Raw genomic sequence first — 56,490 nt, 5'->3', positions numbered from 1 at the left:
GCCGCGGATCGCCGCGGAGGCGAGCGGGACGTCCAGCAGATCGGCGAGGGACTCCGCGGTGTCCAGGCTCCCGACCACCAGGCGCTCGCGCGGCACCGCGGCGGCCAGCCACGGTTCGTCCAGCACGAGCGCGTCGGCGGGATCGACCAGGGCGCCCGCCAGGCCGCGCACGTGTTCGGGCAGGTGAAGTTCCTCGAGGTCGAGGAGGTGCCCGGCCGCGGCCGCCGCCAGCAGGCTGTGGGTCCGCGCGGTCACCGCCGGGGTCGGTTCGCGATCCGGATCGGCCAGCCGGTCCAGCAGTAGCTGCGCGAGTTCCGGTGAGTCGACCGTCGCCGGGGCCAGAGCGGCGGCGAACACGACGGATTCCGGGTGCTCGACGGGGTCGAGCAGTCCGGCGAACGTCTCGTCGGCGGGGTCGCGGAGCAGACCGAGCACCTGACCGTCCAACTCGGCGTTGTGCCGCAGCCACCAGGCCGTGTACCCGGCGCGGTCGGCGAGCAGCGGACGCGTCGCCGGGTCCCGGGCGAGCATCGTCAGCGCCTGCGGCCAGCGGTCCTCGTCCACCAGGTCCAGGTCGCGCACCGCCCCCATCACGTCGGGGTCGTCGTCGAGTGTGTCCCACCAGCGGTCCTCATCGTCGAGGTCGTGGTCGGGTCCGGTGGGAAGTTCGGCGCGCAGCACGGTGAAGCCCCAGCCGACGCCCACGGCGCGGAGGGCCTCCTCCCCCACCCGCTCGGCGAACGCGGAGTCCACGCACGCGAACGGCGAGTCGTCCACCAGGACCTCGGCGAGTGGCGCACCGGGCAACAGCAATTCGTCCGCCCCGCGCAACTCCCCGTCGACATCCGGCAGCGGCAGCAGACCGAGCCACGACGGCAGAACGCCGGGGTCGACGCGGCCCGCGAGCGCGAGCACCGCGACCGACAGTTCCTCGGCCGCCGCCGCGTCGTCCGGATCGAGGTCCTCGATCTCGGCGCGCAACGCCGGATCCGAGAGCAGGTCGACGGCGGTGGCAGTCTTCGCGCCGAGCCTCGACAGCAGCGGGTGCGCGGCGTCGGGGTGGACGAGCCTCGTCCAGTCGACACCCAGCACACCGTCGATGTCGTGACCCAGCAACACCGTTCGCGGACCGGTCACGGTGCGGCCGTCGGACAGCGGCACCGGGATCGACGCCAGTTCCTCCGCCGCGAGGGCGTCGACGGCCAGCGGTTCGAGCGCCGCGTACAGGCGCTGCCACCAGGACGGTTCCCGTTCGATGCCACTGAGCAGTTCGGTGAGGCGGGCCAGGCCGAGGCGGTGGGCGTCGACCGCGGCCAGCGCAGGCGCCCAGCGGGGGCCGGACAGATCCGGGACGACCAGACCGTCGACGATCTCGGCGAGCAGTTCGGCGAGTTCGTCGGTGAGCCCGGGGACCACCGACGCCCGGCCCGGGGCCTTGTCCTTGCCGGCGACGGTCGGCAGCCAGGGGTGCTCCCGCAATTCGGCGACGAGATGGTCGCGCAGCGCCGAGTCGACCTCGCTGCGTGCGAACGCGGGGACCGGAACCAGCGACAGTCGCTGTTCGGGCGGCATCGCGGCCACGAACTCGGCGTATCCGGTGGCCAACTCGGCGATCGCGGCGCCGGGCAGGATGCGCCTGCGGTCGGGTTGCATGGCGATGTCGGCGACGAGGATCGCGGGTACCGACAGTTCCTCGTCCGAGCGGGTGGGGGCGCGCAGAACGTCCTCGGTGACGGGTGCGACGACGCCGTCCCGGACCGGGACGAGCCAGCGGGCGCGCCCGGACTCGTACTGCCACCAGCGGTCGTCGCCGATCGCGACCTCGGTCAAACCGGACTCGAGTGGTCGTTCGCGCCGGCGGAACTGCTTGTCGCCCACGGTGATCGAGACGAGCGCCGGAAGTTCGAGCAGAAGGTCGGGGGCCTCGCGCGCCATGTACGCGAGCAGCGACTCGCCGTCCACGTCCTCGCGCAGCGTCAGCACGACTTCCGACGCCGCACCGGCGGCCGGGCGGGTCTCGGTGGGCCACGCCAGCCGGAGGGCGGGCACACCCGCGCCCGGATCGGCGCCGTCGAGGTCCCGCAGTTCCGACCTCGTGCGGTCCGCGGAGAACAGCACGGAACCGGACGTCGACCGCAGTTCGACCTCGTCGCTCACCGACAGCACCGCCGTGAAACCGACGCCATAGCGGCCGACGGTCACCCCGGACTTGTTCGACGCCCGCAGCGCGACCAGCGCCTGCACTCCCGGCTCGTCCAGCGGTGTGCCCGTGTTGGACACGCTGAGGACGCGACCGTCGAGGTGCACGGACAGCTCACCGGGCACTTCGGCGCGGGCCGCGGCGTCGGCCGCGTTCTGCGCCAACTCGGTGAGGAGCCGGTCGCGGTAGCCGGCGCGGGCCAGATCGGACTCGGCCGCGGCGTCCTCCCGCAGGCGGGTCGGGGACGTGCGCCACGCGAGGAGCGTCGAATCCCTCAGGGCGGCGGTGCCGAAAGGATCGGCTAGCTGGTCGATGCGGATTCCTCGGCGTCGGTGACCGCGGCTGCAGCTTCCGTCTCGGTCGCGGACCGCTCGACGATCTCGACGGCGCCGTCGTCGTACGCGTCGTACTGCGGCGAACCGGCGCCCGTGGGCAGCAGGGTGTCGGAGTGGGCGCCGCACCCGTACGTGACGTCGACGACGTGCCCGTCGGCGGCCATCTCGTTGCCGCACACGCCGAACGCCCCGTGCAGGGACCCGGCGAGCGGGAGGTAGAAACCGCACAGCCCGCACGTCGACGGCGCGGCCTTGGCCATCTCGGAATCGGGGCCGTAGTCGCCGTCGTGCCAGCGCTGGGCGGCGTCGAGGCGACCCTCGAGGCTCATCACCTGCTTGCGGCCCAGGCCCAGTTCGAGGGCGGCGTCGTCGATCTCGGGGTCACCCGTCGCCACGTAGCCGGGGACGAGCCGGGGGTCACCGGCAGGCGGTGCCAGCAGATCGCCCGCGGACAGGTCGCCGGGGCGAATCCGCTGGTCCCACGGAATCCATTCGGGTGCGACCAGCGCGTCGGGTCCGGGGAGGAGGGCGAGTTCGCTGACGGTGGCACGGTCCGACCCGGGATCGGCGGCCACCACCACCGCCCACTGCCAGCCCCGGTAGCCCGGAAGGTCCGCAACGAAACGGTGAGTCGCGGCGCACTCGTCCTCGGACGTGACGCCCAGATAGTCGCCGACTCCCCCTTCCTGCAGTTGGACCACTGCGGTTCGGGCGAGCTCGACGGCGTCGGTCAGTACGGGACGCGCCACTGCGCGCTCGTCGGAAGAAGCAACACTCACACCACCAGTTTGCCGCACCACCGCAAGTGCGTGCCCACCTGGGCTGTCATGCTGGTCCGATGACCGGCCGGAGGCACCTCGTCCCAGCCCTGCTCGCGGTGGCGTGGATGGTCGCCGCATGCTCCCCGCAGAGTTCGGTGGCGGCGGGCGCGGCGGGCACGAACCTCCGCGCGGAGATCGTCCGCACCGTCGACCACGACCCGAATGCGTTCACCCAGGGACTCGAGATCGACGGCACCGAATTGCTCGAGGGCACCGGCCGCCCCGGCGAATCCTGGGTGCAGGCCACCGACCTCGACAGCGGCACCGTCCGGGTGCGCGCCGAACTGCCGTCTCCCCTGTTCGGCGAGGGCATCACGGTGAGCGGCGACACGGTCTGGCAGCTGACGTGGCGTGACGGGGTCGCCGTCGTCCGCGATCGCGCGACGCTCGCCGAACAGCGGCGGGTCCCGTTCGACGGCGAGGGGTGGGGCATCTGCGCGTTGCCCGGCGCCGTGGTCACGAGCGACGGCTCAGCCACACTCACGTTCCGCGACCCGGTCACGTTCGCGCCCCTGCGCACCGTGCAAGTCGTGCAGAACGGAAACCCCGTCTCCCGGCTCAACGAACTCGAATGCGCGGACGACGGCGCGATCTACGCGAACGTGTGGACCACCGACACCCTCGTCCGCATCGATCCGTCGGACGGACGGGTCACCGCGGAGATCGACGCTTCCGCCGTCCGCGACGCGCTTCCGCCCGGCCCGCGGGACGTCGACGTCCTCAACGGCATCGCCCAGATCCCGGGTACGGACCGGTTCCTCGTCACCGGAAAGTACTGGCCGGCCATGTTCGAGGTGCGGTTCGTTCCCTGACAGGCCGATCTGACCAGCATTGGCCGGGGTTGCTGTGGTCGCATGTCTCCCGACTAGGACAGAATTAGGGAGTGACCGGACCGCGCGAACCCTACGAGCCTGACGGCGGTCGGGCTCCTGACGAGAATCCCGGGCCCCCCGTTCATCCCGGCTACGACAAATACCCGCCCCCGGCACGCCCCGGCGGCAGGCGGACGCCGCTGCCGCCCCTGCATCCGGTCGGCGGCGGGCAGCGTCCCCGGTCCGACGAGGAGCGGGCGGACGCCCCCAAGGCGCCGCCGATGCCGCGCAAGCTGACCGTCACCCGGGTGGCGGCGATGCGCAGCCGGGAACTCACCAACAAGGGCATCGCGACGTTCCACCGGGCCGCCAAGGCGGACGGGGCGGACAAGTCGGGGCTCACCGCGCTCACCTACGCGGTGATGGCCAACAACGCGACCGACGCGGCCATCGCCGTCGCGTTGGCGAACACGCTGTTCTTCTCGGCCGCGACAGGCGAGGACAAGACGAAGGTCGCGCTGTACCTGCTGATCACGATCGCCCCGTTCGCCGTCATCGCTCCGCTGATCGGTCCGATGCTCGACCGCCTCCAGCACGGTCGCCGCGTCGCGCTGGCCACGTCGTTCGGCCTCCGGACGATGCTGGCGATCGTGCTCGTCTTCAACTTCGACAGCTGGGTGCTGTATCCGGCGGCGCTCGGCATGATGGTGCTCAGCAAATCGTTCTCGGTGCTCAAGAGTGCTGTCACCCCGCGTGTGCTGCCACCGGAGATCGACCTCGTGCGCGTCAACTCCCGGCTCACCGTGTTCGGGCTTCTCGGCGGAACCATCGGCGCGGGCGCCCTCGCGGGTGGTCTCGCCATGGCCACCGGTTCCGTCGGCGCGCTGTGGCTGGCGGCCGTCATCACCGCCCTCGGCGCGTACCTCAGCATGCGGATCCCGTCGTGGGTCGAGGTCACCGAAGGCGAGGTCCCCGCCACCCTCACGTACCACGGCGACGAACACCCGACCGAGGTGATCGGACGTACCCGCGTGCTGCAGCCCGAGGCCCCGGCCGCCGCGAAGACCGGCAAACGCAGGCAACCGCTGGGCCGCGCGGTCATCACCGGGCTGTGGGGCAACAGCACCATCCGCGTGCTCACCGGGTTCCTCACCCTGTACATCGCGTTCGTCGCGAAGTCGAAGACCGACCACGAACCCCTGGTCCAGGCCGCCATGCTCGGCCTGGTCGGCGCGGCCGCCGGCATCGGCAACTTCGCGGGCAACGCCGCGGGGGCCCGGATCAAGCTCGGCCGCCCCGCCCTCATCGTGCTGCGCTGCACGGGCGCCGTGTGGATCATCGCCGTCCTCGCCGCGATCACCGACAATCTCCTGACCGCCGCCCTCGCCACGCTCGTCGCGTCGGCCGCCAGCGCCCTCGCCAAGGTGTCGCTGGACGCGTCGCTGCAGCACGACCTGCCCGAGGAGTCGATCGCGTCCGGATTCGGAAGGTCGGAGACCGTTCTACAGCTGAGCTGGGTCGTGGGCGGGGCGCTGGGCGTGCTGCTGCCCACCGAATACTGGATCGGATTCTCGGTGGTCTCCGCCGTCATGACCGTCGGGCTCGTCCAGACCATCCTCACGTACCGCGGCAGCACCCTCCTGCCGGGACTGGGAGGAAAACGCCCCGACCTGGCCGAACAAGAAGTGACCGAGCACCACTCGACCCACCGGGCCGACCGATCGACAGGAAATGTGAAGTAAGTGAGAATGCAGGCGCGAACCAAGAAGATCCTCGCACTGATCGCAGTCGGCCTGACAGTGGTCCTGGTGGCCTTCGTCGGAGTCGTCTACACACTGGTCCGCAACTCTTCGCCCCGCCTGCCCGAGATCACGGCCTTCGCGCACGACCGGGCCGAGCAGGTCGCCCCGCTCGGCTACTGCAACCTGTATCTCGAGGACTGCGAGACCGGCGACATCGCCGAACTCGACGTGCCGCCCGGCTCCTCGCTGCAGCTGTCGTTGCCGCCGGAGATCGTCGACGCGCCGTGGCGCATGCTCGTCGTCTACCAGGATCCTTCGGGTCAGGTCCTCGTCCAGGAACAGGTGCACCGCGCCGGTGAGACCCGTGCCGTGACCGTGCCGTCCTCGGACGACCTGCAACTGGCCGGCGTCGAGATCCAGCTGCCCTCCGCCGTCGTCGACGAGCAGGGGCTCACGCAGGCTCGGGCCGCCTGGTCGATCAAGACCGCCTAGAACGACCCGCCCACGAAGAAGGGCCCCGCGCTGTCACAGCGCGGGGCCCTTCTCGTCGGACGAATCAGCTGTCGAGTTCGCGTGCGACGGCGCGGACCACCTCGGAGATGCGCTGGGCGGTCTTGCGGTCGGGGTACTTGCCCTTGCGCAGGTCCGGCTGGACCTTCGCCTCGAGCAGCGTGATCATGTCCTCGACCATGCCGTGCAGTTCGTCCGGCGTGTGCTTCTTGGCGGACGGCTCCTTGCGCGCACCGTTCTGACGCAGCGACGGCGCCGGGTCGAGGACCTTCAGGCTCAGCGCCTGGGGTCCGCGTCGACCGGCGGCCATGCCGAACTCGACACGCTGACCGGCCTTGAGGCCCTCGACGCCCTCGGGAAGAGCGGACGAACGCACATAGACGTCCTCCCCCTCCTCCTGCGACAGAAAGCCGAAGCCCTTTTCGACGTCGTACCACTTCACCTTGCCGGTCGGCACCGCGTTCACCCGCTCATCACTTGGAGTGCAGTTGGTTGCACTTGGTATTGGTTGCACTTGGTATGCAAAACAGCGCGCCCCACCTCTGGTGCGGGACGCGCAGTGCCCACAGTCTACCTTGGACAGACCCCCTCCGGCATTCGGGTTTCCAGGCACTATCGTTGCTGGTGTGGCCCACGAATCGACTCCTTCGAGCACACCTCACACACCCCGGAGGGGCGACGGTCTCCTGCGGGTCGCGCTCGCCCTCTTCGCGATCGGCTTCGTCGCGATCGTGGCGATCTTCCTGACCCCGGTCCTCTCCGATTCCGAGCCGGGTCTCGTTCTCTACCTCATCGCCCTCGCCTGCCCGATCGGGTTCCTCCTCGGAATCGTCGCGGCACTGAGGCAGGGCAGACGCTCGCGCTGACACACCCGAACACCGGGGCATTCCCAACCACCGAGGGGACGATCATGAGAATTCTGCTCAACATCATCTGGCTGATCTTCGGCGGTCTGTGGCTGGCGCTGGGGTACTTCGTCGCCGGAATCCTGTGCTGCATCCTGATCATCACGATCCCGTTCGGCATCGCATCGTTCCGGGTCGGTGTCTACGCGCTGTGGCCGTTCGGAAAGACCGTGATCGACAAGCCGACGGCCGGGGTCGCCTCGGTGATCGGCAACGTCATCTGGTTCATCATCGCAGGTCTGTGGCTCGCGATCGGGCACGTCGTCACGGCCGTCGCCATGGCGATCACGATCATCGGGATCCCCCTCGCCGTCGCGAACATCAAGATGATTCCCATCTCGTTGATGCCCCTCGGCAAGGACATCGTCGACGCACCGCGGTGATGTGAGCTTACTCACATAACGGCCCGATAACGGAAGGGCAACGGGACGGCGATACGCGTGTCCCGTCGCTACTAGCTGGGAAGAGTCCCGGCGCGCCCAATGAGGCCCCGCAACAGGCGAAGACACGCCGCGTTATCAAATGGTGACACTGCGGCCTCGGCCCGTTACCGTCGTCACCGGCCGATGAAACATCGACCACGTCCGGCCCGCCGCGCCAAACCTCGTCCCGCGGGTACCGGAGTCCCGACGAAGCATTCCAGGGACGAGGACGGGGGACCCAAAGTCCTCCAGGGAACGCAAGTTTCCAGACGGACACCGGTCCGAATGTGCCTCGCACAGTCGGATCTTGGGGTGAAGCCAGACCCTCTCCAGCCAGGAGAGGCGAGGCCGGGCGACCTCTCAGCCCGAACCCGACAGCTGACCTCGCAGGCGCGTGTGGAGAGGATCTCTACCACTATGAGCGGACGCCATCGCAAGCCGACCACCACCGGCCGCACCGTCGCCAAGGTCGCCGTCACCGGCGCCATCATGGGCGTCGCCGGAGCAGCCTTCTCGGGCACCGCGAACGCGGCTCCCGACTCCGACTGGGACCGCCTCGCGCAGTGCGAGTCCGGCGGCAACTGGGGCATCAACACCGGAAACGGCTTCCAGGGCGGACTCCAGTTCTCCCCGAGCACCTGGAACGCACACGGTGGAACCCAGTACGCAGCCACCGCCAACCAGGCCTCGCGTGAACAGCAGATCGTCGTCGCCGAGAAGGTCCTCGACTCCCAGGGCTGGGGCGCATGGCCGTCCTGCTCCTCGAGCCTCGGCCTGAGCAGCGCACCCACCCAGCGCAACGCCCCCGCCACCGTGCCCGAGGCGCCCGCGGCGCCGGCACTCCCCGACCTCACGGGCGGCGTCCCCAGCACCAGCGGCACCTCGCAGTACGCGGGCGTCGTCGACAGCGCGATCGAGGCCGTCAAGGCCCAGGGCATCGCGATCGATCCCCAGATCCTGCAGCTCATCGACGCGAACAAGGGACTGCTCGCGCAGTAATCCCCGCAACTCACAGAAGAGGGGCCCTGCACCGATCCGGTGCAGGGCCCCTCTTCTGTCGCGTGGTCAGCGGTTGATCACCGTGTGCGGGTGCGCGTACGGCAACGACTCCGCCGGCAACGGGAACTCGGTGTCCTCGCCGAACGGGGACAATCCGCCCGCACGGGTCGACGACAGTTCGGTCACGGCGTGATCTCCATCGGCGGTTTCGGGCCACCCTGGATCCACATACTGCTTCTTCGAATTGTTAGCCACGGTGCCATTTTGACAGGAGCATTCGGCGACGTACAGCCCAGGTCTCTAATCTGATAGTCGATGACCGACACCGACGACACCACCGCGAGCACCAACGGCACCGCAGTCTCCCCCCGCGGCGCCGCGACGCTCGCGGATTGGCTGGCCGCGCGCAGCGATGCCGAACTGACGGATCTGCTCCGCAAGCGCCCCGATCTCGCGGTCCCGCCGCCGGCCACGATCGTCGTCCTCGCCGGTCGCGCCGAGCAACGGGCGTCGGTCGCGCGTGCGGCCGACAACCTGACGTCCCTGGACTTCGGTGTCCTCGAACTCCTGGCGCTGGGGCGTGCCGACGAGGTACCCGTGCCGCGCGCCACCCTGCAGGAGGCGGTGGGGTCGCGGGCGACGAAGAAAACCGTCGACGCCACCCTGGACGGCCTGCGGTCCGTCGGGATCGTCTGGGGTGACAAGACATCGCTGCGGATCGTTCCCGCTGTCGTGGCCACCATCCCGTGGCGCGTCGGGCGCAGCGCCGAACCCGTCGAGACACTCGACGAGGCCGGGATCACGGCGGCGCTGGCGGGACTGCAGACCGCCGAACGGGACATCCTCGAGACACTGGCGAAGTCGAGTTCGATCGGGCGGACCCGGGACGCGGCGCCCGGAACACCCCCCGACCGGCCCGTTCAGCGGCTTCTCGCCGCCGGGCTGCTGCGGTGGATCGACGACGAGACCGTCGAATTGCCGTTCCAGGTGCGGCAGGTGCTGCGCGGGGAGGCCGTCTTCGACCCCACCTCGCTGGCCGCGCCCGGTGTGACGGGCCGTAAACACAAGCCGGCCGACATCAATGCGGCCGCCGCGGGTGAGGCCATCGAACTGGTCCGCCACTGTGAGGACGTCGTCAAGGCGCTCGGCGAGATCCCGGCGCCGGCTCTGCGGGCGGGTGGTCTCGGGGTCCGGGAACTGCGGCGGATCGCCAAGACGTCCGGCATCGACGAGAACCGGCTGAGCCTGCTCGTCGAATTGCTGTCGGCCGCGGGACTGATCGCGAGCGGCACCCCGGACCCGGCCCCGACGTCCGACACCGGGGAGAACTACTGGGCCCCGACCACCGCGGTCGACAACTGGCTGACCTCCCCGGTCGCCCGGCGGTGGCACGCCCTCGCCGCGGCGTGGCTGGAACTGCCGCGCATGGCGTGGTTCATCGGCATGCGCGACGCCAACGACAAACCGGTCGCCGCGCTGTCCGAGGAAGTGCGCGCGCCGTCCGCACCGCGGGACCGGCAGGCGATCCTGGGGCTGCTGGCGGAACTGGGCAGCGGACACTCGGCGGACCCCGCCGAGGTCAGTCGCCTGCTGGCGTGGCGTCGACCCCGCTGGGGCGCCCGGCTGCGGGTCCACGCGGTGGAACGCACCCTCGAGGAGGCCGCGACACTCGGACTCGTCGCCCGCGGCGCGCTCAGCTCCCCCGGACGTGCGCTGCTCCACGGCGGCGACGCCGAGGCCGAGATGCACGCGTCGCTGCCCGAACCCGTCGACCACGTCCTCGTGCAGGCCGACCTCACCGTCGTCGCCCCGGGACCGCTGACCCCGGAACTGCTGGAGCAGGTCACCCTCGTCGCGGACATCGAGTCCGCCGGTGCGGCGTCCATGTACCGGATCAGCGAGGACAGCATCCGGCGCGCCCTCGACGTCGGGATGACGGCGGCGGAACTGCACAGTCTCTTCGCGACCCGGTCGCGCACACCCGTCCCTCAGTCGCTGTCGTATCTGATCGACGACGTCGCGCGGCGGCACGGCCGGCTCCGGGCCGGTGTCGCGGCGTCGTTCGTCCGCTGCGAGGACCCGACGCTGCTCGCGGAGGTCCTGGCGTCGCCCGTGGCCGCCGCCCTGGCCCTGCGTGCGCTGGCGCCGACGGTGGCGGTGTCGCAGGCACCGCTGCGGGAAGTGCTGGGCGAATTGCGGGCGGCCGGGTTCGCCCCGGCAGGCGAGGACTCGTCCGGCGCCCTCGTCGACCTGCGCCCGCGCGGCGCCCGCGTCCTGACCCGGCGCAAGGCCCCCGCGAGCCGTACCCCGGCCGTCGCGACGGACGCCCAGCTCGACGCGGTCGTCCGGACCCTGCGCGCCGGTGACCTGGCTGCCTCCACCCGAGGGTCCGGCAGCATCCGGTCCGACGGCTCCCGGGCCAGCAGCGCCGCGACCATCGCCCTGCTCAACGCCGCGGCGCGCGAACGCTCCAGCGTGACGATCGGTTACGTCGACGCGCAGGGTGTGGCGACGCACCGCATCGTCGATCCCGTCAGCGTCGGCGGCGGCCAGCTCGACGCCTTCGACCCGGCGAGCGGCGCGGTCCGCCGGTTCACCCTGCACCGCATCACGTCGGTAGCCCGCGTCGACTGACCCGTGAGTACTTGTCAACCGCGGGACGTTAACAAGTACTCACAGGTCGGATAACGATTCTGCGCAAACGCCGAGGAATTCCGGGCCGCGCAATACCGTGTTGCTGGTATGTACCTGGCCGGGGACGACTTACCAGGAGGCAGAACCATGGGTGTTGCAGCAACGAAGCCGTTACACGGTTGGTTACGAGGCGTCGTCCGGCTGATGATTGCGGTGGTGGTCCTGCCCCTCGCGTTCGTCCTCGTCGGCGGCGGGACGGCGTCCGCGGACCCGTACAGCCGGCTGCGCGAACACTGGGTCGACGCACCCGGCGGGGTCGGGCAGATCAAGATCCGCATGTGGCTCGCGAACAACGGCAGCAACAAGGCGGTCTACCTCCTCGACGGACTCCGCGCGACCAACGACGTCAGCGGGTGGGAGCACGAGACCAACGCCGCGTGGCTGTCCGATCACGGGATCACCGTGGTCGAACCGGTCGGCGGGCAGTCCAGCTTCTACACGGACTGGTACGCGCCCAGCAACACCAACGGGCAGCCGTACACCTACAAGTGGGAGTCGTTCCTCACCCAGAACCTGCCCGACTTCCTCGCGAACAATTACGGCATCAGCCGCACCAGCAACGCCATCGCCGGACTGTCGATGGGCGGCAACGCGGCGTTGATCCTCGCCGCCTACCACCGCGACCAGTTCACGTTCGCCGGGTCGATGTCCGGGTATCTGAACCTGTCGGCGCCCGGCATGCGTGAGGCCATCCGTATCGCGATGCTCGACTCCGGTGGCTACAACGCCGACTGCATGTGGGGCCCGCCGTGGGATCCGGCGTGGCTTCGCAACGATCCGTTCGTCGCCGCCCCTCTGCTTCGCGGACTGCCGATGTGGATCTCGGCGGGGGCAGGCCTTCCCGGACCACACGATCAGCCGCAGTCCGCGATCGACGTGTTCAACGTCGGCACCGGCATGGGCCTCGAGGCCATCGCGCTGGCCCAGAACCGCGCCTTCCAGGTGCGGCTCGACACCCTCGGCATCCCCGCGCACTACGACTTTCCCGCGCAGGGGACCCACAGCTGGGGCTACTGGCAGGACCAGCTGTGGGCCATGCTGCCGATGATGAAGGCGTCGATCGGCGCTTAGGCCTCCGGCCCCGTGAGTACTTGTTAACGTCCCGCGGTTAATAAGTACTCACGGGTGGCGAAGCCGCATAGGCGTCCCAGAGTTCCCGGTAGACGCCGCCCCGGTCCAGCAGCTCGTCGTGTGTTCCGACTTCCGCGACGCGGCCTCCGTCGAGGACCACCACGCGGTCGGCTCGCGCGGCGGTGCTCAGCCGGTGCGCCACGACGACGGTGGTGCGCCGCCGGGACAGGTTCTCGGTCGCGCGGCGCACCCGGTCCTCCGTGGCCAGGTCCAGTGAGGCGGTGGCCTCGTCGAGCAGCAGGATGTCGGGGTCCACCAGTTCGGCGCGGGCCAGTGCCAGCAACTGGCGCTGCCCGGCCGACAGGTTGCGTCCGTGTTCCCCTATCGGTTGCAGGTATCCGAGGGCCAGCCCGGACACCATGTCGTGGGCGCCGACGGCCCTGCTGGCGGCCTCGACCTCGGCGTCCGTCGCGTCGGGGCGCCCGTAGGCGACGGCGTCGCGGACGGTCGCGCCGAACAGGTGCGGCTCCTGCGGGACGACGCCGAGTCGCTGCCGGAACGACGCGAGGTCGAGGGCGCGGGTGTCGATGCCATCGACGCGCACCGCTCCCTCGGTGGGGTCGTAGAAGCGGGCGAGCAACTTGAGCACCGTCGACTTTCCCGCGCCGGTCTGGCCGACGAGGGCGACCGTCTCGCCCGGTTCGATGTGAAGCTCCACGCCTCGCAGCGCCTCACCCTTGCCGGATTCGTACGCGAAGTGGACGTCGTCGAACACGATGCCGCCGCTTATACGGTCGAGGACGATCGGATCGCCGGCGTGCGGTGTGGTGGTCGGCGTCCGCATCAGCCCCCGCAGCCGTCCGAGTCCGATGACCGCCTGCTGGTAGCCGTCGAACACCTGCGAAAGCTGTTGCACGGGAGCGAAGAACAGTTCGACGTACAGCACGAACGCGATCAGTGTTCCGACGGTGAGGGTTCCGGCATGGATCCGCGCCGTCCCCGCGGCGAGCACCAGACCGGTCGCCACCACGGACAGGAATTCGACGAACGGGAAGTACAGCGCCATGTACCGCTGGGCCCGGAGCCGCGACTCCCGGAAGTCCCAGGCCCGCCGGGCGAACTGGGCCGCGTTGTAGTCCTCGCGCCGAAATGCCTGTGTGACGCGGATGTTGGTCACGTTCTCCTGCAGGTAGGCGTTGACGATCCCGACGCGGTCACGGGCCTCGGCGTAGGCGGGCACCGACTTTCGGCGGAACACGACCGTGGCCGCGACGAGGACGGGCACGACGAGTACCAGTACGAGGGCCAGTTCCGCGTCGATCACCAGCAGTGCCACCAGCACACCGGAGATGGTCAGCCCGCTGACGACCGCGGTGGCCAGACCCGTCTGCAGGAAGTTGGACAGGCTGTCGACGTCGGTGGTCATGCGGGTCATGATCCGGCCGGCCAGTTCCCGCTCGTAGTACTGCAAACCGAGCCGCTGCAGTTGCGCAAACGTCTTGACCCGCAACGTGTACAGGAGCCGTTCGCCGGTGCGCCCGGTCACCCGGGTCTGGGCAACGTTGACGGCCCAGTCGAGCAGCACCACGACCACGGTCGCGGCCGCCGCGAGCAGCAGCAGGTCGCGGGCGCCCTGCAGTACTCCCCGATCCACGCCGGTACGGACCAGGACCGGCACCGCGATCTGCGCGACGGCGTCCAACCCGACCAGCGCCAGTCCCGCGACCAGCGGCAGGAGCAGCGGCCGCAGCAGCGAGCCGAGTCCGAACGCCGGGTCGGCGGCCCGGGCCTCGTCGGCGGCGACGTCCGGGTCTCCGGTGAGCGGCGGCAGGTCGTCGAGCCGGGCCATCACGTCGGGTCCGGGCGGTGCCGAAGACAGAATTCCGCCACCCGCGCCTCCGCGGGACGGTCCGCTCGCACCGGCCGCTGCGGTCGCGAAAGCCGCTGCGGCCCTGGCGTCGAACACCCCGGACGCCTCGTCACCGTCCTCCCGGCGCCACAGTTCGGCGGTGACACCGTCGACGACCGGTTGCGGCGGCGACGGGTCCGGGGCGGCGACGTCGTCGGCACTCGACAGCAGCGCGCGGAACAGCGGGCAGCGTTCGTCGAGTTCGGCGCTCGTCCCCACGTCGACGATTCGGCCGTCCGCCAGCACCGCGATGCGGTCGGCCAGGGCGAGCGTCGACCGGCGGTGCGCGATGATCAGCGTGGTCCGCTCGCGGGTCGCAACGCGCAGTTCGTGATGAACGGCGGCCTCGACCCGGGCGTCGACCGCCGAGGTCGCGTCGTCGAGCACCAGGATCCGCGGATCGGTCACCAGTGCCCGGGCGAGGGCGATGCGCTGCCGCTGACCACCCGACAACGTCACCCCCTGCTCCCCCACGACGGTGTCGAGGCCGTCCGGCAGCGCATCGACGAATTCCTCCGCCTGCACCACGCGCAGTGCCTCACGCACCGTTGCCTCGTCGACGTCCGGCCTGCCGTACGAGACGTTCGCGCGAATGGTCTCGGACATCAGGTAGCTGTCCTCGAAGACGACGCCGAGCGCGGAGCGCAGCGATTCGAGCGACAGCCCGCGGGTGTCGATCCCCCCGACGGTGACCGCACCCGCGTCGACGTCGTAGAGCCGCGGAACGAGCATGGCCAGAGTCGATTTGCCCGAACCGGCGGCACCGACCACCGCCACGGTCTCGCCGGGTGCGATTCGCAGCGACAGTCCGTCGAGCAGCCGGTTCGACGGGTCGTAGCCGAAGGCGATGTCGTCGAATTCCACCGCGAGAGGCCCGTCCGGCAGGTCCACGGCGCCGGGTGCGGTGGTAACGGCCGGCGCGTTGTCTATCACCTCGCGGACGCGTTCGACGCTCGCACGCCCCTGCTGGCTCACGGTCAGCAGCGTGGCGAGTTGACGGACCGGCGACGCGAACGCCGCCAGGTACGTGGTGAAGGCGACGAACGTGCCCAGCGACAGGGTGCCGTGCAGCGCCAGCCACCCGCCGAGGGCCAGCACCAGGGCCTGGCCGAGCATCGGTACCGCCTGCAGCGCAGGGTTGTACCGGCTGGTGAGCCGCGCGACGCGCAGCCGCGACCGGAACAGCTCACCCGCCCGCTTCTCGAGGTCTTCGAGTTCGCGGTCCTCCTGGCCGAATCCCTTGACGACGCGCACCCCGGTGACAGCGGCTTCCACCCCGCCCGCCACGACGGCCGCCTGTTCCTGCGCATGCCAGTTGGCGGGGAACAGGTCGACGCGGCTGCGCAGGGAGATGAACCACAGCGCGGGCAGCACGGCGAGGGCGACCAGGGTGAGGATCGGCGACAGCACCGCCATCACGCCCAGCGAGATCGCGAACATCAGCAGGTTCCCCGCCATGTGCGGCAGCAACTGCAGGAGCATCTGGATCAGTGTGATGTCCGAAATCGACCGGCTCACCACCTGCCCCGTCTGCAGCCCGTCCTGTTTGACGCCGTCCAGCCGCAGCAGGGATCGGAAGGCGTCGCCCCGCAGGTCGTACTGCACGCCGAGGGACAGCTGCCCGGAGCGGTACCGCCGCGTGTAGGCGGCGGCGAAGCGGATCGCCGCGAGGGCGACGAGCACCGCGATCCACGGCGCCAGCGCATGATTCGTGTCGATCGCGGCGTTGTCGATCACGTGCCGGACGGCCAGCGGGATGGTGGCGGTGGCCGCGGCCGCCACCGCCGCCGCCCCGTATGCGAGAACGAGATTGCGGCGCTGGCGCAGACAGTAACCGAACAGGTACCGCAGCCAACCGGTGTCCTCCCGGGCTCCCGTCGTCACAGCGCAGACACCAGCGTGGAATCCTTCTCGACCGCAAACTGATTCGCGGGCCGCGGCAGGCCGTAGTGCCCCCGCAGCGTGGTCTCGGTGTAGTCGGTGCGGAACAGTCCGCGTTCCTGCAGGATCGGGACCACCGAGTCGACGAACTTTTCCAGCCCGGACGGCAGGACGGCGGGCATGATGTTGAACCCGTCGGCGGCGCCGTTCCGGAACCAGTGCTCGATCGTGTCGGCCACCTGGACCGGGGTGCCCGCGAACGTGCGATGCCCGCGACCACCACCGAGTCGCCCGATCAGCTGCCTGACGGTGAGCTTCTCGCGGCGGGCGAGGTCCACGATCAGCGTGTACCGGCTCTTCGCGCCCTCGATCTCGTCCTCGGACGGCAGGTCGTCGGGCAGTTCCTCGTCGAGCGGGAGCTGCTCGGGTTCGAGATTGAACCGCGCCGCCAGCTGCTTGCGGGCGTATTCCGGCGAGATCAGCCGCTCCAGTTCGGCCTCGAGCTCGAGGGCCTCCTCCTCGGTGTCCGCGATGACCGGCACGATGCCGGGCAGGATCAGCACCTGCTCCGGGTCCCGTCCCAATGCCGCGACGCGGTCCTTGACGTCCGCGTAGAACGCCTTCCCTTCGTCCAGGGTGGGCTGGGCGGTGAAGATCGCCTCCGAGTAGCGGGCGGCGAAATCCTTTCCGTCCTCCGACGATCCCGCCTGCACGAGCAGCGGGTATCCCTGCGGCGACCGCGGCACGTTGAGCGGTCCCCGCACCTTGAAGAACCGGCCCTCGTGTTCGATGACGTGGACCTTGGCGGAGTCGGCGTGGATCGCGACGTCCTTGTCCGCGACGATGGCGTCGTCCTCCCAGCTGTCCCACAACTTGGTGGAGACATCCACGAACTCCGCGGCCCGCTCGTACCGGCTGCGGTGGGCGGGGGTGTCGTCGAGCCCGAAGTTCTGCGCCGCGTCGGCGCCGGCGGTGGTGACGATGTTCCAGCCGGCGCGGCCGCCGCTGACGAAGTCGAGGGACGCGAACCGCCGCGCCAGGTTGTACGGCTCGTTGTAACTGGTCGACGCGGTCGCGATCAGGCCGATCTTCTCGGTGGCCGCGGAGATCGCGGTGAGGATGATGGTCGGCTCCAGCTTGCCGCTCGGCCTGCGTTCCGGGTTGCTGAACAGCACCGGGCTGTCGGCGAGGAACACCGAGTCGAACTTTCCGCGTTCGGCGGTCTGCGCCAGCGAGATGTAGTGCTTGATGTCGAGGTTGGCGTTCGGGTCGCTCTCGGGCAGGCGCCAGGCCGCCTCGTGGTGTCCGATCGCCATCAGGAATGCGTTGAGATGCAGCCGGCGCTGTGGTGACGAACTCATGGTGTAACTCCTCACTGTGCCGCTACCTCGACGCCGAGGGCGCCGAGCAGCGTATTGCGAAACTCGTGGAACTTGCTGTCGCCGAGCGCTCTCGGTCTCGGAATGTCGACGATCTCGTCGACAACGATCTGCCCGCGGTCGAGGACGAGCACCCGGTCGGCGAGCGCGATCGCCTCGTCGACGTCGTGGGTGACGAGCAGGACGGTCGGGCGGTGCCGACGGATCAACTCCTGCAGCAGCGCATGCATCTTGATCCGGGTCAGCGCGTCGAGGGCGCCGAACGGCTCGTCGGCGAGGAACAGTTGGGGCTCGCGGACCAGCGCTCGCGCCAGCGCCACCCGCTGTTGTTCGCCACCGGACAATTCACTGGGCCAAGCCTTCTCACGGCCGGCGAGCCCCACCTCCGAGAGGGCGGAGGTACCCCTGCTCGTGCCGGTGCGGCCCAGCCCGAGCGTCACATTGTCCAGCACCCGCAGCCACGGCAGCAGCCGTGAGTCCTGGAACGCCACCGACACTTCCGCGGGCACGGTGAGCGTTCCGCCACGGCCCTCGACGTCGTAGTCGAGGCCCGCGAGCGCGCGGAGCAGTGTGCTCTTGCCGGACCCGCTCTTGCCGAGCAGAGCCACGAACTGACCTTCGGGAATGTCGAGGTCCAGGTGGTCGAGGACGGTCTTGTCGCCGAACCCGCGGACCAGGGACCGCACCTGCACGGCGGCGGGTTCTAACCGGCGAGCGTCTTGCGCCATGACAGCGACCGCCTTTCGATGTAGCGGAGGACGGCGTCGGACAGCAGACCGAAGATGCCGTAGACGGCGAGCCCCACGAGAATCACATCGGACTGTCCGTAGTTCTGCGCGTTGTACATCATCTTCCCCAGACCGGTCACCGCGTTGATGCCCTCGACGACGATGAGGGTGAGCCAGGCACCGGTCACCGAGAGGCGCAGTCCGAGAAAGAATCCCGGCATCGCACCCGGCAGCACGACCTTGCGGATGAACGTGGCCCGGGACAGCCCGAGGACCTCGGCGAGTTCGACGTACCGGTTGTCGATCGACGTCAGCGAGTTGTGGGTCTGGATGTACATGTGGACGACGACACCGAGCGCGATGATCACGATCTTGAACGTCTCGCCGATGCCGAGCCAGAGGATCAGCAGCGGGATCAGGCCGAGCGTCGGGATGGCCCGTTTGAGCTGGATCGGCCCGTCGATCAGGGCGTCACCGGAACGCGTCAGACCGGCGACGACGGCGAGGGCCGTCCCGATCACCACACCGAACGCGAACCCGACGGCAGCGCGGCTCAACGACGCGGCGATGTGCTCCTGCAGTGTGCCGGTGGCGATCAGGTCGACGGCCGTGGTCACCACCGTCCACGGCGCGGACAGTTTTCGCGCGTCGATGAAGCCCGCCAGGCTGCCCACCGCCCACACCGCAAGAAGGAGCAGCACCCCGGCCAGCCGGGAGAACGGGAAACCCTTGCGCAGGCCGAGTCGCCGGATCGGCCGCTCGGCGGCGCCGGACCTGGCGGCACCGGCGGCGACCGTGCGCGCCGGTACGGCTGCGGGCGCGGAGAGAATACTGGTCATCGCTGCACACCGCCTCGGTACTCGGCCGGCACGGCGTCGGCGGCGACGGTTTCGAATCGGCGGTCGAACAGCTCGTTGGCGTCGAACTCACTGAAGTAGCCGGCGTCGGAAAGCAATTGGACGGTGTCCTGCGTCCACTTGACGGCCGCGTCCCAGTTGGCCGGATACGACGGTCGCTGCCCGACGGAGGCGACGATGCGCTTGCCGTCCTCGGCCGACACCTGTTCGCTCTCCACGTAGTACTTCTGGATCCACGCGTCCTGGTTCTCCCACGCCCAGATCTCCCCGCGCGCCCAGAACGGAATGAACGCCTTGATCGCCGCGGCCTTGGCCGGATCCTGCAGGACCTCCACCGGCGCCCAGAGCACGGTGAGCGCGTCCACGGCGTCGGTCGGCAACGCCTTCGCTCCGTCCGGTCCGTACTGGTTCAGGTACTTCGTCACCGTCGGCTCCGACAGCGGCGCGACGTCCACCTGCTTCGACTGCAGCGCGGTGAGGAATTGTGGGCTGGGAAGCTCGACGAGCTGGACGTCTTTCGTGGTCAGGCCCTGCGCCTTCAGCGTTCGCAGGATCACCACGCCCTGCGCCTGCCCGGGCGAGAACGCGATCTTCTTGCCCCGCAGGTCCGGCAGTTCCGCGAGGTCCGAGCCGGGGGCGGTGGCCAGCACGTACTGCGGCTGTTCCTTCTCCCGGACCGCGACGATCTTCGCGTCGAGCCCCGTGGCGTGCGCCTGGATCGGCGGGATCGCGGCGTTGGTGGCCAGATCGACCGCGTTGCCGCGGAAGGCCTGGATCACGTCGGGACCGGCGCTGACGTCCGGCCACTCCGACACGGTGAACGGGAGATCGGCGATCTTGTCGGTCGCCTCGAGCTGAAGCCGGGTAGTCTTGATCGACACGCTGAGCGAAGTTCCTTCCGGAACCTGATCGGGCACAGCATCATCGAGCGCGAGCCCGCCGGAGGAACCGGAGGAGCAGGACGCGAGCCCGAGCGCCACGACGCCGGCGAAGGCGGCGCGCGTGAGGCGCCGGTACCCGGCGGAAGACACGAGTGAACTGGACATGAGTGATCCTTCGAAGGATGTGGTCTCCGATCGGGCACCCCGGACGCAGAAGGTCGGGCGCCACGCAGGAGCGAGAAAGGAAGAACGGAAAGATGTTTCGGCAGACGTCAGGCCGGAGACGTCAGATGCGACCCGGTCGCGTGCGGCGACAACAGGACCCGGAGCGACACGAGGTGGTACGCACGCTGTCCGCCGTGGTGATGTTCACACCAATATCCTTGCGATCCAGCGCAATCCCCGTCAACATTGCTTCCTGCCGAATTAACTCCGGCCCTGTGATACACGTCACGAAATTCCGGCCAGCGGCCGCACGAAGCTGGTGAGCGGCGCCCGGTAGAGCTCCGCGAGGATCACGGAACCGGCGGACACCGGCAGCGCCCGACCCGGAAAGCTGGTGGACAACACGGACCACGACGGATCGTCACACGTCGCCGACGACTCCGCGACCGCCCGCCGGACCGCGTCGAGACAACCGGGAATCCCGCTCACACTCTGGTCGCAGACGATGAGGACCTCCGGATTGAACAGATCCAGCAGACGCGCCGCCACCACCCCGACGCCGTGCGCCCGCTCCGTGAACAGGGCCAACGCCTCCGGGTGCCGGCGGCGGCCTGCGTCGAGAAGGTCGCGGAAGATCGGCCGCTCGATGATGCCCAGCTCCATCGCCCTGCGCACCAGCACCCGATCCGACAGGGTGGCCTGCACACATCCGGTGCGCCCGCAGGCGCACTCCTCGACACTGTTCTCGACGGGCACGTGCGCCACCGCGCCCGCCGCAGCGCGAGGACCGTGGTGGACCACGCCGCCGGTCGCGAACGCGGCGTCCACCACGTTCCCGACGAAGAGTTGCACCACGCTCTCCCGCGCCCTCGGCTCCCCGAACAGCACCTCCGCGTCGATGAGAGCGCGCGCGTGCGAATCCATCCGGACGTCCAGGCCCGTGCGCTGCTCGAGATCCGCGCGGACCGGGTACCCGTTCCACCCCGGGATCGGATGCTCGCGCACCACACCCGATTCCGAGTCGATCCAGCCGCCCGCCGCGAAACCGACACCGATCGGAACCGACGGCTCACCGTGCCGGACGGCCAGCGCCTCCAGCGTCGTCACGGCGTTCCGCAGGATCTCGGCCGGGCCCAGCCCGTAGTGCGGATCCCGGGACCGCGCCAGCACCTGCCCGCGCAGGTCGAGCAATGCGGTGGTCACGTGGGTGATCGCCAGGTGGATGCCGTAGACGACGTACCGGCTGTCGTCGACGTCCACCGGCACGTGTGGCCGTCCCAGCCCGGTGGGACCCGCGATCTCCGGCAGTTCCCGCAGCAGGCCGTGGTCGACGAGTTGGGCGCTGGCCGTGGTCACCGTCGCGGGTGAGAGCCCGGTGACGCGGGCGACGGTGCTGCGCGCGATCGGCCCGCTGTCGAGAACCGTGCGCAGTACCGTGCCCGCGCTGGCGCCGGAACGTCCGGCGCCGCGCCGGGTGACGGGCTGGGTTCGCGCCATCGTTCCCCCTTCGCCGCGCGCAGTGATATGGCCTGACCTCGAACGCTAGCGAAGGGGAACGTGCAGTTCAACGGACTGGATTCCCGTGAATTTAACTCCCTGTGAGTACTTGTTAACCGCCGGCGGTTGATAAGTACTCACGGGGCGTCAGCCACCCAGATTGACCTCGATGCAGTACGTGCGCTGGGGTTCGGAGAAGGCGATGGGGAATGCGGTGTCGAACTCGTTGCACAGGGTTTCGTCGTCCTGGCCGTCGGCGCGTCTGACGACCTTGACGGTCTGCATGTCGGAGCAGTCGGACGGCACGATCCGGCCGTCGTCCTCGAGCAGGTAGCAGGAGTCCTCGATCATGTTCGGGACGAGGCACAGCGTGGTCTGCACGTCCTTGTCCTCGCCGACCAGGGTGTAGGAGAAGTAGTCCTCCCCGCACTGGACGTCGCCGTCGTTCTTCTGCGCCACCTCGTACGTGGCCTCGCTGTCGGAGCAGTCCCGCTTCTCGTGTGAGGTGTCGGCCGCGGTGGTCGACGCGGACTCGAAGAACAGGCAGTCGCCGACGTCGAGGGCGTTCTCGTCGGCGCTCTTGACCGCGTACACACCGAACGCGGCGACGGCCGCGAGGATCACGACGGCGAGGACGCCGAGAGTGATGAACAACCCTTTCCGCGACTTCTTCGGCTGCGGTGGGTACTGGCCGGGCGGGTACTGGCCGGGCTGCTGCCCGTACTGGCCCGGCGGATACTGACCGGGCTGCTGGGCGTACTGACCCTGCTGGTACGGCTGCTGCGGGTACTGACCCTGCTGGTAGGGCTGCTGCGGCCCACCTTGGGGGTACGGTTGCTGCGGGTTGTTCGGCGGCTCGCCTGGGACGCTCGGATCGGGACGGTTCGGGTCGTCGGGGGGCTGGGTCATCGCGAGCCTCGTCTCTGGGTCGATCCATCCGGCTGCCCCTCAATTTAGGCCCCGACCGCCCCGGATGTGCAGGTATCGGCCCTGCCGGGGGCCGCGACGTGGCGCGCCGCCGCCCGGATCAGGACAATGGACAGGCTGGCTACATCCGGCACCGCATTTTCGAGGAGGCTTCCGTGACCGACGGACCGTTGATCGTCCAATCCGACAAGACCCTGCTGTTGGAGGTCGATCACGAACGCGCGAACGACGCCCGTCAGGCGATCGCCCCGTTCGCGGAACTCGAGCGCGCGCCCGAACACGTCCACACGTACCGCATCACCCCGCTGGCGCTGTGGAACGCGCGCGCCGCCGGGCACGACGCCGAGCAGGTGGTCGATGCGCTGGTCAACTTCTCCCGGTACGCGGTGCCGCAACCGCTGCTGGTCGACATCGTCGACACGATGGCCCGGTACGGGCGCCTGCAGCTGGTGAAAAACCCCGCCCACGGTCTGACGCTGGTCAGCCTGGACCGCGCGGTCCTCACCGAGGTGACCCGGCACAAGAAGATCGCCCCGATGCTCGGTGCCCGCGTCGACGACGACACGGTGGTGGTCCACCCGAGCGAGCGCGGCCGTCTCAAGCAGTTGCTGCTCAAGGTCGGCTGGCCGGCGGAGGACCTCGCCGGGTACGTGGACGGCGAGGCGCACGCCATCGACCTGGACTTCGAGGGCACGTCCCCGGGGTCGGCGGACGGCAAGTGGCATCTGCGCGACTACCAGGAGATGGCCGCCGACTCGTTCTGGGCGGGCGGATCCGGCGTCGTCGTCCTGCCCTGTGGTGCGGGCAAGACGATGGTCGGTGCGGCGGCGATGGCCAAGGCGAAGGCCACCACGCTGATCCTGGTGACGAACACGGTCGCGGGACGGCAGTGGAAGCGCGAGCTGATCGCGCGCACGTCGCTGACCGAGGAGGAGATCGGCGAGTACTCCGGCGAGCGCAAGGAGATCCGCCCGGTCACGATCGCCACGTACCAGGTGATCACCCGGCGCACGAAGGGCGAATACAAGCATCTCGAACTGTTCGATTCCCGCGACTGGGGTCTCGTGATCTACGACGAGGTGCACCTGCTGCCCGCCCCGGTGTTCCGCATGACCGCCGACCTGCAGTCCCGCCGACGCCTCGGCCTCACCGCCACCCTGGTGCGCGAGGACGGCCGCGAGGGCGACGTGTTCTCGCTGATCGGGCCGAAGCGGTACGACGCGCCGTGGAAGGACATCGAGGCACAGGGGTGGATCGCTCCCGCCGACTGCGTCGAGGTGCGGGTGACGCTGACGGACGCCGAACGCATGGCGTACGCCGTCGCCGAACCCGACGAGCGGTACAAGCTGTGTTCCACCGCACACACCAAGATCGCGGTGGTGAAGTCCATCCTGGAACGGCACACCGACGCACCGACGTTGATCATCGGCGCGTACCTCGACCAGCTCGACGAACTGGGTGAGGCGCTGAACGCCCCGGTCATCAAGGGGTCGACGAAGAACAAGGAGCGGGAGGAACTGTTCGACCGTTTCCGGGCGGGCGAAATCCAGACGCTGGTGGTCAGCAAGGTCGCGAACTTCTCGATCGACCTCCCGGAAGCGTCTGTCGCCGTGCAGGTTTCGGGAACGTTCGGGTCCCGTCAGGAGGAGGCTCAGCGGCTGGGGCGCCTGCTGCGGCCCAAGCACGACGGCGGCCAGGCCCACTTCTACTCGGTGGTGGCGCGGGACACGCTCGACGCCGAGTACGCCGCCCACCGGCAGCGGTTTCTCGCCGAGCAGGGGTACGCGTACCGGATCACCGACGCCGACGACCTGCTGGGCCCGGCCATCGGGTAGCCGCCTGCCACCGGAGCGGGGCCTCTAAGCTGGGGCCGTGCGACATTTCGAGTTCACCGTCGACCGGCCCTACGCGAAGTCCGTCAACCAGACGTTCGCCGACATGCGACGCCTGCAGGTGTCGGCGATCGTGGTGGCGCTGCTGTTCGCGGCCGCCGCTGCCGGTCTGATCCTGCTCGCCCACCCCTGGTCGATCATCCTGGGTGCCGTCGTGGCGATCGCCGCGCTGACGTCCGTGTGGGTGGCGTTCTGGGTACCGAAGAAGGTCGGCAGCATCGAGGACCTGTACGCGAAGAGCCCGCTGGTGCCCGCCGTCGTCTCGGAGGTCCATCCCCGCGCGGTGACCCTGCTGTCGCTGATCGACATCGCGAAGCCGTCCGCGGGCCACCCGTCGTACGCCCTCGTCACCCGCAACGTTCCGATCCGCACCGGCCAGAAGCAGCGGGTGGGTGACCGGGTGCCGTCCGTCGCCCTGCTGAACGACCGCAACACCCACAGCGTGGCCGATACCTGGGAGATGGTCAGCCCGATGCCGATCGCGTGGGGCACCCGCGACGCGGCCGTGCGGTCCCGCGCGGAGGTCGCCATCGATCAGGTCGAGTGGGATTTCCTGCAGAGCCGGATCGCCGAGTCCGAGCACATCCGGACCAGCCCCGACCAGCGGGTCGCGGTGTCCGAGCACGACCTTCCGGAAGGCTTACGCTAGCCCGGCCAGCCTTCGGCCGGTTGCCGCGGGTCGCCGGCCAGCAGGGCGGCAGCCCACGAATCACGCCGGACGCCGCGCTGCACCAGTCCGGCGCGCTGGACTCCCTCGAACCGGAAGCCCACCCGGCGGGCGACCGCCGCCGAGTCCCGGTTGCCGACGAACGCACGCCATTCGATGCGTTCGAGCGCCATCCCGTCCGGACGAAACGCGAAATCGCACACCAGGTTCACCGCCGTCGTCATCAGCCCCCGCGAGCGTGCGGACGACGACAGCCAATACCCGATCTCCGCAGCCGTCAGGTCCCGGGCCATCAGGCCGATCATCCCCAGCACCGGCCCGTTCTCGTGTCCGCGCAGCGCCCAGGTGGGGCTGCGGTCGGCCCAGCCGGTCGGCACCGTCTGCCGCACGAACTGCTCTGCGTCCGAGCGTGCGTACGGGGCGGGCATCGTCGTCCACTCGGCGATCGACGCCTCACCGCACGCCGAGCAGATCGCGTCGATGTCGGTGACGACCGGCGGGCTCAGCCACACGTTGTCGGCGGCGAGGGTGACGACGAACATGCCCGCCACTCTATGCCCGGGAAACCAACCTACTCACCGCAACGCGGGCAGGACCTCTTTCTCGAAGAGTTCGATGCCCGAGGTGTCGTAGGCGGCTTCGGGGAAGTAGAAGATGCCGTAGGACATGCCGAGTTCCTTCAGCGCCGACAGTTTCTCGACGATCTGTTCCGGTGTGCCCACACCGGGCATGCCCCGGAAGGCTCCGAGCGCGCCCTCGGCGGCGTCGGCGCCGACGTGGGGGGTGAGCCGGTCCTTCAGGGTGAGCAACCGCTGCTCGACCTCCGCCTCGGTGGTGCCGATCGCGACGTTGTAGTTGGCCGAGCGGGTGATGGCGTCGAAGTCGGTGCCGACGGTGTCGCAGTGCTTCCGCAGGATCTCGGACTTCTGTGCGAATCCGTCGGGTGTGCCGTCGAAGTTGGTGTACTGCGCGTACTTTGCCGCGATCTTCAACGTCACCTTTTCGCCGCCACCGGCGATCCACAGCGGAATGCCGCCGTCCTGCAGCGGAAGTGGGCGGACGATGGCGCCGTCGACCTGGTAGTGCTTGCCTTCGAGGGTCGCGGTGCCGTTGGTCCAGGCCTGGCGCATGATCTGCACGCCCTCGTCGAGGCGGCCGAGACGCGTACCGGCGGAGGGGAATCCGTACCCGTAGGCCCGCCATTCGTGCTCGTACCAGCCGCCGCCGATGCCCATCTCGATCCGTCCACCCGAGATGAGGTCGGTGGTGGCGGCGACCTTGGCGAGGTAGGCGGGGTTGCGGTAGCTCATCGCCGTACACATCTGACCGAGACGCACCCGCGACGTGACGGCCGCGAACGCGGACATGAGGGTCCACGCCTCGTGCGTGGCCTCCTCGGTCGGGGCCGGGACGGTGTGGAAGTGGTCGTAGACCCAGAGTGAATCCCAGGACGAACCCTGGTCGGCGCGCAACGCGAAGTCGCGCATCACCCACCATTGATCCGCGGGATCGATTCCGACGAGATCCAGACGCCAACCTTGAGGAACGAACAATCCGAAGCGCATGAAACGAATGTACCTATGCTTCCTGTTTTTCGAGCGGTGAGGAATCCGGCTCCGCCACGGGCGGCGGTGGCCAGGGGGAATAGACGGGGATGAATCGGAACAGGAGTCCGGCGCCGAGCAGCGCCGCTCCCCCGATCGCGGCGACGGCGGCGCCGAGCGGGACCACCGCGGCGAGCGCGCCGACCCCGAACGGTCCGGCGAACATGCCGGTGTCGTGGGTGAGCCGCCATGCTGCGAGGAATTCGGCGCGGGTGGCCGGTGGGGCGATGTCGGCGCCGAGCGTCATGATGACGCCGTTGCCGATTCCCATCACGACGGCGACGATCCCGATCGACCACAGGTCGTGCGAGAACGGCAACGCCAGGTAGGACACGCCGATCACCAGCAGCGACGGCACCGCGATGAACCTGCGCCCGTACCGGTCCATGAAATGTCCGGCCGGATACGAGCACAGCAGGTCGACGGCGGCACCGACACCGAAGACGAGGCTGACCTGGGCGGCGTCGAGTCCGAGGTGGGCGGCCCACAGTGGGAGCACCGCTTCCCGGGAGGCGCGGGCCGCGCCCATCATGAGCGATCCGGCTCCGAGGGTGGCCAGCAGCCTCCGGTGGCGACGCAGGATCGACGGCAGCGTCGCGTGCCCACGTACGGAGGCCGGGTCGCGGCGCGGCGGGTCGGGGACCCGCGACATCAGCCACCCGGACAGCACGACGCCGACGAACTGCACCATGAACCCGCCCCGCGCGCCGACCACCAGGATCACGGCGGCACCGAGCAACGGGCCCACGAAGAAGCCGAGCCGCCACATCGCCGCGAACGACGACATCGCCCGGGCCCGCAGCCCGATCGGCACGGCATCGGCCAGATAGCTCTGGCGGGCCAGCCCCCACACGGCGTTCGCGAGCCCGGTCAGCAGTGCGCCGATACCGAGCATCCAGGGCGTCTGCGCGAGGAGGCAGACCAGTACTCCGGTGGCACCGACGGCACTGCCGCCGATTATCGACCGCCGCTCCCCGAACCTGGCGACGATCCGGCCCGCGGGCAGGTCGCCGAGGACGGCGCCGAGCCCGACGACCGCGACGATCAGCCCGGACACGGCCACCGACGCACCCAGTTCGCGGGCCGTCAGTGCCATGACCGGGGCGGCGGCGCCCTGGCCGATGCCGAAGATCGCGGCGGGGACGAAGACGGTGGTGACGAGAGGCTTCAGACCGGTCTCGCCGCTCATGCGCTCGCTTCGTCGACCGCGCCCGCGAACCGGTTGTCGACGTCCGCGAGTCCGTAGTGACCGCGCAGGGTGGTCCCCGTGTACTCCGTGCGGAACAGTCCGCGCTGCTGCAGGATCGGCACGACCCGGTCGACGAAGTCGTCGAGTCCGCCGGGGAGGTACGGCGGCATGATGTTGAAACCGTCGGCCGCGCCCTGCTCGAACCAGGTCTGCAGTTCGTCCGCCACCCGTTCCGGGGTGCCTGCGAACGTGCGGTGCCCGCGTCCGCCGCCGAGCAGCCCGATCAGCTGCCGGACGGTGAGCGATCCGTCGGCCGCGAGATCCTTCACCAGCTGGTACCGGCTCTTGTTGCCCTGGATCTCGTCCAGCGGAGGGAGCGGCGGCAGCGGGGCGTCGAGGGAATGCTTCGTGAGATCGACACCGAGCATCGTCGACAGTTGCCGCAGCGAGTACTCGGGCGAGATCAGATCGGTGAACGACTGCTCGAGCGCCTTCGCCTCCTCCTCGGTGTCGGCGATGAACGGCACGATGCCGGGCAGCACCTTGAGGTCGCCGGCGCTGCGGCCGTGCTTGACGACCCGCGCCTTGAGGTCGCGGTAGAACTCCTGCCCCTGCTCGAGGGTGCGCTGCGCGGTGAACACGGCCTCGGCGTACCGCGCCGCGAACTCCTTGCCGCTCTCCGACGATCCGGCCTGCACCAGCAGGGGCCGCCCCTGAGCGGACCTCGGCGAGTTCAGCGGACCCTTGATCCGGAACTGCGGTCCGTCGTGGTCGATGGTGTGGACCTTGCCGGGGTCGGCGAACACCCCGGTCTCCGGGTCGAGCACCACCGCGCCGTCCTCCCAGCTGTCCCACAGGGCGAGGGTGACGTCGACGAATTCCTCTGCGCGCTCGTACCGTCCGCTGTGCGCGGGGATGCCGTCGACGCCGAAGTTGGCGGCCTCGTCAGCGCCTGCCGAGGTCACGATGTTCCAACCCGCCCGGCCACTGCTGATGTGGTCGAGCGACGTGAACTTGCGGGCCAGGGTGTACGGGTCGGAGTAACTCGTCGACGCCGTGGCGATCAGCCCGACGTGTTCGGTGGCGACGGCGATCGCCGAGAGCAGCGTGACCGGTTCGAAGATCGCCTGCGTGTTGTGCTTGATCCGCGGTCCGATGGCGAGACCGTCGGCGAAGAACACCGAATCGAGCTTGCCGCGCTCCGCGATCCGGCCGAGTTCCTGGAAGTGCGCGACGTCCAGGACGCGGTGCGCCTCGGTGCGGGGGTGGCGCCACGCCGCCTCGTGATGTCCCACGCCCATGAGAAACGCGTTGAGGTGGAACTGTGAATCCTGTGACATGTAGGTTTTCTTTTCCGGTAAGGACTAGACCCGCCAGCGGGACAGCCTGCGTTCGATCAGTACGAGAACGGCGTTGATCGTCAGGCCGAGAACCGAGATGGCGACGATGCCCGCGTACATGTTGGGGATCTGGAAGTTGAACTGGGAGGCCGTGATCAGGTAGCCGAGCCCGGCCTTGGCCCCGACCATCTCGGCGGCGATCAGCACGAGGATGGACGACGCCGCGGCCATCCGGATTCCGGTGAAGATGGTGGGGACGGCGGCGGGCAGGACCACCTTCTGGAACAGGCGCACCGGCGACAACCCCAGCGAGGACGCCGACTTGATCAGCAGCGGGTCGACGGTGCGGACACCGGAGATCGTGTTCAGCAGGATCGGGAAGGTGCACGCGTAGATCACCAGGGCGATCTTGGACTCCTCACCGATGCCGAGGATCAGGATGAAGACGGGGAGCAGTGCCAGCGCCGCGGTGTTGCGGAACAGTTCCAGGATCGGGTTCAGGAAGTCCGACACGGGCCGGTACCAGGCGATGGCGATGCCCAGCGGGATCGCGATCACGATGGCCACGAAGAAGCCGATCAGTGCGCGGGAGAGGCTGGCGGACACGTGCTGCCACAGCTCACCGCTCTGGACCAGGTCGAAGAACGCCTCGATCACCGTGCTGAACGGGGGCAGAAACACCTCGTCGACGAGACCGACGCGGGGAGCGATCTCCCACAGCGCCAGGAAGGCGACGATCGCGATGGACGGCTTCAGGATCCGCCAGGCGATGGGCCCCAGCGCCGCGCCGGCACGCTGGACGGCACCCGGCTCGGGCGGGGTGGAAGCGGGCGTCGGAGCCGCGGTCCGGGTCGGATCGGCGGCGACGGGAACTTCGGGTGTCGCGAGTGCGCTAGACATGTGCTTCCTCCTTCTCGATAACCTGTGCACGCTCCACTTCGCCGTGCAGCAGCGTCCAGATGCGGTGCCGGTAGTGCCGGAACTGCTCGTTGGACCGGACGTCCTCGCCGCTGCGGTCGATGTCGATGTCCACGAACGTCTTCACCCGGCCGGGGCGTGACGTCAGGACGGCGACCCGCTGCCCGAGGTAGATGGCCTCGTCGATGCCGTGGGTGATGAACAGGATGGTCTTCCCGGTGGCCTTCCAGATGCGCAGCAGTTCATCCTGCAGCGACTCGCGGGTCTGCGCGTCGAGCGCGGCGAACGGCTCGTCCATCAGCAGCACCTCGGGGTCGAACGCCAGGCTGCGGGCGATCGCGACACGCTGCTTCATGCCACCCGACAGCTCGTGCGGGTAGCGGTCGCCGAATCCCTTCAGACCGACGAGTTCGAGGTAGTGCTCGGAGAGTTCCCGCCGTTCCTTCTTGGGGAGTCCCTTCGCCTCGAGTCCGAACTCGATGTTGTGCCGTGCCGTCCGCCACGGCAGGAGCGCGTACTGCTGGAAGACGATGCCGCGGTCGAGGCCGGGGCCGGTGACGGGCTTCCCGTCGAGCAGGATCCGGCCGGACGTGGGTGTGCTGAGCCCACCGAGCAGGTCGAGCAGCGTGGACTTTCCGCAACCGCTCGGTCCGACGAGGACGAGGAATTCGCCGTCCGCGAGATCGATGTCGATGTCTTCGATCGCGGTGAACTTGTCCTTCGACCCGCGCACGTCGAACTGCTTGGTGACGCGCTCGAGGCGGAGCTTGGGCGTCTGAACCCGGTCGGGATTCGAAGCGGTGGTGCTCATTTCTGTCCTTCCAGTACTTCTCCGTCGGGCCCGCTCTCGGCGGGGAACGTGCCGTTGGCGTACGGGTTGAATTCGTTGGTGTAGAGGTCGGTCGCGGTCAGCTTGCCCTCGTCGAGCTCCCCGTTCCGGACGAGCCAGTCGATCCAGGTCTGCAGCTCCTTCTCCTGGATCACGGCCCCGGCGATGGGAATTCCGGAGCTGCGCCAGTAGTCGATGGCCTCGTCGCTCTCGTTGCGGCCACGCTTGTCGATGATGCTCTTCAGCCGTGCGACCACCTCTTCGCGCGGGGTCACCTGGGTCCAGCGGATGGCCCGGGCCGTGCCCTGCACGAAGTCCGCGACGGCGTCCTCGTTCTTCGCCAGGAAGTCGTCCCGCATCACGTAGGTGCCGTAGCTGAACGCGCCGAACAGATCCCGGTCCGTGAACAGCGGCCGGATTCCCCCACGCTCCTGGGCTGTTTCGCGGTAGATGCCGTTGATCGCGGCCACGTCGATCTGGCCTTCACGCAGCGCCTGTTCGTTGTTCACCGGCGGAACGACGATCAGCTCCACCTGCTTGATCTCGTCCGGGGTCAGGCCCTGCTGGGCCAGCCACTCCCGGACGAGGAACTCGTGGTGCGCGCCGAGCGTGTTCATCCCGACCTTCTTGCCGATCAGGTCCCGCGCTGAGCGAATGGGGCTGCCGTCCAGCACGAAGTAGCCCGTGAACTCGCCGGCATCCGCGCCGTAGGAACTCAGCACCGACGTGATCGGCGCTCCCGCGGCGTTGAGCTTGACGACGGCTCCGTTGAAGGCCGAGCCGAACTCGACGTCACCGGTGGCCGCCGACTGGATGTCCTGCGGGCCGCTGGTGGTGTCGCCCACCCATTCGAGCTTGACCTTGCCGTAATACCCCAGGTCCTCGGCGAGTTCGTGGAATCCCACGTCTCCGGCCCACCCCTGGTACCGCAGAACCGTCTTCCCGTCCTCGGTGGTGGCGGTATCCGACGAGCCGGCACACCCCGCCAATCCCGAGGCCAGCGTGAACAGTGCCGCGGTCGCCGCGAGTGCGCGCACGGCGCCGCGCCGGAACCGGGAGTGGGACATCGACTTCACTTTCTCCTCGTGGGGACCTGGGGCGGAATTCACTTGGCGGACAGCGCTTGTCCGTCGGGGCCGCTGTCGGCGGGGTACGTGCCGTTGGCGTACGGGTTGTACTCGTTGGTGTAGACGTCGGCCGGCGTGAGCTTGCCGTCCTCGAGTTCCCCGTTGCGGACGAGCCAGTCGATCCAGGTCTGGATTTCCTTGTCGGTGATCACGCCACCGGGACCGGCAATACCGGGCGACTTCCAGTAGCCGACGAGGTCGGTGGTCTCGTTGCGGCCGCGCCCGGTGATGATCTCCTTGTACTTCGCGATCACCTCGTCGCGCGGCGTCGTCTGCGTCCAGCGGATGGCCCGGGCCGTGCCCTGCACGAAGTCGGCGACGGCGTCCTTGTTCTTCGAAATGAAGTCGTTGCGGAACAGCAGCGATCCGTAGGTGAAGGAACCGAAGATGGACTCGTCGGTGAACAGCGGGCGGATGCCGCCGCGTTCGACGGCCTTGTCCCGGAACACGCTTCCGAGCGTTCCGACGTCGATCTGTCCCTGCCGCAGCGCCTGCTCGGTGTTCACCGGCGGCACGACAGTGAGCTCGACCTGCTTGATCTCGTCCGGGGTCAGTCCCTCCCGCGACAGCCACTCACGCACGAGGAACTCGTGGTGCGCGCCGAGCGTGTTCATGCCGACCTTCTTGCCGATCAGGTCACGCGCCGACGTGATCGGGCTTCCGTCGAGCACGTAGTACCCGTTGAACGTCTCCTTGTCGGAGCCGTAGTAGCCGATGACGGACGTGATCGGAGAATCGGCCGCAGCAAGTTTCAGCACCGCTCCGTTGAACGCCCCACCGAAGTCGGTCTGACCCGTGGCGGCGTTCTGAATGCTCTGCGGGCCACTGGTGCTGTCGCCGATCCAGTTCAGTTCGACCTTCTGGTAGTAGCCGAGGTCGGCCGCGAGTTCGGGGAACGAGACCTGGCCCGTGGTTCCCTCGTAGCGCAGCACGGTCTTGCCGTCGGCGGTCGTGGTGGTTTCGGATTTGGAGCAGGCAACGGCGAGACTGGTGAGGGAGAGGAGGGCGGCCGCGGCCGCCAGAGTCCGCGCGAAACGGGGACGAGTCATCGAAGGTCTTCCTAGTGTGTGGTGCCCGCGAACGACGAAGCAGCGGGTCGTGCGAGCGCACTCCGGCCGGCCCGGCGGTCGCCGGAGGGGGGGTTGGCAGGACGTGCAGACGAAAAAGGGGTGCGGAAAAGCCAGGTCAGCTACGACAGCTGGAACACTGGAACATGGCAGACTCCCTGGACGTGGTGTGGTCGCCACACCATACGTCCGGACCCACCACCAGGGTCAACGGTTACGCACACGACGGATTTTATGTCTGGACCGCACGTAGGATATCGGCATGCCCACTGCGACGCTGGTAGACGAATTCGAGTCCCACCGGCGGCATCTGCTCTCGGTAGCGTACCGGCTGATCGGAAGTGTCAGTGACGCGGAGGACGCCGTGCAGGAGTCGTGGCTGCGACTCGACGACGCGAACGCCGCGACCATCCGCGACCTCGGGTCCTGGCTGACCACGGTGGTCGGGCGGATCTGCCTCGACCGGTTGCGTTCGGCCGCGGTGCGGCGGGAACAGTATGTCGGCCAATGGCTTCCGGAACCGGTCGTCACCGGGCTGTCGCCGTCCGCCGAGCCGGATCCCTTGGAAGCGGTCGTCCGGGACGAGGACAACCGCCTCGCGGCGCTGATCGTGCTCGACACCCTCACCCCGGCGCAACGGGTCGCGTTCGTGCTGCACGACGGTTTCGGGGTGCCGTTCGACGAGGTGGCCGGGATTCTCGGTATCGAGGCACCCGCGGCGCGCCAGCTCGCGTCGAGAGCCCGCAAGGCGGCTGCCGCAACGACACCCGCCGTTCCCGACGAGGAGCATGCTCTCGCCGTGCAGCGGCTGCTCGAGGCTCTCGCCGGCGGCGACCTCGACGCGGTGGTCGCGGCGCTGCACCCGGACGCCCTGGTCATCGGCGACGCCAACGGCACCACGAGCACCGCCGTCAACGTCATCCGCGGCGCCGACAAGTTCGCCCGCTTCTTCCTCGGCCTCGTCCAGCGGTACGGGCCGGAGGTGTTCACCGCCATGCAGCTGGTTCTGGTCAACGGCCAGCTCGGCTATTTCACCGCCGGATTCACCGGAGACGAAGCCCACCGCAGCTCGCCTGCGCGAGTGGGTGGGTTCACCGTCCGCGACGGTCTCGTCTATGCGGCGTACGACATCGCCAACCCGGAGAAGTTCGCCGGGATCATGCTCCCGGACCGTCCGTCGTGACCGCGGCGTCGTCGGCCCACGGCACCCGGCACGAATCGGTGCCGAAGCCCTGTTCGGTGATGCCCAGCGCCGAGTACATCCGGGCGCGCATGTTCTCGATACCGATCTGATAGGACAGTTCGACGACGCCGGCCCGGCCGAAGCGGCGCTCGAGGTCCGCGACCTGCTCGTCGGTGACAGTGGTGGGCGTCGCCGTCATCGCGTCGGCGTACGCGATGGCCGCGCGCTCGTCCTCGCTGTACGCGGGCGAGTCGGCGTAATCGGCGATGTGCTTCAGCCGCTCCACGTCCAGGCCGTCGAGGCGCTGCAGCATCGTGCCGAAGTCCACGCACCACGAGCAGCCGATCGTCCACGCCACGCGGAAGACGGCGATCTCGCGCACGTTCGCCGGGAGGACGGTCGACGCCTTCTGCACCGCCATCTCGTGCCGGGCCGAGGCGACGAACAGTTTGCGGTGATGGGCGAGCACGGCGAACGGCTCGGGCACCTCGTCGAACTTGTGGGCAGCATATTTGTAGGCGACCTTCACCAGCGGGCTCGCGTCCGCGGGGGCCACTGCGGGAATGCGGGGCATTGCGTCCTCCATCGTCACCGGGCGCCCTACGCGCGCCGTCTACAGAGAAGACGAGACAGCCCCGCAGAACGTGACGCGGCCGTGTGCAACGGTCGCCGTCACACCGACTACGCTGCAGTAATGCCCGCAACGCCGCGCAACCGCACCGTCCAGCGCTTGCAGCCGTTCGCGTCCACCATCTTTGCCGAGATGACTGCGCTCGCCGTGCGTCACGACGCGATCAACCTCGGTCAGGGTTTCCCCGACACCGACGGTCCCGCGTCCATGCTCGACACCGCGCGGCAAGCGATCGCGGACGGGCTCAACCAGTACCCACCCGGCCCCGGTATGCCCGTGCTCCGGCAGGCGGTCGCCGCCGACCGCCTGGCCCGGTACGGACTCGACCACGACCCCGACTCGGAGGTGCTGGTCACCGTCGGCGCCACCGAGGCCATCAGCGCCGCCATCCTCGGCCTGGTCGAACCGGGTGAGGAAGTGGTGCTGATCGAGCCGTACTACGACTCCTACGCCGCCTCGGTCGCGCTGGCGGGAGCGGTGCGGCGCAGTGTGCCGCTCGCCCGCTCCGGCACGAGGTTCGTCGTCGACCTCGACGCTCTGCGCGCCGCGATCACGCCGAAGACCCGGATGCTGGTGATCAACACCCCGCACAATCCGACGGGCACCGTGTTCACCCCGGACGAGATCGCCGCGGTCGCGGAACTGGCCTGCGAGCACGACCTGCTGGTGCTGAGCGACGAAGTGTACGAACACCTGGTCTTCGACGGCCGGACGCACACCGCCCTGGCCACCCTCCCGGGAATGTACGAACGCACCGTCTCGGTGTCGAGCGCCGCCAAGACGTTCAACGTCACCGGATGGAAGATCGGCTGGGCATGCGGTCCGGCGGAACTGATCGACGCGGTCCGCACCGCGAAGCAGTACATGTCGTTCGTCGGCGGCGGACCGTTCCAGCCCGCGGTGGCGCACGCGCTGAGCCACGAGCAGCAGTGGGTGAAGGAACTGCGGGACAGTCTCCAGACCAAGCGGGACGTGCTGTACGACGCGCTCGTCGCGTCCGGTCTGGAGGTCCATTCGGGCGGCGGCACGTACTACCTGTGCGCCGACATCACCGCGATCGGCGAACGCGACGGCATCGACTTCTGCCGCACACTGCCGGAGCGCGTCGGTGTGGCCGCGGTGCCGGTCAGTGTGTTCACCGACCATCCGCAGCCGTGGAACCCAATGGTGCGGTTCGCTTTCTGCAAACAGGATCACGTGCTCGCGGAGGCCGCACGACGGCTACGGACCCTCGGGAAGCCCGGATCGTGACTGCGCGCACCATCCCCGCCGACTTCCTGCGGCGGTCGCTCGACCTGTCGGCGCGCCGCGGCGTCGACCTCTCCGCCGCGCTGTCGGCGGCGGGACTCACGACGGCGTCGCTGGAAGATCCGCTGACCCGGTTGACGCCCACCCAGGTCACCGCGTTCACCCAGGCCGTCTGGCAGATCACGGGCGACGAACTGTTCGGCCTCGGCCCGGCACCGGTCCCCCGCGGCACGTTCCGGCTCGTGTGCCTCGCCCTGATCCACACCGCGGACCTGTCCGCCGCCCTCGAGCGGATGGCCGACATCCTCCGTGCGCTGCCGTCACTGCCCGCGCTGCACATCGGCCCGGGTATCCACGGCGGCACCCGGATGACCATCGACATCCGCCCGGCGGCGGCCGAACTCTCCGCCGAGGAGGTGCAGTTGTCGCTCGAGGCGACGCGCGTCACCACGGACTTCCTGCTGATCCTGCTCCACCGGTTCGCGGCGTGGCTCGTCGGCAAGAGGGTCCGGTTGCTGGCGGTGGAACTGCCGTATCCGGCGCCGCTGCCGCAACTCGCCGAGAACTACGACCACATCTTCGGTGTCCCCGTGACATTCGATTCCGACATTCCCGCAGTCGAATTCGACAACGCGGTGATGCGGGCGCCCATCATCCAGACCGAGGAGACGCTCGAGGAGTATCTGCGCGAGTCGCCGACGCTGCTGATGTCGGAGCGCGACTACGACAGCACGGCGTCCGCGCAGGTACGCCGGGTCCTCGAACACGGCATGAAGGGCCGCACCTCGACGGCCGAGGACATCGCGGAGATGCTGTCGATCAGCGTCCCCCACCTGCGCCGGCTGCTCCGGCAGGAGGGGACGTCACTGAACCAGTTGCGGGAGGAAGTGCTCCGCGACGCCGCCGTCGCCGGGCTCCGGCGCGGCGAGTCCGTGGACGACCTGTCGGCTCGGCTCGGCTTCTCCGAACCCAGCGCGTTTCGTCGCGCCTTCAAGCGCTGGACCGGCAGCACACCGAGTTCCTACCGCTGAGTCGCCGTTTGTCAGCTGACGCAGAACTCGTTGCCCTCCGGGTCGGTCATCGTGACCCACTCGCTCGGCCCCTGGCGGCCCCGGTGGAGCACGGTGGCGCCGGCCTGCTCGAGCTTCTCGGCGACCTCGTAGCGGGCGTCCCCGACCCTGATGTCCAGGTGGAGCCGGTTCTTCACCGTCTTCCGTTCGGGAACCAGCTGAAACAGCACGCGGGGGCGCTCGGGGTGCTCCGGATCGCGGATGGCCTGGCCCTCACGCCAGACCAGGACACCCTCGAACTCGATGGTGTCGGACTCCTGCGCGTGGCCGGCCTGCACGAGCCCGCGGATGAACTCCTCGTCGCTCGGCTCCACCTCCCAGCCGAGCGCCTGGGCCCACCATTTGGCCAGGGTATGCGGGTTCTCCGAGTCCACCGTGACTTGAAATTCATATCCCATGGCGCGACGGTACAGCGGGGCACCGACAGGTCCCGGTGCGCTGCGTCACCCGTCAGGGTTTGACCAGGATCCGGATGGGATCCCCCTCGTGGTTCGCGAGCTTCTCGACGCCCTTCGCGACGTCCTCGAGCGGGACGATCTCGCTGATCGACCGCGACAGGTCGAGTCGGCCGCGCGACACCAGTTCGGCGAGGGTTTCGATGTCGACGTTCTTGTAGCCCAGGTGGCCGAGTACCTGCTTCTTCGACAGCCCGAACTGCGCGGTGGTCCCTACCGACGCCTCTTGCGCGCTCAGTCCGACCGCGACGAGGCGGCCGCCCACCGTCAGGCAGTCGAGTGCCTGCTCGAACGTCAACTTCAGTCCGGCCGCGTCGAACGCGACGTCCAGCATCCGGCCTCCCGTCGCCTCCGCGACCTTCTCCTTCAGGTCCTCGTCCCGGGAGTCGAACGCGTAATCGGCCCCGAGTTCCAGAGCACGTTCCCGCACAGCGGGATTGATGTCGAACGCGATCACGGGGACGGCGCCGACCAGACGAGCCAACTGCACGATGTGGGTGCCGACGCCGCCCACGCCCCACACGCCGACGGTCTCCCCGACCACGACCTTGCCGGTGCGCACGACCGCACCGAACGGCGTCGACACCGCATCGGCGAGGAGGGCCGCCTGCTCGAACGGAACATTGTCCGGAATGCGGGTCAGTCCCCCGGCCTGCGCGACGGCGTACTCGGCCCACGCGCCGTCGTAGGCGAACGCCATGAGCTGGATGTTCAGGCAGTTCGTGAGGTCCCCGCGCCGGCAGTTGCGGCACGCGAAGCAGGGCCTGCCCGCGGACGGCACGACGCGGTCGCCTTCGGCCCAGCCGGTCACTCCGGCACCGACTTTCGCGATGGTGCCCGACGCCTCGTGACCCTGGGTCACCTCGGGCAGCAGCGCGGGAAACGTGCCGTCGATCAGACTCAGGTCGGAGTGGCAGATGCCGCAGAACTCCACCTTGACGAGCACTTCACCGGGGCCGGGCTCCGGGATCGGAACATCCTTCACAGCAATCCTTTTCGTGTCTGCGTGGAATCGTTCCGCCCGCATTGTCCCGGCCATCGCTCGCCCCTTCGTCGTCGTTGCCTCGACGGTACCCGCGACGAATGCCCGGGTGTGCATGATTCGGGCCACCCGCGCCGCGGCCGGCTCAGACGACCGCAGGCCGGGCCCGGTCCAGCGCGAGGTGGACGGCGAGCCCGCCGAGGACGCTTCCCATCACGAACTTCTGCGCCCGCAGCCATGCCGGGCGTCCCGACAGGAATGCCGCGACAGTTCCTGCGACGCAGACGATCAGCGCGTTCACGGTCAGCGCGACCACGATCTGCACACTGCCCAGCAGCAGGCTCTGCAACCAGACCGGTCCGGCGCCGGGGTGCACGAACTGCGGGATCAGCGCCAGGTACATCACCGCGATCTTCGGATTGAGCAGATTCGTCGTGAGATCCATCAGGAACACCCGGGCGGACGAATCCCGGGGCAGTGCCCGGGCAGGCGCGAACGGCGCACTACCGCCGGGCCGCAACGCGTGCCACGCCAGCCATCCCAGATAGCACGCGCCCGCCACCTTCAGCGCGGTGTACACCTGCGGGACGGCGGAGAACACCGCCGAAATACCCAGTGCCGCAGCGGCCAGATAGCACAGGAACCCGAGAGCGACACCGGCCAGCGAGACCAGGCCCGCCACCCTGCCCTGGGTGATGCTGCGCGAGACCAGATACAGCATGTTGGGTCCCGGCGTGAGAACCATGCCGAGCGCGATCGCCGCCACCCCGAGCACCGCCACCGAATCGATCATGTCCGTCACGATCCCACCGCGGCGACGCGCCGTCGCGGTCCAGTCCAGCCTCGGTGGACCTGTGTCCGGGTTGCATTCGTCGACGACCAGTGAGAACGTCGGAAGAGTAAAGCGTTGTCCAATCCGAAAGGGTGAAACACGAATTATGCGTACGGCCGTAGCCGACAACTACCCCACGAGGGACCGCGACGAGTGCACGATGACCGTCCGTCAGGACCCGGTCACCTGGTTCGATCCGAAACGGGGTGATACCCGGTCCGGTCCGCTCACTGCGAATCAGATTGCCGACTACGACAAGCGCGGATACCACTCCGCCGACGCGATCATCCCGCCGCGCGACGTGTTCGACCTGGTCGACGAGATGACCCGCCTCGCCGAGACCGACACGTTGCGCGGCGACGACCGCATCGTGCGGGAGAACGGTAACGGCGCCGTGCGGTCCGTGTTCGACGTCCACCGCCTCAGCGACGTCGTCGACGACATCATCCGCCGCCCCGAGGTGGTGGGTATCGCCCGGCAGATCCTCGGTTCGGACGTCTACGTCCACCAGTCGCGGCTCAACTTCAAACCGGGTTTCACCGGCGGCCCGTTCTACTGGCACTCCGACTTCGAGACCTGGCACGCCGAGGACGGAATGCCCACTCCGCGCGCTGCGAGCATCTCGATCGCGCTGACCGAGAACTACGGGCACAACGGCGGGCTGATGATCATGCCCGGATCGCACCGCGCGTACGTCTCGTGCGCCGGCGAGACCCCCGAGGACTACTTCAAGGAATCGCTGGTCAGCTGCGTTCCGCCCACCGGGTCGCCGGATCAGCCGACGCTCACCCGGATGGCCAACGAGTACGGCATCGACACGATGACCGGGCCCGCGGGTTCGGCCACCGTCTTCGATTCGAACTGCATGCACGGTTCGAACGGCAACATCACGCCGTTCGCGCGGTCCAACCTCTTCATCGTGTTCAACAGTGTCGAAAACACTCTCACGGATCCGTTCTCGGCGCCCGCACCGCGCCCCGGCTACCTCGGTAGCCGGGATTTCACCCCTCTGCGGTAATGAGCACCACGACGTATCGCGGCCCCGCTCCCTGACGTCGGAGCGGGGCCGCGGTGTTCTCGATGCGGCGGAACCCGTAGCCTTCGCGGCGCCCTGCGTGCGACGATGACTTGGCACGGTTCGACCGCCCGGCCCGGGGCGCCGGCCGAACCTTCATCTCCCGGAACGGGGAATGATGTTTGCCTACATCGCGCGTACCGTCGTCGCACACCCGTGGCGAGTCATCGCAGCCTGGGTCGTCGCCGCCATAGCGGTGATTCTCTTCGCACCCAGCCTCGACGACTACACCACCGGTAACCAGCAGACGTTCCTGCCCAGTTCATTCGAGTCGTCCGAGGCGCAGGCCGTCGGCAACCACTACTTCCCCAGCCTGTCCGGTGCCACCGGCAGCCTGGTGGTGGTCCGCGCCGACGACGCCCCGCTGTCTCCCGCCGACCAGCAGATGGCCCTGAATCTCGCGACTTCGCTGCAGAATTCGGCGATCCCGGGCGTGCTGAGCGTGCAGGGGTCGCCCACGTCGCTGTCCGCCGACGGGAAGGCCGCCGCACTGCAGGTGGTGTTCGCCGGGCAACCCGGTGACGACCAGGTCAACGACGCCGTTCCGGTCGTCCGGAACGACGCCGAGCAGCAACTGAACGGCACCGGACTGGTGAGCGGGCTGACCGGCAACGCGGCCATCCAGGTCGACACGACCGCCGCTTACGACAACGCCGACAAGGTCATCACGATCGCCACGGTGATCGTCATCCTCACGCTGCTCGGCCTGATCTTCCGCAGCCCCGTCATCGCGGTCCTGCCGGTCCTCGTGATCGGCGTCGTGCTGGCGGTGGTCACCGGGCTTACCGCCGTGCTCGCCGATCTGTTCGACTTCCAGGTCAGCACGTCACTCCAATCGATCCTCGTGGTCGTCCTCTTCGGTGTCGGCACCGACTACATCGTCTTCCTGCTGTTCCGGTACCGCGAGCGTCTCCGGCAGCAGGCCGCGGCAGGCTCCACCACCGACACGCACCGGGAAGCGCTCGTGTTCTCCACCGACGTCGTCGGACGCGTCGTCGCGTCGTCGGCGCTCACGGTCATCGTCGCGTTCGCCGCGCTGCTGCTGGCGAAACTCGGTTCGCTGACCACGCTCGCCCCGGGGCTCATCGTCGCGGTGGCCGCCATGCTCGTGACCGCGCTGACGCTCATTCCCGCCGTGTTCACCGTGCTGGGCCGCCACCTGTTCTGGCCGCTCGGCCCGGGGCACGACAGCCCCCACACACCGTTCGCCTCGATCGGCGCCGCGATCGGACGCCGCCCGGCCGTGTTCGCCGTCGTCATCGGCGTCGTACTGATCGCGCTCGCCTCGTTCGCGTCCAGCTACAAGTCGACGTACAACACGCTCGGCGAACTGCCCGCCGACACACCGTCCCAGCAGGCGTTCGACACCCTCGGCAAGTCGTTCCCCGCGGGCGCGCTCAGCCCCACCCAGGTGTACGTCGTGGCTCCCGGACCGCTCGACCCCGCGTCGCTGACGCCCCTCGTGACCGCGCTGACGCAAGTGCCGGGGGTGTCCTCGGTCGCCCCGCCGCGACCGAGTCAGGACGGTCGCGCCGCACTCGTCAACGTCATCCTCGCCGACGACCCCTACTCGAACGCGTCCCTCGACCTCGTCGAGGGACCGATCCGCGATGCCGCCCACGGAGCGGTCCCCGGCTCGGAAGTCGTTGTGGGAGGGCAGACGTCCACGTTCGTCGACGTCCGCGCTCAACTCGCGGCGGACACGCGCCTCGTCTTCCCCGTCGCCGCGGTCGCGATCGCGCTGATCCTCGCCCTGCTCCTGCTGGCGGTGCTCGCCCCGCTCAACCTGCTGGTGTGCGTGGCACTCACGTTCGTCGCCACCCTCGGCGCCGTCGTGCTCCTGTTCCTGCACGGCCTCGGCTACGACGGCATCGACTTCTCCATTCCGATCGTGCTCTACCTGTTCGTCGTGGCGATCGGCACCGACTACAACATCCTGCTCGCCTCGCGGCTGCGCGAGGAATTCCGCAACGGGTACTCCCCTCGCGCCGCCGCGCGGATCGCCGTCGCCAACGACGCCCCCACCGTCGCCGCCGCAGGCCTGATCCTCGCGCTGACGTTCGCGTCCCTGACCCTCACCGGACTGGCCAACCTCGCCGAACTCGGCTTCGGAGTCGCGATCGGCGTCGCGCTCGCCGCCTTCGCGATGGCCCCGATGCTGGTGCCGAGCCTGTCGGCGCTCGAACGTCGCGCCTTCTGGTGGCCGAGCAGGCAGAAGGCGGTCGTCGACACCGGCGACGACCGGGAGCCCGCGGTGCCGCGGTAGCTGCTGTCGTTTCTGCAGACGCACCACTTCTCAATTCGTGCACGGGTTCTCGGGCCCTGAATTCCGTGCGCGAACAGAGAAGGAGTGCGCGGCTGCGGCACAGGACCGAAAACGTGGGAACATACGTTCGACTGTTGGTGTAGCATGGCCGCATGACCTCCGCGGATGCGCGGTATGCGCTGCAGGCTTCGCTGTTCGACGACGCGTCGTTCGGTGTGGAGCTGGGCGAACTCGGGCCGACGGTGCAGCGTCGCACACTGACGGCGGGGGCGTGGGTGGACGTGCGACCGGGGTGGATGACCGGCTCCGACGAGCTGTTCACGACGCTCGCGGAGACGGTGCCGTGGAAGGCGGAGCGCCGCCAGATGTACGACCGGGTGGTGGACGTGCCGCGGCTCGTCCGGTTCTACCGAGAGGGCGAGCCGCTCCCCGACCCCCTGCTGGTCACCGCGCGAGACGCCCTGAGCAGGCATTACCTGCCCGAACTCGGCGAAGGGTTCGCCACGTCCGGACTCTGTTTCTACCGCGACGGGTCCGACAGCGTCGCCTGGCACGGCGACGACACCGGTCGCAGCCGAACCGAGGACACGATGGTCGCCATCCTCTCGCTCGGCGCCTCGCGTCCGCTGCTGCTGCGCCCGCGCGGCGGCGGGCACTCGATCCGGTACTCCCTCGGCCACGGTGACCTGCTGGTGATGGGTGGTTCCTGCCAGCGCACCTGGGAGCATTGTGTACCGAAGAGTGCCCGCGCGCTCGGACCGCGGATCAGCATCCAGTTCCGGACCCGGGGCGTGCGGTGACTATCCGCGCCGGGCCGCGACGGCCTGCGCCAGCCGGTCGAGTTGCGCGGCCGTGGTGTTCCAGTCGATGCAGGCGTCGGTGATCGACTGGCCGTAGGTGAGCTCCTCGGATTTTCCGAGGGTGAGGTCCTGGCGTCCGGCCTCGATGAAGCTCTCCACCATCACGCCGACGATCCCCTTTTCGCCTGCCTCGAGGCGGGCCGCGATGTCGTCCAGCACGTCGACCTGCTTCTCGTGGTTCTTGCTGCTGTTGCCGTGGCTGGCGTCGATGACGACGCGTTCCGGCAGACCGGACTTGTTCAGCCGGGCGAGCGTGTCCGCGACCGTCTCTGCGTCGTAGTTCGGTCCGTCGCTGCCGCCCCGCAGGATGACGTGGCAGTCGGGGTTGCCCATGGTGCGGATCAGCGCGGCCTGCCCGTCGAGGTCGGTGCCGGGGAACACGTGGCTCGCCGCGGCGGCGCGGGTGCCGTCCACGGCCACCTGCACGTCGCCTTCCGTCGAGTTCTTGATGCCGACGGGCATCGACAGCGCGCTGCACAGCTGCCGGTGCACCTGGCTGGCGGCGGTGCGGGCACCGATCGCGCCGTAGGTGACGAGGTCGGCGATGTACTGCGGCATGATCGGGTCGAGGAATTCGCAGCCGACCGGCAGGCCGAGGGAGGACACGTCGAGCAGCAGCTTGCGGCCCATGCGGATCCCGGTGTCGATGTCGAACGTGCCGTCCAGGTGGGGGTCGTTGAGCAGACCCTTCCAGCCCAGCGTGGTGCGCGGCTTCTCGAAGTAGACCCGCATCACGATGTGCAGGTCGTCGCGCAGTTCCTCGGCCTTGGCGGCGAGCCGGCGGGCGTAGTCCATCGCGGCGACGGGATCGTGCACGGAGCACGGGCCGACCACGACGAGCAAGCGGTCGTCGTCGCCGTTCAGCACGTTCACCGTGTCGGCGCGGCCCGAGCGGACGGTCGCGGACGCGACGTCGTCGGGGGCGTGTTCGCGGCGCACGACGGACGGCGCCACCAGCGGGCTGATGCTCACGGTGCGCTGGGCGTCCAGGCGATCACTGCTGGTCGTGGTGTCGAGAGTGACAGTCATGGGTTCGGGGTTCCTGTTCTCAGGCCGGCCCTCGAAGACTGTGGAGATTCCCGCGAGCCGGTCTGTAATCCGGCTCTGGGGTGGAGGAGGTCAGCGCGTGGTTACGCCGACCGGCCCACCCGGGGCCGGCCTGCTAAACCAGAAATATGCGCGCTGCATGACGGCCACAGTAACGGCTGGCCCGGATCGGCGCCACACCCACCCTCCCCTGACATTTGTCAGGGTGAGGTCGTGACGGACGTGTGAGGGTCGCCGGCCGCCCGGATCGCACGCTGAATGCATGACATCGACAGAACCCCGCACCTCCGCGAAGGCGTCCGCGTCGCAGGCTCCGGCAGTCAGGCTGCGCGGCGTCCACAAGCACTTCGGTGACGTTCACGCCGTGCGCGGGCTGGACCTCGAGATCCGGCCCGGTGAGATCGTCGCGTTCCTCGGCCCGAACGGCGCAGGCAAGACCACCACCGTCGACATGGTCCTCGGACTGTCCCGCCCCACCGCCGGCGAGGTGTCCGTCTTCGGCACGGACCCGCGCACCGCGATCGCGAAGGGACTCGTCTCCGCGGTCATGCAGACGGGCGGCCTGCTGAAGGAACTGACGGTCGCGGAGACCGTCCGGCTCACCGCAAGCCTGTTCGCCGACACCCGGCCCGTCGACGAGGTCCTCACCCGCGCCGGTATCGCCGATCTCGGAAACCGGTTGGTGGGCAAGTGCTCCGGCGGGCAGCAGCAACGACTGCGGTTCGCGATGGCACTGCTGTCCGATCCGGAGTTGCTGATCCTCGACGAGCCGACCACCGGCATGGACGTCGAGGGCAGGCGGGACTTCTGGTCGGCGATCCGCGCCGACGCGGACAGCGGCCGGACGGTCGTCTTCGCAACGCACTACCTCGAGGAGGCCGACGCGTACGCCGACCGGATCGTGCTGGTGCGCAAGGGGAAAATCGTCGCCGACGGCACCGCCGCCGAGGTGAAGGCGCTGGCCGCGGGACGCACCGTCCGCGCCCACTTCCCGGGCGCGGACCGGGAACAGCTGTTCGCGATTCCCGGCGCCGACAGCATCGAGGTGCGCGCGACAGCGTCCTGATCCACTCGACGGACACCGACGCCGTGGCCCGCCACCTGCTCACCCGCACACCCGCCAGCGACCTCGAAATCGTCTCCCGGGGCCTCGAAGACGCGTTCATCGCGCTCACCTCCGACGACTCCGCCACGGAAGGACCGAACTCGTGACCACCCTCGCCGCCCACCGCCGCGTTCCCCCGCTCGGCGGTCTCAACACCACCCTCCTCGGACTCGAACTGCGTCGCCTGCTGCGCAATCGGCGCACGATGATCATCACCCTCGTGATGCCGGTGGTGTTCTTCCTCATCTTCGGACTGAACCCGAGTTACTCGGGGGAGAGCGCGGGCAACGGGAACGTCTCGGCGTACGTGATGATCAGCATGGCGCTGTACGGCGCGATGATCGCGACGACGAGCGGCGGTGCGATGGTGTCGGTGGAGCGGGCGTCCGGGTGGAGTCGGCAGTTACGGCTCACCCCGTTGTCCCCGGGGGTCTACATCCTCGTCAAGGTGCTGGTCGCGATGATGCTCGGGCTCGCGGCCGTCGGCGTCGTCTATCTCGTGGGCGCGTTCACGTCCGTCCAGATGGACACGTCCCTGTGGTTCACGACGGCCCTGATCACCTGGCTGGGCTCTGCAGTGTTCGCGGCGTTCGGCCTGTTCATGGGATATCTGCTGCCGAGCGAGAACGTCATGCAGATCCTCGGCCCCGGGCTCGCCGTGCTCGGCTTCGCGGGCGGCCTGTTCATGCCGCTGCAGGACGGCTCCGTGTGGGCGTCGATTGCACAGTTCATGCCCACGTACGGGCTCAGCCAGCTCGTGCACGCACCGCTCACCGGCGACGCTATGCAGTGGACGTGGGTCCTGAACGTCGCGGTGTGGCTGGCGATCTTCGTCGGCGGTGCGGTGTGGCGGTTCCAGCGCGACACCGAGCGAGTGTGACGGCGGTATCGTGGCTTCCGTGACCACCCCCGACGGCCCCGTCGTGACCAGGCGATGGGGCCGTTTCGGATTCGTCTTCGCCGCCGCGTGGACGGTGTTCCTGTTCCAGCCCTTCTTCGACGGCTGGGCCGACCGCGGTCACGTCCGGGGCTGGATCGGGATGATTGCCACGCTCGCGTTCGCGGCGACGTATCTCGCGATGTTCCGGTGGTCGCATACCCGCCGCGCGCACAACGAGTTTCGGCCGCCGCTGAACCAGGCGCTGCCGGTGATGGCGGCGCTGTTCACGCTCGCGGCGGTCATGACCCTGGCCGTGGGGCCGTCGGGATTGTCCGCCGCCGTCTTCCTCGCGGTGTCGGCGATCATCCTGCTGCCCGCCTGGCTCGGTGGCGTCACCGCCCTCACGATCGCCGTGCTCGTAGAGGTGATCTCCACGGCCATGGGCTGGGGTTCGGGCACCGGGCTGTCGCTGGGTGTGTGCGCGGCGGCGTTCGCGATGTTCGGGGTGACCAAGCTGATCAACCGCAACATCGAACTGGTCCGCGAACGGGAGGAGAGCGAACGGCTCGCGGTGCAGGAGGAACGCACCCGAATGGCCCGCGACCTCCACGACATCCTCGGGCACTCCCTCACCGTCATCACCGTCAAGGCCGAACTCGTGGGCCGGCTCCTCGACATCGACCTGGACCGGGCCCGCACGGAAGTGGCAGACCTGGAACGTCTTTCCCGCGACGCGCTCGCCGACGTCCGGCAGGCCGTGCAGGGAATCCGGGGACTGTCGCTGCCGATGGAGATCGCCCGGGCCAGGGAAGCGTTGCGGGCGGCCGGGATCGAGGCCGAGCTACCGGGCAGCACCGAGTCCGTGCCCACCGAATTGCGCGAGTTGTTCGCGTGGTCCGTCCGCGAGGGTGTCACGAACGTGGTCCGGCACAGCGGCGCGACGCTCTGCGCGGTCACGGTGGGCGAACGCGACGTCACCGTCGTCGACAACGGTTCCGGCTGTGGCGAATTCGCCCACGGCAACGGGCTCGTCGGCCTGCGGGAGCGCGCCGCCGCGGCCGGAGCACGGGTCGTCATCACCCACCCGCAACCCGGCGGATTCTCGTTGCACGTGCTGAAGGAAGAGGTCCCGTGACGATCCGGTTGCTGCTCGCCGACGACCAGGCACTCGTCCGCGGCGCCCTCGCCGCCCTGCTCGACCTCGAACCCGACCTGACGGTGGTCGCGGAGGTCGGGCGCGGCGACGAGGTGGTCGCCGCGGCCCGCGAGCACTCCCCCGACGTCGCGCTCCTCGACGTCGAGATGCCCGGCCTGGACGGGATCGCCGCCGCGGCGGCACTGCGCGCCGAGGTGCCGCAGACCCGCGTCCTGATCGTGACGACGTTCGGTCGTCCCGGCTACCTGCGCAGGGCCCTGCAGGCGGGGGCGTCGGGATTCGTCGTGAAGGACACCCCGGCCCGGCAACTCGCCGACGCCGTGCGCCGGGTCCACGCGGGACTGCGCGTCGTCGATCCCACCCTCGCCGCCGACAGCCTCGTCAGCGGGGAATCGCCGCTCACCGACCGGGAGACCGACGTGCTGCGGGCCGCGCGGGACGGTGCACCGGTCGCCTCGATCGCGGCCGCACTGTTTCTCTCCGCGGGGACGGTGCGCAACCATCTGTCGTCGGCGATCGGCAAGACCGGCGCCAGCACCCGCGCCGAGGCCGTCCGCGCGGCGGAGTCCCACGGCTGGCTGTAGGCGGCTCCGCCGCCCGTGAGTGGTTAGGGAGTCCCTGGACTCGTCAGCCACTCACGGGGCCGGAGGCCCTGGTCTGCGACGGATTCTCCCCGAACCGCCGGCGGTAGGACGCCGCGAACAGGCCGAGGTTGACGTATCCCCACGCGCCGGCAATCGAGGCGACGGTCTCGCCGGGAGGTGCGGTGAGCAGTTCCTCCCGGATGCTCCGAAGCCGCTGCTCACGCACGTACTCGGCCGGCGTGGTGTCCAGGTATTTCCGGAACGATCCGGACAGGGTCCGGACGCTGACCCCCACCGCGTCGGCGATGTCGGAGGCCGTCGGCAGTTCGCGGGCGCACTCGCGGATGTACTGGACGGCGTGCCGCACGTAGCCCGGTGCCGCCGGGCCGGTGGTCCGGTCCGGGTCGACTCCGGCGCGGGCCGCCCATTCGGTGAGCAGGTGGCCGACGAGCAACTCCTGCAGGTTGAGCCCGATGCGCCCGTCGGCGGCGTGTCCCGGTAACTCCCCCGTCGTCCGCATGGCGTACCCGAGCAGCGCCTGCCAGCCGGACCCGCCGCCCCCGATGACGCATTTGCGTTGCCAGAGAACATCTCCCGGATCGAATCCCCACCAGCGCACCGCCGTGTCGGCGAGCATCCGGTGGGGAATCGTGAGATTGAGTTGCACGTGGTCCGGCGAAAATTCGACGAGGTAGTCGATTCGGCTGCAGTCGGCGACGAACGTGTCACCGGCCGGTGTGTCCGCCGTGGCGTCGCAGTCGACGTGGTGCCGGGCGTTCCCGCGGATGGTCGTGAGAACGAGCGCGTTTCCGGCATCGGGTGAGAAGTCGCCGACGGAGACAGGGATTCCGTAGGAGAACCGGGTGACGGTGATGTCGCCGATCTTCGTGGAGTACATGCTCGACCTGGGCGCCAACCCGACCCCGAGCGGACGCACGACATACGGCATGTACACGCGGTCGGACCAGTGCCGGATCTGGTCCCAGTCGTCCGACGTCCTGCGCTCGGCGACCGGTGGCCCTCCCACCGCAAACGGATCCAGCGCGACCATGCGTCGAGTATGCCCTGTGCGCCTTTTTGGTAGCGGGAACAACCAGAAAGGCGCACAGGCAGCATTGCTTATATCGTGAGTGTGTGCTCATAATATGGGTGTACCTGTGACACCAGTCACTGCCCGCCTCCTCGAAGGACGCGCACATGTCAGACGTAGGAATCCTGATCAACACCACGGTCGCCGTAGCGGCGGTCGTGCTGATGATCGTGCGTTTCAAGTTCAACCCCGTGGTGTCGCTGGTCGTGGGATCCGCGTACCTCGGACTCACGACAGGACTCGGCACAGCCAAGACGGTGGAAGTCATCAGCACCGGTTTCGGCGACATCATGGCCGAAGTAGGACTTCTGATCGCCTTCGGCGTCCTGATGGGCGCCATGCTGAAAGAAATGGGCGCCATCCAGCGCCTGGTCGGAACGCTTCTCCGGGTGTTCGGGCCGAAACGAATGCCCTATGCGATGTCGCTGACGATCGCGACGTTGCTGCAGTCCATCTTCCTCGACGTCCTGCTGGTCATCTCGGCGCCGCTGGCCCGCAACCTCGCACCGAAGGTCGGCCGGGTCGGGACCGCCCGCATGGCCACCGCCCTCGCCATCGGTCTCGAGTGCGGCATCGTCCTCATGGTTCCCGGTGTCGGCGCCCTCGCCTTGGCCGGACTGCTCGGTGTGCCGCTCGGCAAGATGCTGATCTTCGGGCTCATCCTGGTGATCCCGACCGTGGCGATCTCGGTCGCGATCATGTCGTTCCTGTTCACCCGCGGTTGGTGGAATCCGGACAAGGACGAGGAGCACTTCCATCAGACGGTCGTCGACGACGAAGAAGAGGACTGGACCGACGGCACCGGTGGCAGCACCCCTCGGCCGGACGCCGGCGGAGGTGTCGCCCAGGCGCAACGCGCCGCGACCGTCACCACCGAGCGCACCAAGCACGACCGTCCGCTGATCCTGCTCCTCGCCCCGCTGCTCTTCTCCCTCCTGCTCATCGCGACCGGCGCGATCCTGGACATCGCCGACATCAGCAACCCGGTCGTCTCGTTCGTGTCGGAGCCGCTCATCGCGTTGCTGATCGGACTGATCGGCACCAGCTTCGTCGGCCGGTTCAGCATCGGCCAGCACCGCGTCCAAAAGGCGATCGCCAGCGGTTTCAGCGAGAGCGGCCAGATCCTCATCCTCACCGGTGTCGGCGGATCCCTCGCCGCGACCATCGCCGCGGTGGGCCTCGGCGACATCCTCGGCAAGTACTTCACCGCCAATCACGCGGCTCCGCTGCTGATGGTCTGGGTTGTCGCCGCCGTCCTGCACATCGCTGTCGGCTCGGTGACGATCTCCGCTATCACCGCCGCGGGCATCCTCGCGCCCATCGCCCCCACCCTCGGGCTCGACCCGGTCCTCATCGCTCTCGCGGCCGGCGCCGGCTCCCTGTTCGCGGTGCATGTCACCAGCAACACGTTCTGGTTGCTGCAATCCTTGATGGGTCAGACCACACGAGGCACGCTGAAGACGTGTTCGGTGGGAGTATCGGTGGCATCGGTCGTCGCAATACTGCTCGTCCTGCCCATGAGCCTCGTTCTCTGAGCGTCACTATCAGTTAAGGATCACCATGTTCTCCGACAACACCATTCGGCCTCTCGACGGCGTTCGGGTACTCGAGCTGGGCAATTACATCGCCGCACCGACGGCGGGCCGGATGCTCGCCGACTTCGGCGCCGAGGTCATCAAGGTGGAGCGCCCGAAGACCGGCGACGAACTGCGTAACTGGCGCCTGTACTCCGGCGACACCTCGATGCTGTACCGCACGATCAACCGGAACAAGAAGTCGATCGTGCTGGACCTGCGCACCGAGGAGGGCAGGCAACTCGTCCTCGACCTCGCCGCCCACTGCGACATCCTGCTGGAGAACTTCCGGCCCGGCACGCTGGAGAAGTGGGGTATCGGACCGGACGCGTTGAACGAGGCCAATCCGGACCTGGTGATCGCAAGGATCTCGGCGTTCGGGCAGACCGGACCGATGTCGCAGCGGCCGGGCTTCGCCGCGGTCGCGGAGGCCGCAGGCGGGTTCCGCGAACTCGTCGGCGACCCGGACCGGCCACCGGTGCGGGTCGGGGTGTCGATCGGCGATTCGATCGCCGGACTCTATGCGGCGTTCGGGGCGGTGATGGCACTGTTCCAACGCGAGGCCGCGAAGGTCGCCGGCACGCAGGGCCCGTCCCTGCCGCATCGGATCATCGACGTCGCGCTGAACGAATCGATCCTGTCGATGATGGAGTCGCTGATCCCCGACTACCTGGCGTACGGCATCAAACGCGAACGCGTCGGCGGCCGGATGGAGGGCATCGCCCCGTCGAACGCGTACACCTGCAACGACGGCAACAGCATCATCATCGCCGGCAACGGGGACGCCATCTTCCAGCGCTACATGGAGACCATCGGCCGCCCCGACCTCGGCGCCGACCCGGACCTGTCCACCAACGCCGGACGGTGGGCGCGCCGCGACGAACTCGACGCCGCGATCGGCGAGTGGACCATCCAGTACTCGCGCGACGACGCGCTGAAGATCCTCGACACCGCCGGGGTGCCGTCGGGTCCGATCAACACCGCCGCCGACATCTGCAGCGACGACCAGTACGCGGCCCGCAACATGATTCAGCAGTTCACCGTCGACACCGGTGAGGCCGAGCCGAAGCAGGTCGGGTTCCCCGGCATCGTCCCGGTGATCGGCGGACAGTCGCTGCCGATCCGCAACGTCGGACCGGACCTCGGCGAGCACACCCGGGAGGTCCTCGAGACGCTGCTCGGCAAGACCCCGGAACAGATCGACTCCCTCGTCAACGACACGGTAGGTGACATCTCATGACGCAATCCTTCGAATCACGCGCCCTGCTCCGCGACGTCACCCTGCGCGACGGACTACAGCTCACCGGCAAGATGCTGCCCACCGCCCGGAAGCTCGAGATCGCGCGACGACTCCTCGAACTCGGCGTGCCCGCCCTCGAGATCGGGTCGATGGCCCGCCCCGACCTCGTCCCGCCGATGGCGAACACCGTCGAGGTGATCTCGGAACTGACCCCGGAGGAACTGGAGCACTGCTGGGTGTGGGTCGCCACGCCCCGGCACGTGGAGAAGGCCGCCGCCGCGGGCGCACGCCATTTCCAGTACTGCTTCTCCGCGTCCGATTCCCACAACCAGGCGAACATCGGCCGGTCCACCGAGGACAGCCTCGCCGCGATGCCCGCCGCGATCGAACTCGCGCAGGACGTCGGGGGCAGCATCCAATTGTGCATCGCGACGTCGTTCACCTGCCCGTTCGAGGGCCGGGTGCCGGAGCAGCGGGTGATCGACATCGCCAACGATCCGCGCGCCCACGGCGCCGTCGACGTCGTCGTCTGCGACACCCTCGGCCAGGCGGTCCCTGCCGAGGTGTACTCCCTCGTCTCCCGGGTCCGGCTCGAGACCCCGCAACGCGGCATCGTCTTCCACGGTCACGACACGTGGGGGCTGGGGGTCGCGAACAGTCTCGCCGCGGTCGCGGCGGGCGCAATGACCGTCGACGGCGCACTCGGCGGGCTCGGCGGCTGCCCGTTCGCGCCCGGCGCCAGCGGCAACACCGCCAGCGAGGACCTCCTGTTCGCCACCCGCCCGGACTGGCTGAACCCCACCACGTTCGGCTCGCTGGTGGAACTGTCCGAGAAGACCCTCGCCGAACTCGGCGAGGCCAATCGGTCCAAGGCCGCGCAGGGCGCGCGCTCCAACGCGTCCGCGTTCGAGTGGGTCATAGGCGGCGGCCGATGAGTGGCGCCCGGTTCTACGTCACCACCCCGATCCCCGAACCCGCCCTCACGCTGCTGCGCGCCGCGGGCAGCGTCGAAGTGCCCGAGGAACTTCCGGACGCCGCCCGGCTGCGGGAGGTCTGCGTGTCCGGCGACTACGACGTGGTGGTGTCCCAACTACGCGACACGTTCGACGCCGACCTCCTCGCCGCCGCGAAGATCCGCGGGATCTCCAACTACGCGGTCGGGTTCAACAACGTCGACATCGGTGCGGCCACCGCCAACAAGATCCTCGTCGGCAACACCCCGGGGGTTCTCACCGACTCCACCGCCGACGTCGCGATGCTGCTGATCATGGCCACCGCGCGCCGGGCGGTGGAGGCCGACACGTTCGTCCGTTCCGGCAAGTTCACCGGCTGGGAACCGAACCTGCTGCTCGGCCAGGATGTTTCGGGGAGCACCCTCGGACTCGCCGGATTCGGTCGGATCGCCCGCGCCACCGCCCGCCGGGCACTGGCCTTCGGCATGCAGGTGCTGTTCTGCCCGCGGCCTCCCGGTGACCGGCCGGTGCCGGACGCCGAACTCGGCGAGTTCGCCGGACGCGTCACCCATACCGACTGGGACACCCTCGTCACCACCAGTGACTTCCTGTCCCTGCATGTTCCGCTGAACGAGCAGACACGGCACCTGGTGGACGCGGACGTCCTGCACGCGATGAAGCCGACGACGATCCTCGTCAACACCGCGCGCGGTCCCGTCGTCGACGAGACCGCCCTCGTCGCCGCCCTGAAATCCGGGGAGATCGCCGGGGCCGGACTGGACGTCTACGAGGACGAGCCCGCGCTCGCACCCGGGCTCGCGGAACTGCCGAACACCGTGCTGCTCCCCCACCTCGGCAGCGCCACCGTCGCCGTACGGTCCGAGATGGCGCGGCTGTGCGCCGAAAATGCGGTGGCCATGGCGCAGAACCGGATCCCACCGCACCCGGTCAACCCGGAGGCGTGGACGTCGTGACGGACGCCGCGACCCGTCCTGAAGGACGAGCACGCCTCACGACGGGTAGCGGCCGCCCAGCGTCCGGGTGACCTGCTCGGCGCTGCCGACGAGCAGATCCACCCACTTCTCGCACTGTTCGCGAGGCATGCGGAGGGTCGGCCCGCTGATCGCCAGCGCGCCGAGCACGTCGCCGGACGAATCGAACACGGGCGCAGCCAATCCCGAAGCGCTGTCCTCCCGCTCCCCGGCCGTGATGGCGTACCCGTCGGCCCGCGCCTGGTGGATCAGGTCGCGCAGCACCGCGGTGTCGGTGACGGTGCCCTCCGTCATCGGTTCGATGGGTCCGGCGAGGACCTGCTCGGTGAGGTCCGGGTTCCAGGCGAGCAGCACCCGGCCGGCCGACCCCGCAGGCAGGGGGACGATCTTTCCGACGTACATGTTCCGTCGCAGGGCATGCTCGGTCTCCGCGATGGCCACGCACACGCGGTAGCCCTGCTCGACCCGGAAGAAGCTGGCGGTCTCACCGGTAGCGTCGCGGATCTCCTTCAGCACCGGTGTGACGACGGCCAGCACGTCGAGTCCCTTGGTGGCCGTTGCCGCCCAGAACGCCATCTTGACGCCGATCCGGATCTGGTCGCCGGACCGGTCGAGGAATTCCTGCGCCACCAGGTTGCTGACCAGCCTTTGGACCGTCGACGTCGGCAGGCCCGTGGCCTGGTGGATCTCGCCCAGCGTCATCGACGGACGCGACAGGCTGAAGGCATCGAGGATCTCCGTGATCTTGCTCAGCACCAGCAACGGCTGGTGCTTGGAGGTCAATTCGCCGTCTTCCGCTCGCATACCCACGACGATAGTCGCCCCCACCAGCACGTGAGTGCCGAAGGATGGCGGAACACACTTCGGCACTCACATGGGGAGAAAATACCGTCGCTACTCGAGCGGCGATGTGGTACCAATTGAAGATGCTCGAATTCGACTCGACGAAAGGCGCATGAGCGCCCTCCGAGATTTCTCTCCGACACGTTGCTGCGGGGAATTCACCCGCGCGTTCGGCGCGCTTCGCTCGGTACCCACCCGGTGCCGCGACCCTGCCTTCACATTCGCTGTGCCCCACGACGTCTTCGAGGAAGGAGGTACACATGAAATTAGCTGAGGCACTGGCCGAACGCGGCGATCTGACGCGCCGGGTGGAGCAACTGAAGTCGCGCATCCTCACCAATGCCCGACATCAGGAGGGCGAGGCGCCGGCGGAGGACGCCGCGGCGCTCCTCGCCGAACTGGACGAGGTCCTGGACCGCACGGAAGTCCTGGTGCGCAGAATCAACCGGACGAATACCGCTGCGCCACTCGGCGATGCGAGAATCACGGACGCGCTGGCCCGCCGGGACATGCTGCGCATCCGGCACCGGGTGGTGTCCGCGGCAGCGGATGCCGCCTCGGGTCGTGAGCAGGACCGATACGGCAGGCAGCTGCGCTCCGAACTCGTCTTCGTCGCGGCGTTGCCCGTCCGGGATCTCCGGCGTAGGGCGGACGATCTCGCGCGGCGGATCCGGGAAATCGATCTGCAAGTGCAGAAGGCGAATTGGGAAGTCGAGTTGCTCGACTGACGTTTCGCCGGGTAGTAGGTAACCGTTCCGGAGGCGAGCACGCACCGCGGTCGGCGGCAATCCGGCCACTTCTCCTGCGCGGAGGGCAGCGCACCCCGGGCACACACCCGGATCACAGTGCAGCCCTGCACAACGCACAGGTGACGGTGCACGGCGCACAACTCATCACCGGGTGCTGATCGGGAACGGCGAGGGCGGGTAAGGGGCTACCCACACACGTGAGTGGCAAAGCGTGCCGGAGCACACTTTGTGTCCGCATTGCCCGCCGACGCCACTCCTGTGTTCGGAGACCGAGTGGGATCGACAAGAGCGTTCATTCTCTCGCGTG

Annotated in this window: 50 protein-coding genes, 1 pseudogene and 1 riboswitch (1 of these 52 only partly in view); of the genes and pseudogenes, 25 read left to right on the top strand and 26 right to left on the bottom strand. The window is 68.9% G+C overall.

Going from position 1 to position 56,490, the window contains the following annotated elements; translation table 11 throughout:
* Positions 1-2,325 carry the 5' portion of an ATP-binding protein gene (locus tag MLGJGCBP_RS24800; RefSeq protein ID WP_160098811.1) on the bottom strand. It extends 243 nt beyond the left edge of the window, so 2,325 of the gene's 2,568 nt are visible here — the first part of the coding sequence; its start codon is at positions 2,323-2,325; its stop codon lies off the left edge, out of view.
* A gap of 176 nt (positions 2,326-2,501) precedes the next feature.
* Complete coding sequence (locus MLGJGCBP_RS24795; protein WP_160098783.1) at positions 2,502-3,335, bottom strand: DUF3027 domain-containing protein; 834 nt, start codon at positions 3,333-3,335, stop codon at positions 2,502-2,504.
* A gap of 38 nt (positions 3,336-3,373) precedes the next feature.
* Here MLGJGCBP_RS24795 and MLGJGCBP_RS24790 point away from each other — a divergent pair, with 38 nt between their 5' ends.
* The 3 genes from MLGJGCBP_RS24790 (at position 3,374) to MLGJGCBP_RS24780 (ending at position 6,402) form a co-directional block, all read left to right on the top strand.
* Positions 3,374-4,168: a glutaminyl-peptide cyclotransferase gene (locus MLGJGCBP_RS24790; RefSeq protein ID WP_160098781.1), complete on the top strand. Its 795-nt coding sequence runs from the start codon at positions 3,374-3,376 to the stop codon at positions 4,166-4,168.
* A 71-nt stretch (positions 4,169-4,239) separates the two neighbouring features.
* Positions 4,240-5,910 (top strand): MFS transporter, encoded by a 1,671-nt coding sequence (locus MLGJGCBP_RS24785; RefSeq protein ID WP_160098779.1) that lies wholly within the window; start codon positions 4,240-4,242, stop codon positions 5,908-5,910.
* A gap of 6 nt (positions 5,911-5,916) precedes the next feature.
* Positions 5,917-6,402 (top strand): DUF2771 domain-containing protein, encoded by a 486-nt coding sequence (locus MLGJGCBP_RS24780; protein WP_160098777.1) that lies wholly within the window; start codon positions 5,917-5,919, stop codon positions 6,400-6,402.
* A 64-nt stretch (positions 6,403-6,466) separates the two neighbouring features.
* Here MLGJGCBP_RS24780 and MLGJGCBP_RS24775 read toward each other — a convergent pair whose 3' ends face one another.
* A complete protein-coding gene (locus MLGJGCBP_RS24775) occupies positions 6,467-6,877 on the bottom strand; it encodes a cold-shock protein (RefSeq protein ID WP_087557839.1) in 411 nt (136 codons plus the stop codon).
* A 169-nt stretch (positions 6,878-7,046) separates the two neighbouring features.
* On the opposite strand from MLGJGCBP_RS24775, the gene MLGJGCBP_RS24770 reads away from it, so the two are divergent.
* The 3 genes from MLGJGCBP_RS24770 to MLGJGCBP_RS24760 all read left to right on the top strand — a co-directional run bounded on the left by MLGJGCBP_RS24770 (position 7,047) and on the right by MLGJGCBP_RS24760 (position 8,746).
* Entirely contained in the window at positions 7,047-7,286 is a 240-nt protein-coding gene (locus MLGJGCBP_RS24770) for a hypothetical protein (RefSeq protein WP_072944834.1), read from the top strand.
* Positions 7,287-7,330: 44 nt separating this feature from the next.
* On the top strand, positions 7,331-7,708 hold the full coding sequence (locus MLGJGCBP_RS24765; RefSeq protein ID WP_124392684.1) for a YccF domain-containing protein: 378 nt from the start codon (positions 7,331-7,333) through the stop codon (positions 7,706-7,708).
* A gap of 234 nt (positions 7,709-7,942) precedes the next feature.
* Positions 7,943-8,156, top strand: a riboswitch (cyclic di-AMP (ydaO/yuaA leader).
* 8 nt (positions 8,157-8,164) lie between these two features.
* On the top strand, positions 8,165-8,746 hold the full coding sequence (locus MLGJGCBP_RS24760) for a transglycosylase family protein (protein ID WP_160098775.1): 582 nt from the start codon (positions 8,165-8,167) through the stop codon (positions 8,744-8,746).
* Positions 8,747-8,812: 66 nt separating this feature from the next.
* On the opposite strand, the gene MLGJGCBP_RS24755 is transcribed toward MLGJGCBP_RS24760, so the two are convergent.
* The gene (locus MLGJGCBP_RS24755) at positions 8,813-9,001 is read right to left on the bottom strand and encodes a hypothetical protein (RefSeq protein WP_015888783.1); all 189 of its coding nucleotides are present in this window, start codon (positions 8,999-9,001) and stop codon (positions 8,813-8,815) included.
* A 60-nt stretch (positions 9,002-9,061) separates the two neighbouring features.
* On the opposite strand from MLGJGCBP_RS24755, the gene MLGJGCBP_RS24750 reads away from it, so the two are divergent.
* Positions 9,062-11,380, top strand: a complete 2,319-nt coding sequence (locus MLGJGCBP_RS24750) for a helicase-associated domain-containing protein (RefSeq protein ID WP_160098773.1) — start codon at positions 9,062-9,064, stop codon at positions 11,378-11,380.
* Between the two features lie 147 nt (positions 11,381-11,527).
* Entirely contained in the window at positions 11,528-12,511 is a 984-nt protein-coding gene (locus MLGJGCBP_RS24745; protein ID WP_179220204.1) for an alpha/beta hydrolase, read from the top strand.
* A 37-nt stretch (positions 12,512-12,548) separates the two neighbouring features.
* Here the strand turns inward: MLGJGCBP_RS24745 and MLGJGCBP_RS24740 are convergent, their stop codons facing one another.
* From MLGJGCBP_RS24740 to MLGJGCBP_RS24710, 7 genes are all read right to left on the bottom strand, one after another.
* Positions 12,549-16,304 (bottom strand): ABC transporter ATP-binding protein, encoded by a 3,756-nt coding sequence (locus tag MLGJGCBP_RS24740; protein ID WP_160098771.1) that lies wholly within the window; start codon positions 16,302-16,304, stop codon positions 12,549-12,551.
* Positions 16,301-17,662 (bottom strand): LLM class flavin-dependent oxidoreductase, encoded by a 1,362-nt coding sequence (locus MLGJGCBP_RS24735; RefSeq protein WP_087557614.1) that lies wholly within the window; start codon positions 17,660-17,662, stop codon positions 16,301-16,303. Before MLGJGCBP_RS24735 ends, MLGJGCBP_RS24740 begins: the two co-directional genes overlap by 4 nt.
* A gap of 11 nt (positions 17,663-17,673) precedes the next feature.
* The gene (locus tag MLGJGCBP_RS24730) at positions 17,674-18,408 is read right to left on the bottom strand and encodes an ABC transporter ATP-binding protein (RefSeq protein WP_160098769.1); all 735 of its coding nucleotides are present in this window, start codon (positions 18,406-18,408) and stop codon (positions 17,674-17,676) included.
* Positions 18,384-19,247 carry an ABC transporter permease gene (locus MLGJGCBP_RS24725; protein WP_160098767.1) on the bottom strand — a complete coding sequence of 288 codons (864 nt, stop codon included), beginning with the start codon at positions 19,245-19,247 and terminating at the stop codon, positions 18,384-18,386. The genes MLGJGCBP_RS24730 and MLGJGCBP_RS24725 overlap by 25 nt, the downstream gene beginning before the upstream one ends.
* Complete coding sequence (locus tag MLGJGCBP_RS24720) at positions 19,244-20,311, bottom strand: PhnD/SsuA/transferrin family substrate-binding protein (RefSeq protein WP_160098765.1); 1,068 nt, start codon at positions 20,309-20,311, stop codon at positions 19,244-19,246. The genes MLGJGCBP_RS24725 and MLGJGCBP_RS24720 overlap by 4 nt, the downstream gene beginning before the upstream one ends.
* A 285-nt stretch (positions 20,312-20,596) precedes the next feature.
* Positions 20,597-21,808 (bottom strand): ROK family transcriptional regulator, encoded by a 1,212-nt coding sequence (locus MLGJGCBP_RS24715; RefSeq protein WP_160098763.1) that lies wholly within the window; start codon positions 21,806-21,808, stop codon positions 20,597-20,599.
* A gap of 147 nt (positions 21,809-21,955) precedes the next feature.
* Complete coding sequence (locus MLGJGCBP_RS24710) at positions 21,956-22,717, bottom strand: LppU/SCO3897 family protein (protein ID WP_072944856.1); 762 nt, start codon at positions 22,715-22,717, stop codon at positions 21,956-21,958.
* Between the two features lie 173 nt (positions 22,718-22,890).
* Between MLGJGCBP_RS24710 and MLGJGCBP_RS24705 the strand changes: the two genes are divergently transcribed.
* Positions 22,891-24,570, top strand: a complete 1,680-nt coding sequence (locus MLGJGCBP_RS24705) for a DNA repair helicase XPB (RefSeq protein ID WP_160098761.1) — start codon at positions 22,891-22,893, stop codon at positions 24,568-24,570.
* Between the two features lie 37 nt (positions 24,571-24,607).
* Positions 24,608-25,276, top strand: coding sequence for a DUF3239 domain-containing protein (locus MLGJGCBP_RS24700; RefSeq protein ID WP_087557619.1), 669 nt, complete (start codon positions 24,608-24,610; stop codon positions 25,274-25,276).
* On the opposite strand, the gene MLGJGCBP_RS24695 is transcribed toward MLGJGCBP_RS24700, so the two are convergent.
* From MLGJGCBP_RS24695 to MLGJGCBP_RS24660, 8 genes are read right to left on the bottom strand one after another with little or no spacing between them, the layout of a single operon-like run.
* Complete coding sequence (locus MLGJGCBP_RS24695; protein ID WP_087557840.1) at positions 25,273-25,836, bottom strand: GNAT family N-acetyltransferase; 564 nt, start codon at positions 25,834-25,836, stop codon at positions 25,273-25,275. The genes MLGJGCBP_RS24700 and MLGJGCBP_RS24695 overlap by 4 nt on opposite strands.
* Before the next feature lie 33 nt (positions 25,837-25,869).
* The gene (locus MLGJGCBP_RS24690) at positions 25,870-26,859 is read right to left on the bottom strand and encodes an LLM class F420-dependent oxidoreductase (protein ID WP_160098759.1); all 990 of its coding nucleotides are present in this window, start codon (positions 26,857-26,859) and stop codon (positions 25,870-25,872) included.
* 13 nt (positions 26,860-26,872) lie between these two features.
* Positions 26,873-28,087 (bottom strand): MFS transporter, encoded by a 1,215-nt coding sequence (locus MLGJGCBP_RS24685; RefSeq protein ID WP_160098757.1) that lies wholly within the window; start codon positions 28,085-28,087, stop codon positions 26,873-26,875.
* Positions 28,084-29,427 (bottom strand): LLM class flavin-dependent oxidoreductase, encoded by a 1,344-nt coding sequence (locus MLGJGCBP_RS24680; protein ID WP_160098755.1) that lies wholly within the window; start codon positions 29,425-29,427, stop codon positions 28,084-28,086. Before MLGJGCBP_RS24680 ends, MLGJGCBP_RS24685 begins: the two co-directional genes overlap by 4 nt.
* Before the next feature lie 24 nt (positions 29,428-29,451).
* Positions 29,452-30,327 carry an ABC transporter permease gene (locus tag MLGJGCBP_RS24675; RefSeq protein ID WP_160098753.1) on the bottom strand — a complete coding sequence of 292 codons (876 nt, stop codon included), beginning with the start codon at positions 30,325-30,327 and terminating at the stop codon, positions 29,452-29,454.
* Positions 30,320-31,156: an ABC transporter ATP-binding protein gene (locus MLGJGCBP_RS24670; RefSeq protein WP_160098751.1), complete on the bottom strand. Its 837-nt coding sequence runs from the start codon at positions 31,154-31,156 to the stop codon at positions 30,320-30,322. Before MLGJGCBP_RS24670 ends, MLGJGCBP_RS24675 begins: the two co-directional genes overlap by 8 nt.
* On the bottom strand, positions 31,153-32,241 hold the full coding sequence (locus MLGJGCBP_RS24665) for an ABC transporter substrate-binding protein (RefSeq protein ID WP_160098809.1): 1,089 nt from the start codon (positions 32,239-32,241) through the stop codon (positions 31,153-31,155). Before MLGJGCBP_RS24665 ends, MLGJGCBP_RS24670 begins: the two co-directional genes overlap by 4 nt.
* A gap of 38 nt (positions 32,242-32,279) precedes the next feature.
* Positions 32,280-33,350 (bottom strand): ABC transporter substrate-binding protein, encoded by a 1,071-nt coding sequence (locus MLGJGCBP_RS24660; RefSeq protein ID WP_160098749.1) that lies wholly within the window; start codon positions 33,348-33,350, stop codon positions 32,280-32,282.
* 280 nt (positions 33,351-33,630) lie between these two features.
* Here MLGJGCBP_RS24660 and MLGJGCBP_RS24655 point away from each other — a divergent pair, with 280 nt between their 5' ends.
* Entirely contained in the window at positions 33,631-34,551 is a 921-nt protein-coding gene (locus tag MLGJGCBP_RS24655) for a sigma-70 family RNA polymerase sigma factor (protein ID WP_160098747.1), read from the top strand.
* On the opposite strand, the gene MLGJGCBP_RS24650 is transcribed toward MLGJGCBP_RS24655, so the two are convergent.
* Positions 34,526-35,125 (bottom strand): carboxymuconolactone decarboxylase family protein, encoded by a 600-nt coding sequence (locus tag MLGJGCBP_RS24650; RefSeq protein WP_072944874.1) that lies wholly within the window; start codon positions 35,123-35,125, stop codon positions 34,526-34,528. The two genes, MLGJGCBP_RS24655 and MLGJGCBP_RS24650, sit on opposite strands and share 26 nt — an antisense overlap.
* 120 nt (positions 35,126-35,245) lie before the next feature.
* On the opposite strand from MLGJGCBP_RS24650, the gene MLGJGCBP_RS24645 reads away from it, so the two are divergent.
* Positions 35,246-36,433 (top strand): pyridoxal phosphate-dependent aminotransferase, encoded by a 1,188-nt coding sequence (locus tag MLGJGCBP_RS24645; protein ID WP_160098745.1) that lies wholly within the window; start codon positions 35,246-35,248, stop codon positions 36,431-36,433.
* Positions 36,430-37,461, top strand: coding sequence for an AraC family transcriptional regulator (locus tag MLGJGCBP_RS24640; RefSeq protein ID WP_160098743.1), 1,032 nt, complete (start codon positions 36,430-36,432; stop codon positions 37,459-37,461). The genes MLGJGCBP_RS24645 and MLGJGCBP_RS24640 overlap by 4 nt, the downstream gene beginning before the upstream one ends.
* An 11-nt stretch (positions 37,462-37,472) precedes the next feature.
* Here the strand turns inward: MLGJGCBP_RS24640 and MLGJGCBP_RS24635 are convergent, their stop codons facing one another.
* The 3 genes from MLGJGCBP_RS24635 to MLGJGCBP_RS24625 all read right to left on the bottom strand — a co-directional run bounded on the left by MLGJGCBP_RS24635 (position 37,473) and on the right by MLGJGCBP_RS24625 (position 39,730).
* Positions 37,473-37,898, bottom strand: a complete 426-nt coding sequence (locus MLGJGCBP_RS24635) for a VOC family protein (RefSeq protein WP_072944880.1) — start codon at positions 37,896-37,898, stop codon at positions 37,473-37,475.
* 52 nt (positions 37,899-37,950) lie between these two features.
* Complete coding sequence (locus MLGJGCBP_RS24630) at positions 37,951-38,994, bottom strand: zinc-binding dehydrogenase (RefSeq protein WP_160098807.1); 1,044 nt, start codon at positions 38,992-38,994, stop codon at positions 37,951-37,953.
* 88 nt (positions 38,995-39,082) lie between these two features.
* Positions 39,083-39,730: a LysE family translocator gene (locus MLGJGCBP_RS24625; RefSeq protein ID WP_160098805.1), complete on the bottom strand. Its 648-nt coding sequence runs from the start codon at positions 39,728-39,730 to the stop codon at positions 39,083-39,085.
* Between the two features lie 145 nt (positions 39,731-39,875).
* On the opposite strand from MLGJGCBP_RS24625, the gene thpD reads away from it, so the two are divergent.
* From thpD to MLGJGCBP_RS24610, 3 genes are all read left to right on the top strand, one after another.
* Positions 39,876-40,787, top strand: a complete 912-nt coding sequence (gene thpD / locus MLGJGCBP_RS24620) for an ectoine hydroxylase (RefSeq protein ID WP_160098741.1) — start codon at positions 39,876-39,878, stop codon at positions 40,785-40,787.
* A gap of 172 nt (positions 40,788-40,959) precedes the next feature.
* Positions 40,960-43,110, top strand: coding sequence for an MMPL family transporter (locus MLGJGCBP_RS24615; protein ID WP_160098739.1), 2,151 nt, complete (start codon positions 40,960-40,962; stop codon positions 43,108-43,110).
* A gap of 152 nt (positions 43,111-43,262) precedes the next feature.
* Entirely contained in the window at positions 43,263-43,910 is a 648-nt protein-coding gene (locus MLGJGCBP_RS24610; RefSeq protein ID WP_160098737.1) for an alpha-ketoglutarate-dependent dioxygenase AlkB, read from the top strand.
* On the opposite strand, the gene MLGJGCBP_RS24605 is transcribed toward MLGJGCBP_RS24610, so the two are convergent.
* Positions 43,911-44,999: a 3-deoxy-7-phosphoheptulonate synthase gene (locus tag MLGJGCBP_RS24605; protein ID WP_087557635.1), complete on the bottom strand. Its 1,089-nt coding sequence runs from the start codon at positions 44,997-44,999 to the stop codon at positions 43,911-43,913.
* A 280-nt stretch (positions 45,000-45,279) separates the two neighbouring features.
* Here MLGJGCBP_RS24605 and MLGJGCBP_RS24600 point away from each other — a divergent pair.
* The 4 genes and pseudogenes from MLGJGCBP_RS24600 to MLGJGCBP_RS24585 all read left to right on the top strand — a co-directional run bounded on the left by MLGJGCBP_RS24600 (position 45,280) and on the right by MLGJGCBP_RS24585 (position 48,742).
* Positions 45,280-46,229, top strand: a pseudogene (locus tag MLGJGCBP_RS24600) (ABC transporter ATP-binding protein).
* Positions 46,226-47,002 carry an ABC transporter permease gene (locus MLGJGCBP_RS24595; protein ID WP_160098735.1) on the top strand — a complete coding sequence of 259 codons (777 nt, stop codon included), beginning with the start codon at positions 46,226-46,228 and terminating at the stop codon, positions 47,000-47,002. The pseudogene MLGJGCBP_RS24600 and the gene MLGJGCBP_RS24595 overlap by 4 nt, the downstream one beginning before the upstream one ends.
* Positions 47,003-47,021: 19 nt before the next feature.
* Positions 47,022-48,137, top strand: a complete 1,116-nt coding sequence (locus MLGJGCBP_RS24590) for a sensor histidine kinase (protein WP_236581345.1) — start codon at positions 47,022-47,024, stop codon at positions 48,135-48,137.
* Positions 48,134-48,742, top strand: a complete 609-nt coding sequence (locus MLGJGCBP_RS24585; protein WP_124392651.1) for a response regulator transcription factor — start codon at positions 48,134-48,136, stop codon at positions 48,740-48,742. Before MLGJGCBP_RS24590 ends, MLGJGCBP_RS24585 begins: the two co-directional genes overlap by 4 nt.
* Before the next feature lie 43 nt (positions 48,743-48,785).
* Here MLGJGCBP_RS24585 and MLGJGCBP_RS24580 read toward each other — a convergent pair whose 3' ends face one another.
* Positions 48,786-49,793, bottom strand: a complete 1,008-nt coding sequence (locus tag MLGJGCBP_RS24580) for a helix-turn-helix transcriptional regulator (RefSeq protein WP_160098731.1) — start codon at positions 49,791-49,793, stop codon at positions 48,786-48,788.
* Between the two features lie 146 nt (positions 49,794-49,939).
* Between MLGJGCBP_RS24580 and MLGJGCBP_RS24575 the strand changes: the two genes are divergently transcribed.
* The 4 genes from MLGJGCBP_RS24575 to MLGJGCBP_RS24560 are packed head-to-tail and all read left to right on the top strand — an operon-like array spanning position 49,940 to position 54,573.
* Positions 49,940-51,367 carry a GntP family permease gene (locus tag MLGJGCBP_RS24575; protein ID WP_087557641.1) on the top strand — a complete coding sequence of 476 codons (1,428 nt, stop codon included), beginning with the start codon at positions 49,940-49,942 and terminating at the stop codon, positions 51,365-51,367.
* A gap of 25 nt (positions 51,368-51,392) precedes the next feature.
* Entirely contained in the window at positions 51,393-52,646 is a 1,254-nt protein-coding gene (locus MLGJGCBP_RS24570) for a CaiB/BaiF CoA transferase family protein (RefSeq protein WP_087557642.1), read from the top strand.
* Positions 52,643-53,581: a hydroxymethylglutaryl-CoA lyase gene (locus MLGJGCBP_RS24565; RefSeq protein ID WP_160098729.1), complete on the top strand. Its 939-nt coding sequence runs from the start codon at positions 52,643-52,645 to the stop codon at positions 53,579-53,581. The genes MLGJGCBP_RS24570 and MLGJGCBP_RS24565 overlap by 4 nt, the downstream gene beginning before the upstream one ends.
* The gene (locus MLGJGCBP_RS24560; RefSeq protein ID WP_160098727.1) at positions 53,578-54,573 is read left to right on the top strand and encodes a 2-hydroxyacid dehydrogenase; all 996 of its coding nucleotides are present in this window, start codon (positions 53,578-53,580) and stop codon (positions 54,571-54,573) included. The genes MLGJGCBP_RS24565 and MLGJGCBP_RS24560 overlap by 4 nt, the downstream gene beginning before the upstream one ends.
* Before the next feature lie 36 nt (positions 54,574-54,609).
* Here the strand turns inward: MLGJGCBP_RS24560 and MLGJGCBP_RS24555 are convergent, their stop codons facing one another.
* A complete protein-coding gene (locus MLGJGCBP_RS24555) occupies positions 54,610-55,395 on the bottom strand; it encodes an IclR family transcriptional regulator (protein WP_160098725.1) in 786 nt (261 codons plus the stop codon).
* Between the two features lie 299 nt (positions 55,396-55,694).
* Here MLGJGCBP_RS24555 and MLGJGCBP_RS24550 point away from each other — a divergent pair, with 299 nt between their 5' ends.
* On the top strand, positions 55,695-56,162 hold the full coding sequence (locus tag MLGJGCBP_RS24550) for a DIP1984 family protein (RefSeq protein WP_160098723.1): 468 nt from the start codon (positions 55,695-55,697) through the stop codon (positions 56,160-56,162).
* Positions 56,163-56,490: the final 328 nt, after the last annotated feature.

Source organism: Rhodococcus sp. T7 (genome assembly GCF_009872365.1).
Taxonomy (GTDB): domain Bacteria; phylum Actinomycetota; class Actinomycetes; order Mycobacteriales; family Mycobacteriaceae; genus Rhodococcus_F.
The sequence above is the reverse complement of the archived record's forward strand: the minus strand, read 5'-3'. Positions and strand labels throughout refer to the sequence as shown.

Coding starts and splice junctions, on each gene's coding strand:
- MLGJGCBP_RS24790 (WP_160098781.1), top strand. CDS start 3,374: ATGACCGGCCGGAGGCACCTCGTCCCAGCCCTGCTCGCGGTGGCGTGG.
- MLGJGCBP_RS24780 (WP_160098777.1), top strand. CDS start 5,917: ATGCAGGCGCGAACCAAGAAGATCCTCGCACTGATCGCAGTCGGCCTG.
- MLGJGCBP_RS24765 (WP_124392684.1), top strand. CDS start 7,331: ATGAGAATTCTGCTCAACATCATCTGGCTGATCTTCGGCGGTCTGTGG.
- MLGJGCBP_RS24760 (WP_160098775.1), top strand. CDS start 8,165: ATGAGCGGACGCCATCGCAAGCCGACCACCACCGGCCGCACCGTCGCC.
- MLGJGCBP_RS24750 (WP_160098773.1), top strand. CDS start 9,062: ATGACCGACACCGACGACACCACCGCGAGCACCAACGGCACCGCAGTC.
- MLGJGCBP_RS24745 (WP_179220204.1), top strand. CDS start 11,528: ATGGGTGTTGCAGCAACGAAGCCGTTACACGGTTGGTTACGAGGCGTC.
- MLGJGCBP_RS24735 (WP_087557614.1), bottom strand. CDS start 17,662: ATGAGTTCGTCACCACAGCGCCGGCTGCATCTCAACGCATTCCTGATG.
- MLGJGCBP_RS24730 (WP_160098769.1), bottom strand. CDS start 18,408: ATGGCGCAAGACGCTCGCCGGTTAGAACCCGCCGCCGTGCAGGTGCGG.
- MLGJGCBP_RS24725 (WP_160098767.1), bottom strand. CDS start 19,247: ATGACCAGTATTCTCTCCGCGCCCGCAGCCGTACCGGCGCGCACGGTC.
- MLGJGCBP_RS24720 (WP_160098765.1), bottom strand. CDS start 20,311: ATGTCCAGTTCACTCGTGTCTTCCGCCGGGTACCGGCGCCTCACGCGC.
- MLGJGCBP_RS24715 (WP_160098763.1), bottom strand. CDS start 21,808: ATGGCGCGAACCCAGCCCGTCACCCGGCGCGGCGCCGGACGTTCCGGC.
- MLGJGCBP_RS24710 (WP_072944856.1), bottom strand. CDS start 22,717: ATGACCCAGCCCCCCGACGACCCGAACCGTCCCGATCCGAGCGTCCCA.
- MLGJGCBP_RS24695 (WP_087557840.1), bottom strand. CDS start 25,836: ATGTTCGTCGTCACCCTCGCCGCCGACAACGTGTGGCTGAGCCCGCCG.
- MLGJGCBP_RS24690 (WP_160098759.1), bottom strand. CDS start 26,859: ATGCGCTTCGGATTGTTCGTTCCTCAAGGTTGGCGTCTGGATCTCGTC.
- MLGJGCBP_RS24685 (WP_160098757.1), bottom strand. CDS start 28,087: ATGAGCGGCGAGACCGGTCTGAAGCCTCTCGTCACCACCGTCTTCGTC.
- MLGJGCBP_RS24680 (WP_160098755.1), bottom strand. CDS start 29,427: ATGTCACAGGATTCACAGTTCCACCTCAACGCGTTTCTCATGGGCGTG.
- MLGJGCBP_RS24675 (WP_160098753.1), bottom strand. CDS start 30,327: ATGTCTAGCGCACTCGCGACACCCGAAGTTCCCGTCGCCGCCGATCCG.
- MLGJGCBP_RS24670 (WP_160098751.1), bottom strand. CDS start 31,156: ATGAGCACCACCGCTTCGAATCCCGACCGGGTTCAGACGCCCAAGCTC.
- MLGJGCBP_RS24665 (WP_160098809.1), bottom strand. CDS start 32,241: ATGTCCCACTCCCGGTTCCGGCGCGGCGCCGTGCGCGCACTCGCGGCG.
- MLGJGCBP_RS24660 (WP_160098749.1), bottom strand. CDS start 33,350: ATGACTCGTCCCCGTTTCGCGCGGACTCTGGCGGCCGCGGCCGCCCTC.
- MLGJGCBP_RS24655 (WP_160098747.1), top strand. CDS start 33,631: ATGCCCACTGCGACGCTGGTAGACGAATTCGAGTCCCACCGGCGGCAT.
- MLGJGCBP_RS24650 (WP_072944874.1), bottom strand. CDS start 35,125: ATGCCCCGCATTCCCGCAGTGGCCCCCGCGGACGCGAGCCCGCTGGTG.
- MLGJGCBP_RS24645 (WP_160098745.1), top strand. CDS start 35,246: ATGCCCGCAACGCCGCGCAACCGCACCGTCCAGCGCTTGCAGCCGTTC.
- MLGJGCBP_RS24635 (WP_072944880.1), bottom strand. CDS start 37,898: ATGGGATATGAATTTCAAGTCACGGTGGACTCGGAGAACCCGCATACC.
- MLGJGCBP_RS24630 (WP_160098807.1), bottom strand. CDS start 38,994: ATGGCCGGGACAATGCGGGCGGAACGATTCCACGCAGACACGAAAAGG.
- MLGJGCBP_RS24625 (WP_160098805.1), bottom strand. CDS start 39,730: ATGATCGATTCGGTGGCGGTGCTCGGGGTGGCGGCGATCGCGCTCGGC.
- thpD (WP_160098741.1), top strand. CDS start 39,876: ATGCGTACGGCCGTAGCCGACAACTACCCCACGAGGGACCGCGACGAG.
- MLGJGCBP_RS24615 (WP_160098739.1), top strand. CDS start 40,960: ATGATGTTTGCCTACATCGCGCGTACCGTCGTCGCACACCCGTGGCGA.
- MLGJGCBP_RS24610 (WP_160098737.1), top strand. CDS start 43,263: ATGACCTCCGCGGATGCGCGGTATGCGCTGCAGGCTTCGCTGTTCGAC.
- MLGJGCBP_RS24605 (WP_087557635.1), bottom strand. CDS start 44,999: ATGACTGTCACTCTCGACACCACGACCAGCAGTGATCGCCTGGACGCC.
- MLGJGCBP_RS24580 (WP_160098731.1), bottom strand. CDS start 49,793: ATGGTCGCGCTGGATCCGTTTGCGGTGGGAGGGCCACCGGTCGCCGAG.
- MLGJGCBP_RS24575 (WP_087557641.1), top strand. CDS start 49,940: ATGTCAGACGTAGGAATCCTGATCAACACCACGGTCGCCGTAGCGGCG.
- MLGJGCBP_RS24570 (WP_087557642.1), top strand. CDS start 51,393: ATGTTCTCCGACAACACCATTCGGCCTCTCGACGGCGTTCGGGTACTC.
- MLGJGCBP_RS24565 (WP_160098729.1), top strand. CDS start 52,643: ATGACGCAATCCTTCGAATCACGCGCCCTGCTCCGCGACGTCACCCTG.
- MLGJGCBP_RS24560 (WP_160098727.1), top strand. CDS start 53,578: ATGAGTGGCGCCCGGTTCTACGTCACCACCCCGATCCCCGAACCCGCC.
- MLGJGCBP_RS24555 (WP_160098725.1), bottom strand. CDS start 55,395: ATGCGAGCGGAAGACGGCGAATTGACCTCCAAGCACCAGCCGTTGCTG.
- MLGJGCBP_RS24550 (WP_160098723.1), top strand. CDS start 55,695: ATGAAATTAGCTGAGGCACTGGCCGAACGCGGCGATCTGACGCGCCGG.